Source organism: Pseudoxanthomonas broegbernensis (assembly GCF_014202435.1).
Lineage (GTDB): Bacteria > Pseudomonadota > Gammaproteobacteria > Xanthomonadales > Xanthomonadaceae > Pseudoxanthomonas > Pseudoxanthomonas broegbernensis.
In genome coordinates, this window is record NZ_JACHGU010000001.1 from 732,387 (window position 1) to 790,057 (window position 57,671).

Consider the following 57,671-nt stretch of genomic DNA (forward strand, 5'->3'; position numbering starts at 1 on the left):
GGGCGTGGGCGGGCGCTCGCCGCCGCCCCAGCGGCCGCCGCCGTTCTCGTCGGCCTCCGCGCCGCCGCTGCATGCGCGCCAGGCCAGCAGCAGGACCAGGCACAGGCCGAGCAGGACGAGGGATTTGACGAAACGGGACATGCGGGTCATCGGCAGGAAGTCGGAATGGGCAAGGAGGGCAGGGACGGCATCGAGTGGCCGGCAGCGCGGGTCGGCGCTGTCGCGGGCGGCATCGCCGGAGGCACGTAGGGAGTGGAGGCCCGCGGGCCGGGCGCGATCCCGGCAGGTGGAAAACGGGTTAACGCAATCATACGAGAACCGTTCCCACCTACAGCGTGACTTTGGTCATGGGCGGCCGGTATCCGGCTCCCAGATCGGCAATCTAGTAGAGAGGGGGTGTGGTGCGCGGAGCAGGGCGCTGGCCCCGGAAGAGGCCCGGGTTTCCTTCGCTTCCCCCGTCCGCTAGAATCGCAGGCTTACCTCGCCATCCTGGCGACTGGGCAACACCGAAAAACCACCATGGTCAAGATCCGTCTCACCCGCGGCGGCGCGAAGAAGCGCCCGTTCTACCACATCGTCGTCACCGACTCGCGCAGCGCCCGCGATGGCCGCAACATCGAGCGCGTCGGCTACTACAACCCGGTCGCCCAGGGCGCCGAGGCGCGCGTGGTGCTGGACATCGCACGCGTCGACCATTGGGTCGGCCACGGCGCGCAACTGACCGACAAGGTCCGCAACCTGTACAAGGAAGCGACCCAGGCCCAGGCCTCCGCCGCCTGATCCGGCCGGCCGCCATGTCCGGCGGCCCCGGTTCCGCTTCCGGCGACATGAACGACGCAGGCACCCCCTCCTCGCCGCAGAAGCGGATTCTGCTGGGCCGGGTGATGGGTGCCTTCGGCGTGCGCGGCGACGTCAAGCTCGAGTCCTGGACCGAGCCGCGCGCGCAGATCTTCCGCTACCAGCCCTGGGTGCTGCGCTCGCCGTCGGGTGCCGAGCGCGAGATGAACGGCGCGCGCGGCCGCGACACCGGCAAGCACGTGGTCGCCACGCTGCCCGGCTGCGAGGATCGCGACGCCGCCGAGGCCCTGCGCGGCACCGAGGTCTGGGTTCCGCGCCAGGTGCTGCCGCCGCCGGCGCCGGGCGAATACTACTGGGTCGACCTGGAGGGCCTGCGCGTGGTCACCGTCGAGGGTGCGGCCCTGGGCGAGGTCTCGCACCTGCTGTCCACCGGCGCCAACGACGTGATGGTGGTGCGCGGCGAACGCGAGCGCGTGCTGCCGTTCGTCCAGCCCGATTACGTCAAGGCGGTCGACTTCGGCACGGGTACGATCACGGTCGACTGGGACCCGGAGTTCTAGGGCAGCCGGCGCCTACAATGGAGCGCATCGTCGATCCGGGAGCCGGCCGCCGCCGCTTCCCGCGCATCCCGATTCCCATCCCTCCTCCCGGCTTTCAATGCGCATCGACATCGTCAGCCTGTTCCCCGAGTTCGTCGACCAGTGCGCCGGTTTCGGCGTGGTCGGCCGCGCGCGCGCGCGCGGGCTGGTGGAGCTGCACGGCTGGAACCCGCGCGACCACGCCGAAGGGAACTACCGCAAGGTCGACGACCGCACCTTCGGCGGCGGTCCCGGGATGGTGATGCTGGTCGAGCCGCTGCGGCGCTGCCTGGTCGCCATGCGCCAGGCCGATCCGGCGCCGGCGCACGTGGTCTACCTCAGCCCGCAGGGGCGCCGGCTGGACCAGGCCCGGGTGCGGGAACTGGCTGCGCTGCCGCGGCTGGCGCTGCTGTGCGGCCGCTACGAAGGCATCGACGAGCGCCTGGTCCAGGCCGAGGTGGACGAGGAATTGTCCATCGGCGACTACGTCCTGTCCGGCGGCGAACTGGCCGCGGCAGTGGTGGTGGACGCGGTGGTCCGGCTGCAGGAGGGCGCGCTGAACGACGCGGACTCGGCCCTCCAGGACAGTTTCGAGGACGGGCTGCTGGACTGCCCCCACTACAGCCACCCGGTCGAGCACGCCTATGGCACGGTGCCGGAGGTGCTGCGCTCGGGCAACCATGCCGCGATCGCCCGCTGGCGCCGGCAACAGGCGCTGGGGCGGACCTGGCAGCGGCGTCCGGACCTGCTCGCCGGCCGCGAACTTTCCCGGGCCGACCGGGCCTTGCTCGACGCCTGGCGCCTGGAGCGGGGCGACGGGGAAGGGGCCGGGGACGACTAGCCCCGCATCCCGGAATCCGGGTAGAATGCCCGGTTCCTGCGGGCCACCGGCCCTTGCTGACCCAGAACAACAATACGCGCAGCGCGATCCTGCGACTGCGTCAGCCCGAAGTTGTCGAGACGACACGCCCACCCGAACCATAGAGTCGGTCACCATGAGCAAGCTGAACAAGTCCATCGTCGCGGAGTTCGAGTCCGCCCAGATCACCCGCGAACTGCCGAAGTTCGGCCAGGGCGACACCGTCGTGGTGAACGTCAAGGTCAAGGAAGGCAGCCGCGAGCGCGTGCAGGCCTACGAGGGCGTGGTCATCGCGACCAAGAACGCCGGCCTGAACTCCTCCTTCACCGTGCGCAAGATCTCGCACGGCCATGGCGTGGAGCGCGTGTTCCAGACCCACAGCGCCACGATCGACTCGGTCCAGGTGAAGCGCCGCGGCAAGGTCCGCGCCGGCAAGCTGTACTACCTGCGTGGCCTGGAAGGCAAGGCCGCCCGCATCAAGGAAGACCTGGCCGCCGTGGCCAAGGCCAAGGCCGAGAAGGCCGCCGCCGGCTGATCGCCGCTTCTTCCGGTGCCTTCGCAACGGCCGCCTTCGGGCGGCCGTTCGCATTTGCGGCCCAGGCGAAGCCGCGGGGAAACTACGCTCGCCCGCTTCCGAGGCTGCCACCGATATCACCGGTATCGGCCACCGGCGCGGGCGGCTGCGCGGGCACCTCGGCCGGCACCGCCACCCCGTCCGCCGGCGCCAGCATGCGCGCCTGCCGCCAGCGGCCCCAGCGGTAATAGGCCAGCGACATCAGCATCGCGCAGATGGCGCTGACCGGGAAACTCCACCAGATCGCGTCCGCGTCCAGCCGCGGCTGCAGCAGTTCGGCGAACGGCACGCGGATGCCCCACAGCGACGCCACCAGGATCAGCAGCGGCGGGATCACCGCGCCGGTGGAGCGGATCACCCCGGACAGCACGAAGGTCACGCCGAAGAACAGGAACGACCACACCGCGATGTGGTTGAGGTGGCGGGCGATCTCCACCGATTCGCTGCCCGCCGGCAGGAACAGCGCCAGGGTCCAGCGGTCGAGCAGGATCAGCGGTGCGATCAACGCGCCGGTGAGCAGGAAATTGCACAGCACCCCGGTCCAGGCGGTGGATTCGACCCGGTCCCAGCGCCGCGCGCCCACGTTCTGCGCGGCCATCGAGGAGCATGCCGCGCCGATGGCCATGGCCGGCATCTGCACGTAGGTCCATAGTTGCAGCGCGGCGCCGTAGGCGGCGGCGGTGGCGGTGCCGAAGCCGTTGACCATGGTCATCATCGCGATCATCGCCAGCGAGATCAGCACCATCTGCAGGCCCATGGGCACGCCCTTGACCACCAGCGCGCGCACGATGCGCAGGTCCGGGCGCAGCAGCGCCGCATCCTTGCGCCCCAGCCACAGCACGTGCCGGCGGTGGCGCAGGTACAGCAACAAGCCGGCCAGGGCCAGGCCCTGCGACAGCAGCGTGGCCCAGGCGGAGCCGGCGATGCCCAGGCGCGGGAACGGGCCGATGCCGAAGATCAGCAGCGGGTTGAACGCCACGTCCATCGCCACCGCCAGCACCAGGAAGCGGAACGGCGTGCGCGAGTCGCCGGCGCCGCGCAGCGCCGCGGACAGGAAGGCGAACGCGTACAGCGCCGGCATCGCCAGGAAGATCACCCGCAGGTAGGCCTCGGCCAGCGGCAGCGCGGCCGGCGGCGTGCCCATCCAGTGCAGCAGGTGCCGCGCCAGCCACCATCCGGCCGCGGCGATGAGCACCGACAGGCCGATGAAGAAGGTCGCGCTGGAGCCCATCACCCGGCGCGCCTGCGCGGTGTCGCGCGCGCCCATCGACTGCCCGATCAGGATGGTGGCGGCCATGCCGATGCCGAACACCGAGCCGATGAGGAAGAACATGATGTTGTTGGCGTTGGCCGCCGCCGTCAGCGCGTCCTCGCCGAGGAAGCGGCCGATCCATACCGCGTTGACCGAGCCGTTGAGCGACTGGGCGACGTTGCCGCCGAGGATGGGCAGGGCGAACAGCAGCAGGTTGCGGCCGATCGGGCCGGTGGTCAGGTCGCGTGGAGGGGGGGTCATGCTGGCACCGTCCGGAGGCGCGGAGCACACTAGCATTGAGCCCGTGGAGGGCGCGCGACACGATCGACACGATGCAGACCGAAGCCATGCAATCCGCAAACCCGCAGGACACCGTGCGACTGGACGTCTGGCTCTGGGCCGCGCGCTTCTTCAAGACCCGCAGCCTGGCCAAGCAGGCGGTGGACACCGGCAAGGTCGAGGTGGCTGGCCAGCGGCCCAAGCCCTCGCGTGCGATCCGCATCGGCGAGACCCTGCGGGTCGTCCGCGGCGAGGAGGCCTTCGACCTGGCGGTGCGCGGCCTGAGCGAGGTGCGCGGCCCCGCGCCCGTGGCGCAGGCGCTGTATGCGGAAACCCCGGAATCGAAGGCGCGGCGCGAGCAGCAGCGCCTGCAGCGCGCGGCCATGCGCGACGGCTACCGCCCGCCGGAACACAAGCCCGACAAGCGCGCCCGGCGCCTGATCCAGGCCCTGGGCGACATCGACGCGTCCTGACGGGCGCATCCGGCATTCGCCATGACCGGCATGGCAGCGATTTCGGAGCGCGGAAGCGGCCGGTCGCCTCGCGGCCGCCGGCATCCGCCACTCGGGAGCCGGGGCGGGTGTCCGGCTGTGCCGTGATTCCGGATCGTCGCGGGAAAACAGCCGGCCGCCCCTTCGAGGCGGCGGTCGCGGTCCGGAGCGCCCCGGGCGCCCCGGACCGTCCCTGGCTCAGCGTACCGGTTCTTCCTCGCCCAGGCTGTTGGGCGAGGTGGCCCCGGCCAGGCCGCCGAGCTTGCGCAGCGCCGCCGCCACCCCCGCGCCGTAGGCCGGGTCGGCCTTGGTGCAGTTGTCGACGTGCCGCTGCTTGATGAAGTCCGGCGCATCGCCCATGGCCCGGGCCGTATTGTCGAACAGCACCTGCTGCTGCGCCGGGCTCATCAGCCGGAACAGGTCGCCGGGCTGCTTGTAGTAGTTGGCGTCGTCGTCGCGGTAGTTCCACCAGTCCGCATCGCCGCTGATCTTCAGCGGTGGCTCGCGGAACTGCGGCTGCTCCTGCCACTGGTGGAAGCTGTTGGGCTCGTAGTGCGGCAGGCTGCCGTAGTTGCCGTCCACCCGGCCGGTGCCGTCGCGGTGGTTGCTGTGCACCGGGCAGCGCGCGGCGTTGACCGGGATCTGCTGGTAGTTCACGCCCAGGCGGTAGCGCTGCGCGTCGGCGTAGTTGAACAGGCGCGCCTGCAGCATCTTGTCCGGCGAGGCGCTGATGCCCGGCACCAGGTTGCCCGGGGCGAAGGCGCTCTGCTCGACGTCGGCGAAGAAGTTCTCCGGGTTGCGGTTGAGTTCGAACTCGCCGACCTCGATGAGCGGGTAGTCGCCCTTGGGCCAGATCTTGGTCAGGTCGAACGGATGGTAGGGCACCTTTTCCGCGTCGGTCTCGGGCATGACCTGGATGTACAGCTTCCACTTCGGGAAGTCGCCGCGCTCGATGGCGTCGTACAGGTCGCGCTGGTGGCTCTCGCGGTCGTTGCCGATGATCTCGGCGGCTTCCGCATCGGTGAGGTTCTTGATGCCCTGCTGGGTGCGGAAGTGGAACTTGACCCAGAAGCGCTCGCCCGCCGCGTTCCAGAAGCTGTAGGTATGCGAGCCGAAGCCGTGCATGTGCCGGTAGCTGGCCGGGATGCCGCGGTCGCTCATCACGATGGTGACCTGGTGCAGGGCCTCGGGCAGCAGCGTCCACCAGTCCCAGTTGTTGGTGGCCGAGCGCAGGTTGGTGCGCGGGTCGCGCTTGACCACCTTGTTGAGGTCCGGGAACTTGCGCGGGTCGCGGATGAAGAACACGGGGGTGTTGTTGCCCACCATGTCCCAGTTGCCTTCCTCGGTGTAGAACTTCAGCGCGAAGCCGCGGATGTCGCGCTCGGCGTCGGCTGCGCCGCGCTCGCCGGCCACGGTGGTGAAGCGGGCGAACATCTCGGTCTTCTTGCCGACCTTCTCGAAGATCTTCGCGCGCGTGTACCGGGTGATGTCGTGGGTGACGGTGAAGGTGCCGAAGGCGCCCGAGCCCTTGGCGTGCATGCGCCGCTCGGGGATCACCTCGCGCACGAAGTTGGCCAGCTTCTCGTGCAGCCACACGTCCTGCGCCAGCAGCGGGCCGCGCGGGCCGGCGGTCAGGCTGTTCTGGTTGTCCGGCACCGGGGCGCCGAAGTCCGTGGTCAGGTGGGTGGGCTTGTCGGATGGCTTGCTCATGGCGGGCGCTCCCTCGGTATGGAATGTCAGCCACTACCATACCGGGTGGATTTAAATAGTAAAATCAAACTTTAAGGTGGTTATTGATAGATTTTGACTATCAATATTTCGGGTATTGCCGCCAACGAGGGGGGCGGCACCCCAGTAAAGACGAAATGGGGCCCGTGAAGGCGACCGCATCCCGGCCTTCCGAAGAAATCCTTGCACGCGCAGGCGCGCGCGGCCCAGGCCACGAGCAACCGGGCCTATGCCCGGCCGGTCCGTGCGGGGACGCCAAGGACGCCCCGCCCCGCGCCGCCCGCAGGCGATCAGCGCTTGCCGCCGAGCAGGCCGCCGCCGATCTTCAGCAGGTCGCCGAGGCCGAGCTGGCCGTCGCCGTCCTGGTCGAGCACCGCGCCAAGCAGGCCGCCGCCAAGGCCGCCCTGCTGGCGGACCTGCTGCTGCTCCTGGCCCAGGATCGAGCCGAGCAGGCCGGCGCTGGGGGCGGACCGGGCATTGCCGGCCGGGCCCTGGAACACCTGCTTGGCCAGGAACGCCAGCACGATCGGCGCGAGGATCTTCAGCAACTGCCCGGCCTTGTCGCCGCCCAGGCCGGTGGCCTGGCCCAGCGCGGCCTCGGCACGCGGCTGCTGGCTGCCGAGGACGTGGCCGAGGATGCCGGCGCCGTTGGTCTGGCGGCTCTGCGCGCCGCCCAGGACCGCGCCGAGCAGGCCGCCCAGGTCGCCGGCGCCGGAGAAGTCCTTCTGCAATGCGCCGAACAAGGCTTCCGCGCCCTGCGGCTGGCCGGCATTGCGGCCGAGTACGCCCAGCAACAGCGGCAGCGCCGCCCCCACCGCGCCGGTGGTCTGGGCCTGGTCGAGGCCGAGCTGCTGCGAGATCTGCTGCAGGGGAGCGCCGGACAACTGGGCGAACAACTGGTCGGTGAGGGTGTTGCTCATCTGGGATTCCTTCGGGACGGGACGCGCATCATGCGGCCGGCTAATGTAGCGCGGCCGCTTCCGCCGGACGAGCCGCGCCACGACCTCTCCCGCCGCGTGGCGGCGGGCCGATGCCGCATGGCGCCGGTGCGGTGCCGCGTCTACTCCGGGCGCGGCGTGGCGGCGGTGCTCGCCGGCAGCAGCGGATGCTCGACCCGCGGCTGTCGCCCGGTCAGGGTATGCAGGAAGCGGGCGATCGCCTCCACCTCCCGCGCATCGAGTTCGTGGCCCAGTTGGCTGTTGCCCATGATCGCCACGGCCTGGCGCAGGTCCCAGACCTGGCCGCTGTGGAAGTAGGGCGCGGTCAGCGCCACGTTGCGCAGCGGTGCGGCGCGGAACACGTATTCGTCGCTGGCGGTCTGGGTGACCGTGAAGCGGCCCTTGTCGGTCGGCGGCAGGACGTCGGCACCGGGGCGCTCGACCACGCCGAACGGGAAGTAGGCCTGGCCGCCCAGGTTGACCCCGGCATGGCAGGCGATGCAGCCCTTGTCCACGAACAGCGACAGCCCGTGCAGTTCCTCCGCGTCCAGGCTGTCCTGGCCGGCGAGGAGGCGGTCGAAGCGCGAATCCGGCGTGGTCAGCGTGGCCTCGAACGCCTCGATGGCGCGGGCCATGTTGTCGAAGCTGACCGGTTCGCGCTCGCCGGGGAAGGCGCTGCCGAAGGGCCTGCACGTAGCCGGGCATGCTGCGCAGCGTCGCCTCCACCCGCTCCGGGGTGTTGTTCATCTCCACGCTGGCCTGCACCGGGCCCTTGGCCTGCTCCATCAGGTCGGCCGCGCGGCCGTCCCAGAACTGGGCGATGTTGAACACCGCGTTGAGCACCGTCGGCGAATTGCGCGGCCCCTTCTGCCAGCCGTGGCCGATGGAAACGGGTACGTTGTCCGCACCGCCGGTGCCGACGTTGTGGCAGGTGTTGCAACTGATGATGTGGCTGCGCGACAGGCGCGGATCGAAGAACAGCCACGTGCCCAGTTCGATCTGCTCGGCGGTGATGGCCTGGCCGCGCACTTCGCGGACCTCGCCGGGCACCGGCTGGAACAGGACCCTGGCGGTGGCGCGCAGCGCCTGCGCATCGGACGGGGCGGAAGGCGCCTGCGCCGGCGTGGCGCCGGTGGCGAGCGCGAGCGTGCAGGCGAGGGCGAGGGTGCGTGGCTGCATGGCGGGCCTCACGGCTGGCGGTGGTGCCTCCTTTATGCGGCCTGTGCGCCGGACCGGCATTGATCGCAATCAAAGGCCGCCATGCCGCTGCAACGTGCCGCTACAGCAGCGACTTCAGCCGGTACAGCGCTTCCAGCGCCTGCTTCGGGGTCAGCTCGTCCGGGTCCAGCGAGGCCAGCGCCTCCTGCGCCGCCGAGGCGGCGGGCGTGAACAGGCCGATCTGCTGTGGCGCGTCCAGCGCTTGCGGCGCCATCTGCGAGGCATGGCTTTCGCGGCCACGCTGTTCCAGTTCCGACAGCCGGCGCCTGGCCTGCTGCAGTGTGGTCCTGGGCAGGCCGGCCAGCGCCGCCACCTGCAGGCCGAAGCTGCGGTCGGCCGCGCCCTCCTTGACCGCGTGCATGAACACCAGCGTCTCGGCGCCGCTCCGGTCGCGATGTTCCACCGCGTCCAGGTGCACGTTGGCGATGCCGCTGCCGGGCGTGGCCAGCGCGGTCAACTCGAAGTAGTGGGTGGCGAACAGGGTCCAGCAGCGGTTGACCGTGGCCAGGTGCCGGGCCACCGCGTCGGCCAGGGCCAGGCCGTCGTAGGTGGAGGTGCCGCGGCCGATCTCGTCCATCAGCACCAGCGACTGCTCGGTGGCATGGTGCAGGATGTAGCTGGTCTCGGCCATTTCCACCATGAAGGTGGACTGGCCGCGCGCCAGGTCGTCGCCGGCGCCTATACGGGTGAGGATGCGGTCGATCGGGCCGATCACCGCGCGCGCGGCGGGCACGAAGCTGCCGATGTGGGCCAGCAGCACGATCAGCGCATTCTGGCGCATGTAGGTGCTCTTGCCGCCCATGTTCGGGCCGGTGATCACCAGCATCCGCCGCGCCCCGCCCTCGCGGTCGCCGTGCAGGTCCAGGTCGTTGGGCTCGAACGGCTCGTCGCGCACGGCCTCCACCACCGGGTGGCGGCCGCGCTCGATGCACAGGCACGGCGCCTGCGACAGTTCCGGCCGCGCCCAGTCCAGCGCCTGCGCGCGTTCGGCGAAGGCGGCCAGCACGTCCAGCTCGCTCAGCGCGGCGGCGCAGCGCTTGAGCGGTTCGAGCGCGGCGTTGAGCGCGTCCAGCAGCCCTTCGTACAGGCTCTTCTCGCGCGCCAGTGCGCGCTCGCGCGCGGACAGTACCTTGTCCTCGAAGGACTTCAGCTCCTCGGTGATGTAGCGCTCGGCGCCGGTAAGGGTCTGGCGGCGGGTGTAGTGCACCGGCGCGCGCGACGCCTGCGCCTTGCTGATCTCGATGTAATAGCCGTGGACGCGGTTGTAGCCGACCTTGAGCGTGGGGATGCCGGTGGTCTCGCGCTCGCGCGTCTCCAGGTCGACCAGGAACTGGTCGGCATGGGTGGACAGCCGGCGCAGTTCGTCCAGCTCGGCGTCGTGGCCATCGGCGATCACGCCGCCATCGGCCAGCTTCAGCGGCGGCTGCGGGGCCACCGCATCGGCGAGCAGGTGCGCGGTCTCGCCGTGCTCGCCCAGCTCGGCCGCCAGCGCCGCCAGCCGCGGCGAGTCGAGCGGTTCCAGCAGCGCGCGCAGCGCCGGCAGCAGGGCCAGGCCGTCGCGCAGGGTGGACAGGTCGCGCGGGCGCGCCGAGCGCAGGGCCACGCGGGTGAGGATGCGCTCGACGTCGCCCAGGCTGCGGAAGGACTCGCGCAGGTCGGCATCGCCGCCGTGCTCGATGAGTGTCGATACCGCGTGGTGGCGCTCGCCCAGGACCCGGCGGTCGCGCAGCGGGCGATGCAGCCAGCGCCGCAGCAGGCGCCCGCCCATGGGCGTGACCGTGGTGTCGAGCACGCCCAGCAGGGTGTGCCGGGTCTGGCCGTCCACGCGCGTGTCCAGCTCCAGGTGGCGTCGGGTGGCCGCGTTCATGGCGATGGCGTCGCCCGCGGTCTCCACCGCGATGGAAGTCAGGTGCGGCAGCCGCTGCTTCTGGGTTTCCTCGACGTAGCCGAGCAGGGCGCCGGCGGCGGCCACGGCCAGCGGCTTGTCCTCGATGCCGAAGCCGCTGAGGTCGTGCAGCGCCTGCCCGCTGCCGGATGCGGCGCCGAAGAAGCGCAGCAGTTGGCGGCGGCCGCTGTCCGGGTCGAACAGCCACGGCGCCCGGCGGCGGCTGGCGCCGGAGAAGCCCAGCACGGGCCAGCCGTCCTCGTCGGGCAACAGCAGCTCGGCCGGTTCCAGCCGCGCCAGCTCGGCCTGCAGCGCGTCCTCGCCATCGACCTCGTTGACCATGAAGCGGCCGCCGGCCAGGTCGGCCCAGGCCAGGCCGTAGCCGCCCTTGCCGCGGGCCACGGCCATCAGCAGGGTGTCGCGGCGCTCGTCCAGCAGCGCTTCGTCGGTCACCGTGCCGGGGGTGACCACGCGCACCACCTTGCGCTCGACCAGCCCCTTGCTGGCGGCCGGGTCGCCGATCTGCTCGCAGATGGCCACCGATTCGCCCAGCGCCACCAGCCGCGCCAGGTAGCCCTCGTAGGCATGCACCGGCACCCCGGCCATCGGGATCGGGGCACCGCCCGAGCTGCCGCGCTGGGTCAGGGTGATGTCCAGCAGCCTGGCCGCCTTGCGCGCATCGTCGTAGAACAGCTCGTAGAAATCGCCCATGCGGAAGAACAGCAGCAGGTCCGGGTATTCGGACTTGGCCGTGAAGAACTGGCGCATGAGCGGGGTGTGGGATTCCATGCCCGCCTTGCTGTTGTGCGTTTCTGTGGTGGACAAACCGTTCGGCCCCGATGCGCCCCGGCAATCCGGGACGTCGGTTCCCATTTTGCCCGAGGTCGGGGCGGTTTCGTGCGCCGCCACCGCCCGTCTGGCCGGGTTTCGCGGTCGAGCGGGCCGGGGAAGTCTGGGAACCCTGTGTGAGTCCGGGCTGCGAGTCCGGTCAGTGGACGTGGCGTGCCACGTCTTATGCGTCCCGTGGCGTCAGTTTCAGCAGCCAGCCCTCGCCTTCGCGGGTCCCGTCTTCCAGCAGCCAGAGGGCGCCGTCCGGGCCTTGCTCCACCTCGCGGATGCGCCGTTGCATGTCGAACCGCTGGGCCTCGCGTGCGTTCTCTCCTTCGAACTCGATGCGCACCAGCGACATCGACGACAGGCCACCGATGAAGCCGTCGCCCTTCCAGTCCGCGAAGAGATCGCCATCGTAGACGATGAAGCCCGCCGGCGAGATGACCGGGGTCCAGGTGATCACCGGTGCGCGGAACTCCGGGCGGGTGTCGTGGCTGGGGATTGGCGTGCCGTCGTAGTGGTCGCCGTTGGAGACGATCGGGTAGCCGTAGTTGGCGCCTTTTTCGATGCGGTTGAGTTCGTCGCCGCCCATCGGCCCCATTTCGTGCGCCCAAAGCCGGCCCTGGGCGTCGAACGCCAGCCCCAGGATGTTGCGGTGGCCCAGCGTCCAGACCTGTGCGCCCACGTCCGCGCGGTCGGCGAACGGATTGTCGGCGGGCACGCTGCCGTCGTCGTTGAGGCGCACGATCTTGCCCAGGTTCGTGTCCATGTCCTGCGCGGGGTCGAACTCCTTGCGCTCGCTGGAGCCGATCCACAGCTTGCCGTCGGCGTCGAAGGCGATGCGGTAGCCGAAATGCCCGTCGCCGCTCTTCTTCGGGGTCTGGCGCCAGATCGCTTCGAGGTCCTGCAGGGCGCCGCCGCCGTTCTCGTCCAGCGCCAGCCGCGCGCGCGCGACCACGGCGCCCAGTCCGCCGTCGCCCGGCTCGACGTAGCTGAGGTAGACGAGGCGGTTGCTGGCGTACTGCGGGTGCAGGACCACGTCGCCCAGTCCGCCCTGGGCCACGTGGACGACCTCCGGCACACCGCTGACGGTTCCGGTGCGGCGGCTGGCGGGGTCGAACAGGCGCAGGGTGCCGGCCATCTCGGTCACCAGCAGGCGGCCGTCCGGCAGGAAGGTCATGGCCCAGGGTGAATCGAACTTCGTGACTTCGGCCACCGCGAACGCTGCGCCGGGCGTGGCCGTGGGGTCCTCCGCCACTGGCGCCACGGCCTGCGTGCCGGTGTCCGTCGTGTTGCCGCAGGCGGACAGCAGCCCGACGACGGCGCCCAGGACCAAGGGATACCCGAACTGGATCATGGCGACATCTCCTGAAGATGGGTCGGTGCGAATCCTGCGAGGCGATATCCGTCGCCGCCGGCTGCCGCGGTGGATGGATTCCTGGAAGGGTCCGACGGCGGCCCGGTCCGGCATCGAAACCCCAGCATAGGCTCGATCGCCGGGCCGCCGCGTGAACCCCGAGCCTGGCCGGTATCTGCGACCCGGCCATGCTGGCGACCATGTCGAACGCAAGGCGCTCGTGCAGCCCTGGTCCGGCAGAGGCATGCAATCTTCCAGCCGGCGTGCGCCGATTTCCGGGCCATCGCGCCCGCCGTATTCGCTTTGCAGCCGGGCTGCGCGGGAAGGCGCTCTTCACGCCTGTACATGTCGTGGGGCGCATGATCGAGGCACGATGGCCTTCCGGTCGTGCAGGTGATCATCCATGCCTCTCTACTGGAGGATGCTTCGTTCCAGCGTCAAGTCGAAGATGCAACGCCTGCGCTTGCGGCGGACCCGAATCGCCGCGTCCGGGAAGGGGCCCGCCGACCGCGAACCGTTGCGGGCCACGCTGTTCGGCGCCGAGCAGATGGAGCAGCACGGGCGTGCGCTGGCCGCGGCGCACACGATCAGCCAGGCGCCATCGGGCAGCCGGCTCCTGCTGCAACTGAAGAGCAACGAGGCGCAGCTCGATGCCGCCGCGGCGATGCTGGCGCGGATGATGCAGGACGAGGTGCGGATCAATCCCGCCGGCGAGTGGCTGCTGGACAACTACTACCTGGTCGAGGAGCAGGTGCGCATGGCGCGCCGCCACTTGCCCGCCGGCTACAGCCGCCAGTTGCCGAGCCTGGCACGCGGGGCCTCGGCAGGGCTGCCGAGGGTCTACGACCTGGCCAGCGAGGCCATCGCCCATGGCGACGGCCGCATCGACGCGACGGTGCTGAGCCGCTTCGTCGCCGCGTACCAGGCCGTCACGCCGTTGACCCTGGGCGAACTCTGGGCGATCCCGATCATGCTGCGGCTGGCGCTGATCGACAACCTGCGGCGCATGGCGATGCAGGTCATGCGCGATGGCGAGGACCACCGCCTGGCGGGCGGATGGGTGCGGCGCCTGAACCAGACCGCGGCCGGCAGTCCGAAGGACGTGGTGCTGGTGGTCGCCGACATGGCGCGCTCGAACCCGCCGCTGTCCGGCGCGTTCGTGGCCGAGCTGACCCGCGGGCTGCAAGGGCGCGGTGCGGTGCTGTCGATGCCAGCGGCCTGGATCGAGCAATGGGTCGCCGAGGCCGGCGACAGCGTGGAGGCGCTGATACACGCCGAAAGCAAGCGCCAGGCGGCCGACCAGGTATCGATCAGCAACAGCATCGGCAGCCTGCGCTTCCTCGACCGCATGGACTGGCGCGAGTTCGTCGAGACCATGAGCGTGGTCGAGCGTACGCTGCGCCAGGACCCGGCCGGCATCCATGCGCGCATGGACTTCGATACCCGCGACAGCTACCGGCACGTGGTGGAGCGGCTGGCCCGGCGTGCCGGCATCGGCGAGGCGCGGGTCGCCGAACTGATCGTGGAACTGGCGCGGCAGCCTTCCGCGCAGGGCGCCGCCACGCACGTGGGGTATTACCTGATCGACGACGGCCGCGGACAGGCGCAGGCGCGGGTCGCGGACGAGGTGCCGGCGAACCGGCCGCGGCGACGGATCCGGCTGCCCCCGTTGCGCACGCCGCTGTGGCGCTATCTGGCGCCGGTCGTGCTGCTTGCGGCCTGCTTCAGCCTCGGGTTGCTGTGGCCGCTGTACCGCAGCGGGCTTCCGGCCGGGCTGCTGTGGCCGCTGGCCCTGCTGGCGCTGCTGGTCTTCAGTGAGCTGGGGGTCGGCCTGGTCAACTGGATCGTGACCCTGCAGGTGCGGCCGCGGGCGCTTGCGCGCATGGACCTGTCCGCGGGCATCCCGTCCGACTGCCGCACGCTGGTGGTCGTTCCCAGCCTGATCGGCGGCAGCGCCGAGGTGGATGCGCTGGCCGAGGCGCTGGAGGTGAGGTTCCTCGCCAATCGCGACCGGCACCTGCATTTCGCCCTGCTCACCGATTTTCTCGATGCCCCGCAGGAGACGATGCCGGGCGACGCCGAGACGCTGGAGCGCGCGGCCTGGCACATCGCCCAGTTGAACGCACGCTACTCGCCCGAGCACGGGGACCGTTTCTTCCTGCTGCATCGGCCGCGCCTGTGGAATGCGGGGGAGCGCTGCTGGATGGGATTCGAGCGCAAGCGCGGCAAGCTGGCGGCGCTGAACCGGCTGCTGCGCAGCGACCGCCCCGTGGATGGGCCGGAGTTGGATTTCCAGCGGGTCTGCGGGGCGACGGCGGTGCTGGCCAACGTGCGTTACGTGATCACCCTGGACAGCGACACCCGGTTGCCGCGCGATGCCGCGCGCGAGCTGGTCGCGGCGATGGCGCATCCGTTGAACCGGCCGCGCCTGGAGCGGCGCCGGCGCCGGATCGGCCGCGGCTACGGCATCCTGCAGCCGGGCATGGGCAGCAGCATGCGCGGCGGCCGCGAATCGCGCTATGCGCGGATGTTCGGCAGCGACCCGGGCATCGATCCGTACAGCGGCACGGTTTCGGACGTGTACCAGGACCTGTTCGCCGAGGGGTCGTTCATCGGCAAGGGCATCTACGACGTCGACGCGTTCGAGGCGGTGCTCGCCGGGCGCTTCCCGGACAACCGGATCCTCAGCCACGACCTGCTGGAGGGCTGCTACGCACGCGCCGGGCTGATCAGCGACGTGCAGTTGTTCGAGAACCATCCGGCGCGCTACCTCGGCGATGCCCGCCGCCGCTCGCGCTGGATCCGCGGCGACTGGCAACTGTTGCCGTGGCTGTTGCCGTGGGTGCCGCTGGCCGGCGGCGGGCACGAGCGCAACCCGCTGTCCTGGCTGTCGCGGGGCAAGCTGCTCGACAACCTGCGGCGCAGCCTGGTGCCGGCGGCGGCGGCCGTGCTGTTGGCGGGCGGCTGGCTGCTGTCGCCGATGCCGGCGACATGGACGCTGTGGCTGCTGGCGCTGTGGGGCGCACCGGTGTTGCTGCAGGCGGTCCACGCGGTGCTGCACGGGCCGGCCGATTCCACCCTGGCGGTCCATCTGCGCCAGGTCGCCGCCAGTACCCGGCAGCAGCTCCAGCGTGCGGCGGTGAGCGTGGCCTGCCTGCCGTACGAGGCCGCGTTCAGCCTGGCCGCCATCGCGCGCACGCTGTGGCGGATGGCGTTCAGCCGCCGCCGCCTGCTGCAGTGGAACCCGTCCAGCGAGGTGGAGCGCCAGTTGCTGGCCGGAAGGCATGCCGAGTGGCGGGCCATGGCGGTCGCCCCGGTGGTCGCGCTGGGCCTGGCGGTCGCCCTGGCGCGCCTGGCCCCGGCAGCGCTGTGGGCGGCCTGGCCGCTGCTGCTGGGCTGGGCGCTGTCGCCCTGGCTGATGGCCTGGCTGGGGCAGCCGCCGCCGCAGCGCGGCGCCCAGTTGGCTCCCGCGCAGGTGGCCTTCCTCGGCCGGCTGGCGCGGCGCACCTGGGATTTCTTCGTGGTCCATGCCGGCGAGGACGACAACTGGCTGCCGCCGGACAACATCCAGGAATACCCCGCGCTGGTGGTGGCGCACCGCACTTCGCCGACCAACATCGGGCTGTCGCTGCTGGCCAACCTGGCGGCCCATGACCTGGGCTACCTGCCGGCCGGCCAGATGGTCGAGCGCATCCGGCGGACGCTGGTCACCATGGAGTCGCTCCCGCGCCATCGCGGCCATTTCTACAACTGGTACGACACCCAGACCCTGCAGACGCTGCCGCCGCGCTACGTGTCCACCGTGGACAGCGGCAACCTGGCCGGCCACCTGCTGACCCTGCGCCAGGGGTTGCTGGAGATGATCGATTCGCCGGTGGTCCCGCGGCGCCTGTTCGGCGGAATCGCCGATACCTTCGGCGTGCTGCAGGAAGAGGCGGCCGGGCACGAAGCGCTGGCCGAACCCTGCGGGCTGTTCCGCGACCAGGTGGCGGGCCTGGCCCTGCGGCCGGCGGGAACGCTGGCGCAGGTCGACCGTGCCCTGGGCGGATTGAGCGCCCGGGCCGAGGCGATCCTCGCGGCGGCGGCGGACGGCCGCGAGGAACTGCAGCGCTGCGCACGCGCGCTCGTGGACGACGTCCATGCCGCACGCACGGAACTGCACCATTGGCGGCCGCCCGCCGGGGAGGCCGGGGCGAATCCAGACGCCGTGCATGCATGGGAGGCCGCGCCGGCACCCACCCTGCGCCACTTGCGGGACCAGGACGACGACCCGTCCCTGCGCGCCCGCGCGGGCGAGCGCGTGGTGCAGTTGGAACGGCTCGCGCACCTGGCGGGCCAGTTCGCGCAGATGGAGTACGGCTTCCTCTACGACCGCGCCAGCCATCTCCTGGCGATCGGCTACAACGTGGACGAAAGGCGCCTGGACGCCGGCCAGTACGACCTGCTGGCCTCCGAGGCGCGGCTGTGCAACTTCGTGGCGATCGCGCAGGACCAGTTGCCGCAGCAAAGCTGGTTCGCGCTCGGGCGGATGATGACCGAGGCCGAGGGCGGCGCCGCGCTGCTGTCGTGGAGCGGCTCGATGTTCGAGTACCTGATGCCGCAACTGGTGATGCCGAGCTACCCGGACACCCTGCTGGACCGCACCGCGCAGCAGGTGGTGCTTGCGCAGGTCGGCTACGGCACCCGCCGCGGCGTGCCCTGGGGCATCTCCGAATCCGGCTACAACGCCGTCGATGCGCGGCTCAACTACCAGTACCGAGCGTTCGGCGTACCGGGGCTGGGGCTCAAGCGCGGCCTCGGCCAGGACCTGGTGGTGGCGCCCTACGCCAGTGCGCTGGCATTGATGGTCGCGCCGGTGCCGGCGTGCCAGAACCTGCAGCGGCTTTCCAGGCAGGGGTTCGGCGGGCGCTTCGGCCTGTACGAGGCGATCGACTACACCCCGGCGCGGGTGCCGCGCGGGCAGGAGCACGTGCTGGTGCGCTCGTTCATGTCGCATCACCAAGGCATGTCGCTGCTGGCACTGGACCACCTGCTGTGCGGGCAGCCGATGCAGCGGCGCTTCGCCGCCGATGCGCAGTTCCAGGCCACGCTGCTGCTGCTGCAGGAGCGCGTGCCGCGTACCGGGCTGTTCCACCTGCACCAGGCCGAAAGCGCGGGCAACCGCAGCCTGGCGGCCGATACGGAAACGCCGCTGCGCGTCATCCGCGACCCCGACCATGGCCGCCCCGGGGTGCAACTGCTCTCCAACGGCCGCTACCACGGCATGCTCAGCAGCGCCGGCGGCGGCTACAGCCGCCAGCGCGACATGGCGGTCACCCGCTGGCGCGAGGACGGCACCCGCGACCACTGGGGAAGCTTCTGCTACCTGCGCGATGCCGGCAGCGGCCAGGTCTGGTCGGCCACCCACCAGCCCACCTGCGTGGCGGTGGAAGGCTACGAGGCGATCTTCTCCGACGCCAAGGCCGAGTTCCGCGGCCGCCACCTGGGCTACGACACCCACCTGGAGATCGCGATCTCGGCCGAGGACGACGTCGAGCTGCGCCGCCTGCGGATCAGCAACCGCTCGCGCCACCGCCGCGTCGTGGAAATCACCACCTACGCCGAGGTGGTGCTGGCGCCGGCGCTCACCGACGAGCTGCACCCGGCGTTCGGCAACCTGTTCGTGCAAAGCGAGATCCTGGCCGACAAGCAGGCGCTGCTGTGCACGCGGCGTGCGCGTTCGCACGACGAGGCGGCGCCGTGGATGTTCCATCTGGTGGCGGTCCACGATGCCGACATCGGCGCGATCTCCTACGAGACCGACCGCGCGCGCTTCCTCGGCCGCGGCCACGGCCCGCGCATGCCGCGGGCGCTCGTCGCCGACGAGGCGCTGTCCGGGACCGCCGGCTCGGTGCTCGACCCGATCGTGGCGATCCGCTGCCGCATCGAGCTGGCGCCGGACCAGCGCGCGCAGATCGACATGGTCTACGGCGTCGGCTCGCAGCGCGAAGCCTGCGTCGAGCTGGTCGACAAGTACCGCGACCGGCGCCTGGCCGACCGCGTGTTCGACCTGGCGCTGACCCACAGCCAGGTCGTGCGCCGCCAGATCAACGCTACGCAGGCGGATGCCGTGCTGTACGAACGCCTCGCCGGGCTGGTGCTGTATACCCACCCACTGCTGCGCGCGGAGCCAGGGGTGCTGGCGCAGAACCGGCGCGGCCAATCCGGGCTCTGGGGACATGCGATCTCGGGCGACCTGCCCATCGTGCTGTTGCGCGTGTCCGACTCGGACAACATCGAGCTCGTGCGGCAGATGGTGCAGGCACACGCCTACTGGCGCCTGAAGGGACTGCGCGCGGACCTGGTGATCTGGAACGAGAGCCAGGCCGGCTACCGGCAGCAGTTGCAGGACCAGATCGTGGGCATGGTCGCGGCCGATCCCGAGGCCACCTTGCTGGACCGCCCCGGCGGCATCTTCGTGCGCCCGGCCGAACACATCTCCGACGAGGACCGCATCCTGCTGCAGACCGTGGCGCGCGCCATCATCAGTGACCGCCACGGCAGCCTCGCCGCGCAGCTCGACCGGCACCCGGCGACGGCGCGTGCGCTGCCGCCGCCGCTGGCCGCGGGGCCGCCCCACGAGACGCTCCCGTCCGGCCTGCCGGACGCGGCGGCGGGCGTGCCGCAGGTATTTGCGGACGCCGAGGCGTTGCGCGCCGCCGATCCCGGCCCGGTGCTGTTCGACAACGGCCTGGGCGCATTCGCCGCCGATGGCCGCGAATACCTGATCGAGCTGGACGAGGGCGGGGCGACCCCGGCGCCGTGGTCCAACGTCATCGCCAATGCGCAGTTCGGCAGCGTCCTCAGCGAGAGCGCGTGCGGCTACAGTTGGCTGGAGAACGCCCATGAGTTCCGGCTGACGCCGTGGCACAACGATCCGGTCACCGACAGCTCGGGCGAGGCGTTCTACCTGCGCGACGAAGACAGCGGCGCGGTATGGTCGCCGATGGCGCTGCCGTGCCGGGGCCGCGGCAGCTACCGCACCCGGCATGGGTTCGGCTACAGCGTCTACGAACACGTCGAGGACGGCATCGCCAGCGAACTGTGGGTGTACGTCGATCTGCAGCGCCCGGTCAAGTATTCGCTGCTGCGGCTGCGCAACCTGTCCGGGCGCCCGCGCCGGCTCAGCGCCACCGGCTATGTCGAATGGGTGCTGGGCGACATCCGCGCGCATTCGCGCATGCACGTGGTGAGCGAGGTCGACGCGGCCAGCGGGCTGGTCACCGCGCGCAACCCGTACAACAGCGAGTTCGAGGGGCGCGTGGCGTTCTTCGACGTCGATGCCGAGGTGCGCGGCTTCACCGCCGACCGCGCCGAGTTCCTGGGCCGCAACGGCCATCCGGGAGCACCGGCGGCGCTGCTCCGCCAGCGGCTGTCCGGTCGCCAGGGCGCGGGCCTGGATCCGTGCGCGGCGCTGCAGGTGCCCATCGTGCTGGACGCCGGCCAGGCGTTCGAGACGGTGTTCCGGCTGGGAGCCGAGGTGACCGGCGAACGGGCCCTGCAGTTGGCCGCCGCCACGCGCGGCAGCGCCCACGCCCGCCGTGCGCTGGAGGCCGTGCGCGACCATTGGGACGTTACCCTGTCCGGCGTGCAGGTCAGTACGCCCGATCCGGCCGTGGACCTGCTGGCCAACGGCTGGCTGCTCTACCAGACCCTGGCCAGCCGTTGCCTGGGCCGCAGCGGCTACTACCAGTCCGGCGGTGCGTTCGGCTTCCGCGACCAGTTGCAGGACACGATGGCCCTGGTCCACGCGCAGCCGGCGCTGAGCCGCGCCCACCTGTTGCTGAGCGCGGCGCAGCAGTTCGTCCAGGGCGACGTGCTGCACTGGTGGCACCCGCCGCAGGGGCGCGGGGTACGCACCCGGTGTTCCGACGACTACCTGTGGCTGCCCGTCGCGGTGTGCCGCTACGTGGAGGCCAGCGGCGACCGCGGGGTGCTCGACGAATCGGTGCGCCTGATCGACGGCCGTCCGCTCAACCAGGACGAGGAGTCGTACTACGACCTTCCGCACGGCGCGGGCGTGTCGGATTCGCTGTATGGGCATTGCGTGCTGGCGCTGCGCCGCGGCTGCGAACTGACCGGCGAGCGCGGGCTGCCGCTGATCGGCGGCGGCGACTGGAACGACGGGCTCAACCGGGTCGGGATCGGCGGCCGGGGCGAAAGCGTATGGCTCGGCTTCTTCCTGTGCGAGACATTGCGCCGCTTCGCGCCGCTCGCCCAGGCCCGCGGCGACGCCGCCTTCGCCGCCTATTGCCAGGCCGGTTCGCAACGGCTGCAGGACAATCTGCAACGCCACGGCTGGGATGGGCAGTGGTATCGCCGTGCATGGTTCGACGACGGGACCCCGCTGGGTTCCAGCGGCAACGAGGAGTGCCGCATCGATTCGATCGCCCAGAGCTGGTCGGTGCTGTCCGGCGCGGGCGGCGCGGAGCGCGGCCGCCAGGCGATGGACTCCCTCTACCGGCACCTGTTCAAGCCGCAGGCCGGCGTGGTCCAGTTGCTGGACCCGCCGTTCGACCGCACGCCGCACGACCCCGGCTACATCCGCGGCTACGTCCCGGGCGTGCGCGAGAACGGCGGGCAGTACACCCATGCGGCGGTCTGGGCGGCGATGGCCTTCGCCGAGCTGGGCGACACCCGCCGCGCCTGGGAGCTGGCCGACCTGATCAACCCGATCCACCATGCACGGGACGCGGCGGCGGTCGAGCGCTACAAGGTCGAGCCCTACGTGCTCGCCGCCGATGTCTACGCAGTGGCGCCGCACCAGGGGCGCGGCGGCTGGACCTGGTACACCGGTTCGGCCGGCTGGATGTACCGGCTGCTGACCGAATCGCTGCTGGGCCTGCGCCGCGAGGGCGAATGGCTCTCGCTGCGGCCGTGCATCCCGGCGGCGTGGGACGGCTATCGGATGCGCTACAGGTACGGCGGCAGCGACTACCTGATCGAGGTGTCGCAGCGCGACATCGCACAGGCCCGGCTGCAACTGGACGATGTTCCTCTGCCCGATCTGCGTTGCCCGCTGCGGGACGACGGCCGTCACCACCGGCTCGTGCTGCACTGGCCCAGGCCGACGGCATGAGCGGCCGTGCCGAGCTGGACCAGGAACTCGACCGCCTGGAAGGGATGCTTCCGCTGTGGACGGAAAAGCTGCGCCACCGCCGCCAGTTCTGGCCGCAGTTCGGCGCGCTCGCCGGCGAGATCATCGATCGCAGCGCAGAGGCCGACCTGGAGTACGTGCTGCGCCGTCTGGCGCGGATGATCCGGGCCAGCAGGGTGCAGTTCGAGCGGTGGCGATGACCGATGCCGCCATGGCGCACGCGTTTCGGCGGCCACGCGTCTTCCGTGCATGGTGCCGGCCGCGTGCCCGGAGCGGGCCTTCTCGACCCGGGTGCGGAATCACGGGCGAGGCCGGGCGGCGTCACGTATCGGCGGTGTGGCGCGGCAGGTCGATGGTGAAGATGCAGCCGGAGCCCGGCAGGTTGCGCACGCTCAGCACGCCGCCGTTGGCCTCGATGCCATGGCGCGCGATGGACAGCCCCAGGCCCAGGCCGCTGCGGTCCGCGCCCTTCTGGACGAAGGGCAGGAACATGCTTTCCGCGCTGCCTTCGGGCAGCCCGCCGCACCCGTCCTCCACGTCGATGAGGATGCGGTCGGCCACCGCGTAGGCGTTGAGGCTTATCTGGCTGTTCTCGTGCGAGAACTTGAATGCGTTCTGCAGGAGGTTGCCGATGGCCGACAGCAGCAGGTCGCGGTCCACGTCCACGGCCAGGCGCATGTCCACGTCCGATGCGGCGAAAGAGCACCCGGCCGCTTGCGCCTGCAGCGAGGCGGAAAGCCTGACCTCCTCCACGAGGCCGGCGAGCGGAAGCAGCCGGTGCTGCGCGGGCATCCCGGCCGCCATCCGCACCTCCGCCAACGAGCGGTCTATCAGGTGGGACAGGCCGACCAGGGCGGCGTCCAGCACATGGCCGGTGGCGCCGTTGAGGCCCACGTCGCCCTGGCGGATGACCGACAGCGCCAGGGTGGCGGTGCACAGTTGGTTGCGCAGCTCGTGGGCGAAATAGCCGAGTTTCTCGTTCAGCGCGGTCGCGGCCTTTTCCGAGATGGCGGAGTCGCGCTGGTAGCCGAACTCGGTGATGGCGCTGGCGATGGCGTTGTCCAGGCAGCGGTTGAGCGTGCGGAATTCGTTGGCATCGATGCTCTCGCCGCGTTCCACGGCCAGGTCCGAGATCGCCTGGCAAAGGTCGCCGTAATCGTGCACCGCTTCGTCGGCGGTGAAGCCGTGCAGCAGCAGTTGCCTGCCGTGCAGGGCGGCCGACTCGCTGATTTCGGACAGGGCCGGCTTTCCTCCGCCCGGCATCCCCGATACCTTCCGGCTGCGCTGGGGCTCGGAAGTCCTTTCGACCTTCAGCGTCTTGATGAGCTGTTCGAGGAACAGGGTCAGCCCAAGGTCCAATTCCTCGTTCTGCGCGGCGGAAAGCCTGCGCAGCGCCATTTTCGCCCGGCACCGGGCAATCAGCTCGTCACGATTATCGGCGAGGAATCGGTGCATCATTCTGGCACCATACCCCTATTATCGATAGGGCGCGCGGACCAATTGGCCGGGATATTGGCCGCCTGCCTCCGCAAATGGCCGTTTTTTCCGTTGCGGCCATCGCCGGGGGCGGCCGTATTCCCGCGTTTCATGGGCGGGCGATGTCGCTTCGCGGCAATGGCCCGGCGATAATCCCCGGGACATTATTCGATGCCCCGCCAGGCGCCGGGAGCGCTTCGTCGGTTCGCGCGCCTGGAAACTCCATGGCCGGGTCGTGGCGACGCCCGCTGTAATAGTCTCCGGCCATGTCCCTGGCCGATAGTCGGAAACATGAGCGCCGTCCACGACCCCCGCCACGAACACGATCGCGACCCTCCCCACGGGCATGGCCATGCCGGCCACCACCATGGCCCGGGCGGGCACAGCCACGTGCCCTCGGAGATCCGCTACGAGCGCCCGCTGTGGTGGGCGCTGGGCCTGACCGCCACGGTCCTGGTCGCCGAGGCCGTCGGCGCCTGGCTGACCAACAGCCTGGCGCTGCTGTCGGACGCGGCGCACATGGCCACCGATACCCTGGCGCTGGCGATCGCGCTGGTGGCGGTACGGCTGGCGCGGCGGCCGCCCGACGCGCGCCGGACCTACGGCTATGCGCGCTTCGAGGCGCTGGGCGCGCTGGCCAACGGCGGCCTGCTGTTCCTGCTGGCCGGCTACATCCTGTGGGAGGCATGGCACCGGTTCCGTTCCCCGCTGCCGGTGGCGAGCATGGGCATGCTCGGCGTGGCCGTGGTCGGCCTGGCCTGCAACCTGGTGGCGATGCGGCTGCTGCACGCCGGCAGCGGGCAGAGCCTGAACCTCAAGGGCGCCTACCTGGAGGTGTGGAGCGACATGCTCGGCTCGCTGGCGGTGATCGTGGCCGCCATCGTCATCGGCCTGACCGGGTGGCTGTGGGTGGACCCGCTGCTGGCGGTGCTGATCGGCCTGTGGGTGCTGCCGCGCACCTGGGTGCTGGTGCGCGAGGCGCTGAACGTGCTCATGGAGGGCGTGCCGCGCGGCGTGGACCTGGCGGCCGTGCGCGCCGACGTCCAGGCGCACCCGCGCGTGAGCGGCCTGCACGACCTGCACGTATGGGCGCTGGCATCGAGCACGCCGGCGATGACCGCGCACGTGGTGGTGGCCGCCGGCGCCGATGCGGTCGCCGTGCGCCGCGAGCTGGAAGGCATGCTGGTGCAGCGCCATCGCATCGCCCACGTGACCCTGCAGATGGAGGCCGCCGACGAGGCGCACTGCGCCGGCTGCGGCGACGGGGCGCACTGACCCGGCCCGCCGCGCCCTCCATCCCTAAACGCGCATCGGCGTATCGCCGCAATGCAAGATGCGGCGGATGTGCAGGCAGTCTAACGTCCATGTAACGGATTGCGGCCCTGCGGTGGCCGCCCGGAAGAGAGGAACGCCCCCAGGAACCAGCAGACGTATCTGCCATCACAACACGAGGGAAGTGGACATGGCTTGTGGAACTCTGCAACAAACAGGACTGGCGATCGCGGTGATCGCCGCCTTGTCCAGCCTGGCCGCGACGCCGGCCGCGCACGCCCAGGAACAGTCGCAAGCGCAGGATGCGCAGGCCGACAAGCCCGTCACCCTGTCGGGGCTGACCGTGACCGCGCAGAAGCGCGAGCAGGCGCTGCAGGAAGTGCCGATCGTGGTCAACGTGCTCGGCGAGCAGTTGTTGCAGGACACCGGGGTGCGCGACATCAAGGACCTGCAGGTGCTGGTCCCGGGCCTGACCGTCACCAGCACCCAGAGCGCGGCGCAGACCACCGCGCGCATCCGCGGCATCGGCACGGTGGGCGACAACGCGGGGCTGGAATCCTCGGTCGGTGTGGTCATCGACGGCGTCTACCGGCCGCGCAACAGCGTCGGCTTCACCGACCTGGGCGAACTGGAGCGGATCGAGGTGCTCAAGGGCCCGCAGGGCACGGTGTTCGGCAAGAACACCTCGGCCGGCGTGATCAACGTGGTCACCCGCAAGCCCAGCTACACCCAGAGCGCCGAGGCCGAGATCACCGTGGGCAACCATGGCGCGATCGGCGCCTCAGGCGCCTACAACGATGCGCTGGGCGAGAACTCGGCGGTGCGCATCTACGCGGCCAAGCGCAAGCGCGACGGCGTGGACGCGGTCCGTACCGGCGCCGGCCCGCGCACCGGCACCGACGACGGCGACCAGAACTTCCACACCCTGCGCGGCCAGTTGCTGTGGGAGCCGTCGGCGGACGTCGAGGTCAACCTCTCCGCCGATTTCACCAGCCGCGAGGAGAACTGCTGCGTCACCGTGACCACCCACCGCGGCCCGACCGCGGCCATCATCGATGCGCTGGCCGGTGGCGAAGGCGTGATCCCGGCGCCCGATCCTGAGCGCCGGCTCGCCTACGCCAACCGCAGCACCGAGCAGGACATCAAGGACAAGGGCGTCCAGGCCGAAGTGAACTGGAACACGCCCTGGGCCAGCGAGGCGGTGCTGACCTCGATCACGGCCTGGCGCGACTGGCAGGCGATCAACGGCCTGGACTTCGACTACAGCGCGGCCGACGTGCTCTACCGCGCGCCGGACGAGGACGAGTCGCTGACCAAGTTCAGCACCTTCAGCCAGGAACTGCGTCTCACCGGTTCCAGCGAGCGGGTGGACTGGATGGTGGGCGTGTTCTATTCGGACGAGGACCTGGACCGCAACGAGAGCTATCGCTACGGCGCGGCCTACGAGCCCTACCTGTCGACCCTGGTCGGCAGCCAGGTCCTGGCGGGCGTCGCCGCGCAACTGGCGCCGCTGGGCCTGAGCGTGAACCAGGCCGGCCCGGCGACCTTCCTTTCCCAGGTCAGCGGGCAGCCGTTCGGCAGCAACTACACCGGGCTGGGCGCGCTGGACCGCCACGAGCAGAACGCACGCAGCGCGGCGATCTTCACCAACAACACCTGGCACGCCACCGACGCGCTGGACCTGACCGTGGGCCTGCGCTACACCCACGAGAAGAAGGAATTGCGCTCGGCCTACACCAATCCCAACGGCAGTGCCGCCTGCGCGGCCACCCTGGCCAACCCGGCTGCACGGGTGGGCGGGGCGCTGGCCCAGCGCATCAATGGGTTCGCCAGCCTGCCGCCGGCGCTGCAGCAGCAGTTGCTGGGCGCGCTGGTGCCGGCGGTGGCGCCGTCGATCGCCGGCTACATGTGCCTGCCCTGGGCCAACATCGCCCACCATGGCCGCAACGTGGACCAGTCGCGCACCGAGAAGGAATGGTCCGGCACGCTGAAGCTGGCCTACAACTGGTCCGGCGACGTGATGACCTACGTCTCGGCCGCCCGCGGCTACAAGGCCGGCGGCTTCAACCTGGACCGGGTGCAGTCCTCCAATGGCCTGTCCAGCGGCACCCAGGGCATCGCGCCGGTGGACGACACCTCCTTCCCGGGCGAGTTCGTGGACAGCTACGAGATCGGCGCCAAGACCACCTGGGCCGACGGCAACCTGCTGCTGAACGCGGCCCTGTTCCACCAGACCTACGAGAACTTCCAGCTCAACAGCTTCCTGGGCACCAGCTTCGTGGTGCGCTCGATCCCGGAAGTCGTCTCCAAGGGCGTGGACGCGGAACTGATGTGGCAGACCGGCGTCGACGGCCTGTCGCTGCAGGGCGGCTTCACCTATGCCGAGACCGAGTACGGCGACGACCCGCTGCCCGATGCCGACCTGGCCCTGCTGCCGGGCAACCAGATGAGCTTCGCGCCGAAGTGGTCGGGCAATGCTTCGGTCACCTACCGGTGGGACATCGGCGGCAGCCTGCAGGGGCGCTTCAACATCGGCGCCAAGTACATGTCCGACTACAACACCGGCTCGGACCTGGACCCGCAGAAGGCGCAGGACGCCTACACCCTGGTCAACGCGCGCCTGGGCATCGGCGCCCGCGACCAGCGCTGGATGCTGGAGTTCTGGGGCCAGAACCTGACCGACGAGACCTACAAGCAGGTCGGCATCGACGCCCCGATCCAGGCCGGTTCGTGGAACGCCTTCCTCGGCGCGCCGCGGCTGTACGGGATGACCTTGCGCGTGCGCTACTGAAGCCGCGCGCCGGGCCGCTGCGGGGGAGGGCGGGCAAGAAGGGCGGGGCCGCTGCGGCGGCCCCGGTCCGTTCACGGGCAGACAGGCGCGGCCGTTTGGGCTAAAACGGTCGCCATTCCATTCCGGCCACGCCCGATGCACGATCCCTCCGACGCGCAACTGCGCGAACAGGCCGAGCGCCTGGCCGAGCGCCTGGGCGCCGCGCGCGAACGCCTGGTCACCGCCGAGAGCTGCACCGGCGGCTGGATCGCCAAGTGCCTGACCGACATCGCCGGCTCCTCGGACTGGTTCGATTGCGGCATGGTGGTCTACAGCTACGAAGCCAAGCAGGGCCTGCTCGGCGTACGCCCGCAGACCCTGGAGGAACACGGCGCGGTCAGCCGCGAGACGGCGATCGAGATGGTCTCCGGCGCACTGGTGTACTCCGGCGCCAGCGTGGCGGTGGCGGTGACCGGCATCGCCGGCCCCGGCGGCGGCAGCGAGGACAAGCCGGTGGGCACGGTGTGGATCGCCTGGAAGCGCCGCGGCGGCTACGCCCACGCGCAGGTGTTCCATTTCCATGGCGACCGCGAGGCGGTGCGGCGCCAGACCGTCGACCGCGCGCTGCAAGGCATCGCCGGGTTGCTGCCGTGAGCACGGCCGCCTTCCCGGCCCGCGCGGAGGTGAACGCCTGATGTGGGAGACCCTGGGCACCGTCCGCGACCTGGGCCGGCTGCAGGAGATCGCCTCGGTCCTGATCCGCTACGGCTTCGGCGACCTGGTCCGCCGCATCGGCCTGGCCGGCACCCTGGAGAAAGCCGGGCGCCTGCTGCACTGGCAGGACCCCGAGGCGATGGCGCACATGGCGCCGCCCGAGCGCGTGCGCCGCGTGCTGGAGGAACTGGGGCCGACCTTCGTCAAGCTCGGGCAGGTGCTGGCCACCCGCGTGGACCTGCTGGCGCCGGAATGGATCGCCGAACTGGGCAAGTTGCAGAACGCGGTGCCGGCGCTGCCGTTCGAGCGCGTGCGGCCGCAACTGGTCGAGGATCTGGGCGCCGAGCCGGAAGCGGTGTTCGCCCGCCTGGAGGAGACCCCCCTGGCGGCCGCCTCGCTGGCGCAGGCGCACCGCGCCTGGCTGGCCGACGGCACCGCGGTGGTGCTGAAGGTCCGGCGCCCCGGCATCCGCGACACGGTCGAGGCCGACCTGCGCCTGCTGGCCCGCCTGGCCGAGATCGTCGAGACCCGCGCGCCGGACCTGCGCCGCTACCGGCCGGCCCAGGTGGTGCACGAATTCACCCTGTCGCTGCGCCGCGAGCTGGACTTCGCCGCCGAGTGCCGCAACGCCGAGCGCATCGCCGCCAACTTCGCCGGCCGCGCGGGGATCGTCGTGCCGCGCGTGCACTGGCAATGGACCTGCGAACGGCTCAACGTGCAGGACTTCCTCGACGGCATTCCCGGCCGCGACCTGGCCGCGGTGGACGCGGCCGGCCTCGACCGGCGGCGGCTGGCCCGGGCCGGCGCGGGCATCGTCCTGAAGATGGTGCTGGAGGACGGTTTCTTCCATGCCGACCCGCACCCGGGCAACATCTTCTACCTGCCGGGCGAACGCATCGGCGTGATCGATTTCGGCATGGTGGGGCGCGTATCGGAGCGGCGCCGCTTCCAGATCGTGCAGTTGCTCCACGGCCTGGTCGAGCGCGAGGCCGGCGCGGTCGCCGACGTGCTCCTGGAATGGGGCGAGGGAGGTGGCGAACTGGAGGAGTCGCGGCTCCAGGCCGACATCGGCGCCTTCGTCGACCAGTACCGCGGGGTGCCGCTGAAGGACCTGCGCATGGGCGCGATGCTGGCCGACGTGACCGCCATCCTGCGCGACCACGGCCTGAGCCTGCCGCCGGACCTGGCGCTGATGATCAAGGCCTTCCTGACCCTGGAAGGCCTGGGCCGGCAACTGGACCCGGACTTCGACATGGCCAGCGCCGCGCGGCCGTACGTGGAGCGCGCGCTGCTGGCGCACTGGTCGCCGCGGGCGCTGCTGCGCCGCGGCCGGCGCAGCGCGCTGCAGGCGCTGGAACTGGCCGGCGACATGCCGCGCGAATTGCGCCGCCTGCTGCGCGCTGCGCGTCGCGGACGCCTGCACATGCAGATGGAAGTGACCACGCTCAAGGCCTTCGGCGACCAGGTCGACCGCGCCGCCAACCGGCTGACCATGGGCGTGGTCACTGCGGCGCTGGTGATCGGTTCGTCCATCGTGATGCACAGCGCCGGCGGCGGGGTGCCCAGCCGCTGGCTGCTGGCGCTGGGCGTGCTCGGCTTCGTCGGCGCGGCGTTGTGCGGCATCTGGATCCTGCTGTCGATCTGGCGCAGCGGGCGGCGCTAGGACCGGAGCGGGGAGGCGGCAATTCCCTCGATTTCCCGCTCAAAGCTTGCGTCGGTACGAGGGTGATGTTCCGTCGCGCCTCGCCTCATCGCCTTGGCGGGAGATGGCATGGCCGGTTCCCGCCGTGCGACGTGCCTGCCGCTCCCGGCTGGGTGGCCTCGTCGCCGACTGAAGCCGGCTCCCACAGAGCCGGAGGTGCATGTGGTGCAGGAGCCCGCTTCAGCCGGCGACCGCCATCACCCTGACCCCCTCTGGGCCGTTCCGCCACAAGCCGCTCCTGCGAAGGCGCGTCGCTGGTGGACCATGCCGCCGTGATTCCCAGGCCTCATCCATGGCCGTGCCGGCCGCTTGGCCATCGGCCGGGCCCGCGGAGGGGTTGCGCTCCTTGTCTCGTTAGTAGTATTACTACTAACCATGAACCTGACCGACACCCAGCAGGCCATCCTCGCCCTCATCGCCGAGCGCATCGAGATCGAGGGCATGCCGCCTTCGCAGACCGAGATCGCCCGGGCGCTCGGCTTCAAGGGCGTGCGTGCCGCGCAGTACCACCTGGAGGCGCTGGAGGCCGCCGGAGCGATCGAGCGCCTGCCGGGCCGGGCGCGCGGCATCCGCCTGAAGGTGGCGCCGCCGTCGCCTCAGGCCAGGCTGGACCTGCCGGCCGCGGTGGACGACGACGCCCTGCGCCTGCCGGTGCTGGGCCGGGTCGCCGCCGGCACGCCGATCGGCGCCGACGCGCCGGCCGACCTGGCCGAGCGCTTCCTGGTGCTGGACCGGGTGCTGTTCTCGCCCGCGCCGGACTACCTGCTCAAGGTGGAGGGCGACTCGATGCGGGACGAGGGCATCTTCGACGGCGACCTGATCGGCGTGCACCGTACCCGCGAGGCGCGCTCGGGCCAGATCGTGGTGGCGCGGGTGGACGAAGAGATCACGGTCAAGCTGCTGAAGATCGGCAAGGACCGCATCCGCCTGCTGCCGCGCAACCCGGACTATGCGCCGATCGACGTGCTGCCGGACCAGGACTTCGCCATCGAAGGCCTGTACTGCGGCCTGGTCCGGCCCAACCGCTGATGGCGCCGCCGCGCTTCCGCCACCGGCCTGCCGCATCGCGGCGTTTTCCGACAGCGGCGCGGGCCGCGCGGCGATGCGCCGGTACCGCCGCGCAGGCTAGTTTCGGTCCTGTTGCCGGTCGTCGCAGCCTGTGCGATCACCCCTTTCCACACTCCGCCCCACACCACTGACACCGAGGACCACCACGATGGACGAGAACAAGAAGCGCGCCCTTGCCGCCGCCCTGAGCCAGATCGAGAAACAGTTCGGCAAGGGGTCGGTGATGCGCATGGGCGATCGCGTGATCGAGGCGGCCGAGGTGATTCCCACCGGCTCGCTGATGCTGGATATCGCCCTGGGCATCGGCGGCCTGCCGAAGGGCCGCGTGGTCGAGGTCTACGGGCCGGAATCCTCGGGCAAGACCACCCTCACCCTGCAGGCCATCGCCCAGTGCCAGAAGCTGGGCGGCACCGCCGCCTTCATCGACGCCGAGCATGCGCTGGACCCGATCTATGCGGCCAAGCTGGGCGTCAACGTCGACGACCTGCTGCTGTCCCAGCCCGATACCGGCGAGCAGGCGCTGGAAATCGCCGACATGCTGGTGCGCTCCGGGTCGGTCGACATCGTGGTGATCGACTCGGTCGCCGCACTCACCCCCAAGGCCGAGATCGAGGGCGAGATGGGCGACCAACTCCCCGGTCTCCAGGCCCGTCTGATGAGCCAGGCCCTGCGCAAGCTCACCGGCAACATCAAGCGCTCCAACACCCTGGTGGTCTTCATCAACCAGTTGCGCCACAAGATCGGCGTGATGATGCCGGGCCAGAGCCCGGAAACCACCACCGGCGGCAATGCGCTGAAGTTCTACGCCTCGGTGCGCCTGGACATCCGCCGCATCGGCGCGATCAAGAAGGGCGACGAGATCATCGGCAATCAGACCCGGATCAAGGTGGTCAAGAACAAGATGGCGCCCCCCTTCAAGCAGGTCATCACCGAGATCCTGTATGGCGAAGGCATCAGCCGCGAGAGCGAATTGATCGACATGGGCGTGGAAGCCAAGCTCGTGGACAAGGCGGGGGCCTGGTACAGCTACGGCTCCGAGCGCATCGGCCAGGGCAAGGACAACGCGCGCCAGTACCTGCGCGAGAACCCGGCGGTGGCGGCCAAGATCGAAGCCGAACTGCGCGAGAAGTTCCAGCCCGAAGAGGCGGCGCGCGACGAAGTGGCTGCCAGCGAGTAAGCCGAGGGCGACCGGCAGGCCGACGAGGCAAACAGGTGTCCGCTTCCCCGCCGGGGCGTTGTCAGTGGCGCAGCGGCGGGGAAGCGGCCCTTGCGGGCCAGGAGGGCAGGCGCCAGGCACGGCGCACGTCTTCATGCGAGGCCGGCGGTTCGCGCCATGGCGCAGACGATTCATCCAAGACCCATCCAAGACCGGGCGCGTTCCCGGCCCGGCTCGAACCACGCGGTGAATGCGGCGAACCATGAACGACGATTCCACCCACAGTCCGGGTGACGAGGCCGGCCCGGAGTCCATCGATGGGCCGATGGGGCCGGCGGCACCAGCCGAGGCCAGCGGACCGAGGCGACGCCGGGCGCGGCCGGCGCCGACCCCGGTACAGCGTGCGCTGGGCCTGCTGGTGCGGCGGGAACATTCGCGCAAGGAACTGGCCCGCAAACTCGCCGCGCGCGGAATCGAGGCCACGGAGGCCGCCGCCACGGTCGAGCGCCTGGCCGGCGAAGGCTGGCAGGACGATGGCCGCTTCGCGGGCTGGCTGGTCCGGGGGCGTGCGGGGTCCGGCTATGGGCCGCTCTATATCCGTGCCGAATTGGCGACCCACGGGCTGGGAAGCGAGGCGATCGCGGCGGCCCTGGACGGCTTCGAGGGCGACTGGACCGAGATGGCCCGCGACCTGGTCCGCCGCCGCTACGGCGAGGGCGGCCCGGCCGACCTGGCGCAGCGCCGCAAGGCCGCCGACCTGCTGGCCCGGCGCGGCTTCGATGGCGACAGCATTCGCGCGGCCACGCGCTTCGACCCCGACGACTGAACTCCCCGCGCATGCGTTGAGGCTGCGCTTGCCAGGCCGATGGCCAGTGCCCGGGCAAGTGTCCCGGCGAGGCTTGGGGCATGCGCCCCCACGCCGGCCACGCATTCGCCCATGGCCGGTTCCGCCGGACAGGTCCGCCGGCGGCTGCCCCTCGCGCTCTGATACCCTTTGCCGGTTGGAATTCCGTCCCGCCGGGCCGCCCAGGTGCTCCGGCCGGACTCGTCCGTCCGCCAGCCACAGCCCGATGACCGCCTCCACTCCGTATTCCACCGCCCGCATTCGCGGCGATTTCCTCGAATTCTTCAAGGACAAGGGCCACACCATCGTGCCCTCGGCCTCCCTGGTGCCCGGCAACGACCCGACCCTGCTGTTCACCAACTCGGGCATGGTCCAGTTCAAGGACGTGTTCCTGGGCGCGGAGAAGCGCAGCTACGTGCGTGCGGCCGACGTCCAGCGCTGCCTGCGCGCCGGCGGCAAGCACAACGACCTGGACTCGGTCGGCTACACCGCCCGCCACCACACCTTCTTCGAGATGCTGGGCAACTGGTCCTTCGGCGACTACTTCAAGAAGGACGCCATCGCCTGGGCCTGGGAACTGCTGACCGGGGTGTGGAAGCTGCCGGCCGAGCGCCTGCTGGTCACCGTCTACCACGACGACGACGAAGCCTATGCGCTGTGGCGCGACATGGTCGGCGTGCCGGAGGCGCGGATCGTGCGCATCGGCGACAACAAGGGCGCGCCGTACGCCTCCGACAACTTCTGGCAGATGGCTGAAACCGGCCCCTGCGGCCCCTGCACCGAGATCTTCTACGACCACGGCGCGCACATCGCCGGCGGCCCCCCGGGCTCGCCGGACGAGGACGGCGACCGCTTCATCGAGATATGGAACCTGGTGTTCATGCAGTTCGACCGCCAGCCCGACGGCACCCTGATCCCGTTGCCGGCGCCGTGCGTGGATACCGGCATGGGCCTGGAGCGGCTGGCGGCGATCCTGCAGCACGTGCACAGCAACTACGAGATCGACCTGTTCCAGGCGCTGATCCGCAGGGCCGCCGAGCTGACCGGCACCGCCGACCTGGAGAACAAGTCGCTGCGGGTGATCGCCGACCACATCCGCGCCAGCGCGTTCCTGATCGTCGACGGCGTGCTGCCGTCCAACGAAGGGCGCGGCTACGTGCTGCGCCGGATCATCCGTCGCGCCCTGCGCCACGGCTGGATGCTGGGCGTGCGCGAGCCGTTCTTCCACCAGTTGGTCGCTACCCTGTCCGGCCTGATGGGCGAGGCCTATCCGGAGCTGCCGGCCGCGCGCACCCTGGTCGAGCGCGCGCTCAAGGCCGAGGAGGAGCGTTTCGCCGAGACGCTGGACGCGGGCATGAAGATCTTCGAGGAGGTGGCCGCCGGCCTTGGCCCGGCGCCCGGCACCGAGGTGCCCGCGAACGCGCGTGATGGCGCGTCCGCACCGCCGGGCCGGACGATTCCCGGCCAGGATGCATTCCGCCTCTACGACACCTACGGCTTCCCGCTCGACCTCACCCAGGACATCGCGCGCGAGCGCGGCCTGACCGTCGACGTCCCCGGCTTCGACGCGGCGATGGCGCAGCAGCGCGAAACCGCGCGCGCGGCCGGCAAGTTCGGTGGCGGCGTGCAGTTGCCGGCCGACCTGGTGGCCACGCTGCAGCCCACCGTGTTCCTCGGCTACGATGCCCTGCGGGCCGACGGCCTGAAAGTCGTGGCCCTGCTGCGCGACGGCCGCCCGGTCGATGCGCTGGAGGCGGGCGACACGGCCATCGTGATCACCGACCGCACCCCGTTCTACGCCGAGTCCGGCGGCCAGGTCGGCGATACCGGCCGGCTGGACGGCGACGGCGTGCGGCTCGAAGTCACCGATACCCAGAAGTTCGCCGGCCAGTTCCATGGCCACCTGGCGCGCATGGAGCAGGGCCGGTTGAAGGTCGGCGACGTGCTGGCCGGCAGCGTCGACGCCGCGCGCCGTGCCACCATCGTGCTCAACCACTCGGCCACCCACCTGCTGCACGGCGCGCTGCGCGGCCTGCTCGGCACCCACGTCGCGCAGAAGGGCTCGCTGGTCGCGCCCGACCGCCTGCGCTTCGACTTTTCCCACTTCCATCCGGTCGCCGCCGACGAACTGGCGCGGATCGAGCGGCTCGTCAACGACGAGGTCCGCGCCAACCACCCGGTGGTGATCCAGCAGATGGACATGCAGTCCGCGCTGGACATCGGCGCGATGGCGCTGTTCGGCGAGAAGTACGGCGAGCGGGTGCGCGTGGTGAAGATGGGCGAGTCGGTCGAGCTGTGCGGTGGCACCCATGTCGGCCGCACCGGCGACATCGGTCTGTTCAAGATCGTGTCCGAGGGAGGTGTGTCGGCCGGCGTGCGCCGGATCGAGGCGGTCACCGGGCAGGGTGCGCTGGACCATGTGGCCGCCGAGGAGCGCAGCCTGGACGAAGCCGCCGCCGCACTGGGCGGCAGCCGCGGCGACGTGGCCGACAAGGCACGTTCGCTGGCCGAGCGCATCCGTCGGCTGGAACGGGAAATCGACTCGTTCAAGGCCAGGGCGGCCAACACCGCGGCCGCCGACCTGGCCAGCGCCGCGATCCAGGTCCAGGGCATCCGGGTGCTTGCGGCCAGGCTCGAGGGCCTGGATGCCAAGGGCCTGCGCGAGGCCGTGGACACCCTCAAGCAACAGCTAGGCGATGCCGTTATCGTCTTGGCCGGCGCCCAGGGCGGCAAGGCCGCGCTGGTGGCGGGAGTGAACGGCGCTGCAATGGGCAAGGTCAAGGCGGGCGAACTTCTGGCGCATGTGGCCGGTCGTATCAATGGCAAGGGCGGCGGACGCCCGGACCTGGCCCAGGGTGGTGGCGAGGACGGGCCCGCCCTTGCCCTGGTGCTCGACGAGGTTCCTGCGTGGGTCGGTCAACGCCTGCAGTGATCCTACGTTCATGACAATCGGCCACGATTAGCCGAGGATGGGCCCCTTGCCGGTTCGCCGGGGCGGGCAGTACGATTTCCCAACCCTACCGTATGCTGAAGTGTGGACGCGCAGGTTCTCACCGGCCTGCGCAGGCCGACGAAGATACGCCGGCACCATGGAGATAGCGCAATGTTGATTTTGACCCGCCGAGTAGGCGAAACCCTGATGATCGGCGATTCGATCACCGTCACCGTGCTCGGCGTCAAGGGCAACCAGGTGCGGATCGGCATCACCGCGCCCAAGGACGTGGCCGTGCACCGCGAGGAGATCTACCAGCGGATCCAGCGCGGCGAGGCAATGGGCGGCGGCGACGGGGCCGACCCGGCCGAATAGCAGGAAACGTTTGCCGCAAAACGGCCCAGACGGTATCCTTTCACGGCTCGCGATCGCGGCTGCGATGCGAACCCGACGGAGTGATGCCCGAGAGGCCGAAGGGGCTCCCCTGCTAAGGGAGTATAGGGTCAAAAGCTCTATCGAGGGTTCGAATCCCTCTCACTCCGCCACATCTGAAAACGCCTGCAAATCGCTGATTCGCAGGCGTTTTTCTTTGGGCCTTCGTCGGCTTGGACCGGTCTCGCGCCAATGGGGGGCGAAGTCGCAGGCCGGCTCGCGGCCCACGCCGGGGCTTTCGACCAACCTGGGAGTTCACCGGGGACGACGGCGTGCGTGACCTATCGAACGCTTGTGCCTGCCCGAGCAGGAGGATCTGGAGGGGGGCGTTCGCGGGGACTCGGACGCAAGGGCCACAAGGGTGACGACTGGCCATCCTCAAGCCCCGTGTGCGCTCGGCCATTTCGGGCTTCGGGGCGGTCGCCGACTGAAGTCGGCTCCTGCACGAGCGCGGAGGCGTGAGGCGCTCCGCGGGTGGGCGAAGAACAAAAAAAAAGCCGGCGACATCGGTCGCCGGCTCTTGAGAAATGGCGCGCCCGGAGAGATTCGAACTCCCGACCGCCTGGTTCGTAGCCAGGTACTCTATCCAGCTGAGCTACGGGCGCGTTTCAAGGCGCGGAATTATGCGGGAGCCTCGCATGGGCGTCAATCGTCCGGGCATCTTTCGCTGCCGGGAAGCGCCCCGGCCAGGGCCTCGGCCACGGCATGCGGCCGCCTCATCCAGCCGAAGTGGTCGGCCGGCGCGCGCAGTGCTGCGGCGTCCAGCGGTACGATCGCCCGCGGAGCGTTGGGAAGCTTGTCCAGCAATGCCTGCATGGAGCCGGGCGGCGCCAGCCAGTCGTCGGCCAGTACCACGCCGCGAACCGGTGCACGCAGGCGCGCCATGCCGCCTTCCAGGTCCAGCCGCGAACCGGATGCGACGTAGCGATTGCCGAGGCCGACCCGCGCCCAGTCGGCGATCAGGCTGCGCGCCTCGGTCCCGCCGAAGCCCAGGCGCCGGCCGTGCAGCACGCCCTGGCGGCGGGCCAGCCAGGGCAGGAAGCGGTAGACCGGCGGCAGCAGCCAGCGCCGGGGCGCGGGGAAGCTGCGCCAGTAGGGCGTGCCGGAGGCCACCAGCCACAGGCCAGCCACCGGCACGGTGGCCTGGCCGGCGAAGCAGCAGGCCAGTTGGCCGCCCAGGCTGTGCCCGCCCAGCAGCAGCGGCCGGCCGTCGGCGGGGAGGCAGGCGACACTGGCCGGGAGATCCTGCTCCAGCAGTTCCCGGTAACCCCAGTCCAGCCCGCACGCCGGCCGCAGCGAACTGCTGCCGTGGCCGCGCCATTCGTGCAGGTGGGTGGCGATGCCGAGCATGGCCAGCGCCTCGGCCAGCGGCAGGTAGTGGCGCGCGGCCACGCCCAGCGCGGGCAGCCACAGCAGGCGCGCGCGCGGTCGATCGGGGGTGCGCGCCTGCAGCGTCCAGCGATGCCCGTCGGCGGCGGCGGCGGGGCGGTCGCCGGTGGCGGCCATCACCGGCCGGGCATGATCGCGAAGTGGTCCAGCACCACCACCTCGCTCCGGCCGGGGCGGTAGCCGCCGCGCAATGCCGCATGCACGTAGTCCACCGCCGCCGCGCAGGCCTGGCGCAGGGCCAGGCCGCGCGCGAGGTTGGCCGCCACCGCCGAGGCCAGGGTGCAGCCAGTGCCGTGCGCGTCCAGGCGCAGGCGTGGATGCGCCGTGTGCTGTTCGCCCTCGGCATCGGCCAGGATGTCGGTCACCTCGTCCGTGCCGTCCAGGTGGCCCCCCTTCAGCAGCACGGCAGGAGCCCCCAGCGCGCGCAGCGCCGCAGCGGCCGCCGACATCCCTTGCAGGTCCTCGATCCTGCGGCCGAGCAGCAGTTCGGCCTCGGGCAGGTTGGGGGTGAGGACGGTGGCCAGCGGCAGCAGCCGCGTGCGCAGCGCCTCGAGCGCATCCTCCTCCAGCAGGCGCGCGCCGCTGGTGGCGACCATCACCGGGTCCACCACCACGTGCGGCGGCCGGTGGCGCTGCAGCGCGCGCGCCACCGTGCCGATCACCTCGGCGCTGGCCAGCATCCCCAGCTTGACCGCGCCGATGCGGAAGTCGGCGAAGCAGGCGTCGATCTGCGCGTCGAGGAAATCCTGCGGCGGCACGTGCACCGAGGTCACTCCGCGGGTGTGCTGCGCGGTGAGCGCGGCCAGCGCGGAAAGCCCGTGCACGCCGTGGGCGGCGAAGGCCTTGAGGTCGGCCTGGATGCCGGCGCCGCCGCCGGAGTCGGAGCCGGCGATGGTGAGGACGCAGACGGGCCGGGAATCGTCTTGGATGCGGGTCATGCCCGCTATTCTGCACTGCCCTGCGCCGGCGGTGGGTGCGTGCCGGCGTCGGCCAGGGGCGCAGCCAGGCGCAGCGCATGCTCGAAGTCGGACGCGAAGCGCACCTGCGCGTGCGCTGCGCCGAAGCCCATGCCGGCCAGCACGCGGTCGGGCTGCGGCTGCAGCCCGGACACCACCAGCGCGATGCCATGCCGGGCGCAGCGCCGGGCGAGGTTTTCCAGCGAATGCACGCCGGAGGCGTCGATGATCGGCACCAGCCGCATGCGCAGGATGAGCACCTTGGGCGGGTCGATGGCCAACTGGTCCAGCAGGTTGTCCAGGCGGTCGGCCGCGCCGAAGAACAACGGGCCGCTGATCTGGTACGCCTCCACCCCGCGGGGCAGGTGCAGGCGCTGCGTCTCGTCGTCGTCGCGCGTGCCCGCGGCCCGGTCGTCGCCGTATTCGCCCGAGCTGACCTCGACGCTCTCGGCCATGCGCAGCATGAAGACCACCGTCGCCAGCGCCAGGCCGGCCTGGATGGCCACGGTCAGGTCGAAGAACACGGTCAGGCCGAAGGTCAGCAGCAGCACCAGGCGGTCGCCCCAGGGCGCCGAGAGCGTGTGCCGGAAATGCTGGTGCTCGCTCATGTTCCAGGCCACCACCAGCAGCACCGCGGCCAGCGCCGGCAACGGCACGTAGCGCATCAGCGGCGCCAGGGCCAGCATGAACAACAGCAGGAACGCCGCATGCAGCATCCCGGCCACCGGCGAGCGCGCGCCGGCGCGGATGTTGGTGGCCGTGCGCGCGATCGCGCCGGTGGCCGGCAGCCCGCCGAACAGCGCGGAACCGACGTTGGCCACGCCCTGGGCCACCAACTCGCCGTTGGAGCGGTGGCGGCCGCCGGTCATGCCATCGGCCACCACGGCCGACAGCAGCGATTCCACGCCGGCCAGGAATGCGATGGTGAACGCGCTGGGCAGCAGTTCCAGGGTGCGCTCCAGCGGGATATGCGGAACCTGGAAGCCGGGCAGCGCGGAGGGCAGCGCGCCGAAGCGGCTGCCGATGGTCTCCGCCGGCAGGGCCAAGGCCAGGGCGGCGAAGGTGCATGCCAGCAGCGCGACCAGGAAGCCGGGCCAGGCCGGCTTCCAGCGGCGCAGGCCGAAGATCACCGCCAGCCCGAGCACGGTCAGCGCCACCGTGGCCGGCTGCGTGGTGGCGATGTGCTGGGCGTAGGCGGTCCAGCGCGGGATGAACTCGGCCGGCACCGCTTCCATGCGCAGGCCCAGCGCATCCTTGACCTGACTGGAGAAGATGCTGACGGCGATGCCGGCGGTGAAGCCGGTGATCACCGGCTGCGGCATGTATTTCATCAGCGTGCCCAGGCGCAGCAGGCCGGCGGCGATGAGCATCAATCCCGCCAGCAGCGTGCACAGCACCAGCCCGCCGAAGCCGAAGCGCTCGATCACCACGAACACCACCGGGATGAACGCCGCGGTCGGTCCGCCGACCTGCACCCGCGAGCCGCCCAGCGCCGAGATCAGGAAGCCGGCGATGATGGCGGTGTACAGGCCCTTCTCCGGCGTCGTGCCGCTGGCGATGGCCAGCGCCATGGCCAGCGGCAGGGCGACGATGGCTACGGTGAGGCCGGCGACCGTATCGGCGCGCAGTTCGCGCCAGCCATAGCCTTCGTGCAGTGCCGTGGCCAGCTTGGGGATGAACTGCGACAGGTACCTGCGCGTGCGGGAGGACATGCGGGCTCCTGAGCTAGGGCGGTCCCGCCGGCCGTGGACGGGGGCCGGTCATGTGCGCCGGTGCGATGGCACCGATGCGGTTCCGGCGTGGCGGCTTGGCGTCCATCGCCTCAGCGCGGCAGGCCGCAACGATGGAAGTGCGTTCGCGCGGTCGTGCTCATGCCGCCGTCTTCAGCCGCACGCCGCGCCCCTCGCCCCGGCTGGGCTGGCCCGGGCCGATCAGCTCGATGCCGGCGGCGTCCAGCGCATCGACGACCTTCATCAGCGTGTCGATCACGCCGCGCACCGTGCCGTCGCTGGCCTCCATGCGCTGGATCGTGGGCAGAGACACCCCCGGCCATCGCAGCCAGTCGGCGCTGGTCGATATCGAGCAGGGCGCGGGCGGCGCGCATCTGGATGGCGGTGATCATTGCGGGAACAGGCGGTGGGCCGGCCCCTGATTATCCATCTTAAAACCGTTCATATGCAAGTTCAAAACATCATGAGTGATGCATTAAGCATCATTCATATGAACGGCCGCCGCCCCGGCGCCTCGATCCGCATCCGGGGCGGCGAGCCGGCGGCTACAGCACCTCGGAGGCGAAGTCGGCCAGGCGCGAGCGCTCGCCGCGGCGCAGGGTGATGTGCGCGCTGTGCGGCCAGTTCTTGAAGCGGTCCACCGCGTAGGTCAGGCCGGACGTGGTCTCGGTCAGGTAAGGGGTGTCGATCTGCTCCACGTTGCCCAGGCACACGATCTTGGTGCCCGGGCCGGCGCGGGTGATCAGCGTCTTCATCTGCTTGGGGGTGAGGTTCTGCGCCTCGTCCAGGATCAGGTAGCGCGAGAGGAAGGTGCGCCCGCGCATGAAGTTCATCGAGCGGATCTTGATCCGCGAGGCGAGCAGGTCGTTGGTCGCCGCGCGGCCCCAGGCGCCGCCGTCCTGGTTGTGGGTGAGCACTTCCAGGTTGTCGGTCAGCGCGCCCATCCACGGGGTCATCTTCTCCTCCTCGGTGCCGGGCAGGAAGCCGATGTCCTCGCCGACGCTGACCGTGGCGCGGGTCATGATGATCTCGCGGTAGCGCTGCTGGTCCATGGTCTGGGCCAGGCCGGCGGCCAGCGCCAGCAGGGTCTTGCCGGTGCCGGCGGTGCCCAGCAGGGTGACGAAGTCGATGTCCGGGTCCATCAGCGCGTTGAGCGCGAAGTTCTGCTCGCGGTTGCGCGCGGCGATGCCCCACACCGCGTGCTGGCCGTGGCGGAAGTCGTCCACCAGGGTCAGCACCGCGCGGCCGCCCTCGACCTTGGCCACGCGCAGTTCCACCTCGTCCTCGCCTGGCAGGTACAGGTACTGGTTCGGGTGCCAGTCCTCGTCCTGGCGCGGCGCCACCTCGTAGCTGGTGCGGCCCTTGTCCGACCAGGAGCGCAGGTCGCCCTCGTGCCGGTCCCAGAAATCCCCCGGCAGCTCGGTGGCGCCGGTGAACAGCAGGCTGAAATCGTCCAGCGCGCGGTCGTTCTCGTAGTCCTCCGACACGATGCCGGCGATGGCCGCCTTGATCCGCAGGTTGATGTCCTTGGAGACGAACACCACCGGGATATCGGGCGGCGTGGTTTCCTTCAGCGCCAGGATCGCGCCGAGGATGGCATTGTCCGGGATCGCCGCGCCGAAGCTCTTGCCGGCCTCGAAGTGGCTGGTCTGGAAGAACAGCAGCCCGGCGCTGTGGTGGCCGCGCAACTGCACGCTGCTGGGCAGGGCCAGGGGGATGCCGTCGGCCAGGCGCTCCAGGCCGGCGCTTTCCACCAGTTCGTTGAGGAAGCGGCTGACCTGGCGCGCGTTGCGGCTCGGCTCGGAGGTGCCCTTCTTGGCGTTGTCCAGCTCCTCGATCACCTGCATCGGCAGGTATACGTCGTGCTCCTCGAACTTGAACAGCGCGGTGGGGTCGTGCATCAGCACGTTGGTGTCCAGCACGTAGATGCGCTTGCCTCGGGTCATCGTGGCTTCCTGGTGGGAGGTGCGGGGCAGGGGGATGCGGGGCCGGGCGCCGCGGGTACGGGCGCTGGGCAGCGGCGAACCGCCGCGGCCTGCGGGGCAGGGCGACGGGGGAACGGGAAGCGGGCGGTGGTCACTGAGAGGCTTCGGCCTTCAGCGCGTCGAGCACGGCCTGGGCATGGCCGGGGACCTTCACCCCGCGCCATTGGCGGGCGATGCGGCCGTCGGGCGCGATCAGGAAGGTGCTGCGCACCACGCCCATGACCTTGCGGCCGTACATGTTCTTCTCGGCGATCACGTCGAAGGCGCGGCAAAGCGCCTCGTCGGCGTCGCTGACCAGCGGGAAGGCGAAGCCCTGCCGGGCGCAGAAGTTGTCGTGCGACTTCACCGAATCGCGCGATACGCCCAGCACGCCGGCGTCGAGCGCGGTGAACTGCGGCAGCAGCGCATTGAAGTCCAGGCCCTCGGTGGTGCAGCCGGGCGTGCTGTCCTTCGGGTAGAAGTACAGCACCAGCCAGCGGCCGGCGTAGTCGGCGAGGGTGGCGGTGCGGCCGCCGGACAGGGCCAGCGGGAGTTCCAGGGTGGAACGGTCGAGCTTGACCGGTTTCATTTCGTTCCTGCTCAGAACTTCATCGGGTCCATGATCGCGTCAAGGTTCAGATGGTCGCAGAACTCGAGGAAGTCGTCGCGCAGGACGGCGATGTGCATGTCCGCCGGCACGCCGATGGTCACCTGCGCCGAGAACATCTCCGCGCCGGTCTGCATCGCCCGGTACCGGGTGCTCTGCAGGTTCTCGATGGTGATGCCCTGGCGGTCGAAGAAGTCCGCCAACTGGAACAGGATGCCGGGCTTGTCCGCGGCGACGACCTCGACGATGTACGGCAGCAGGTTGGACTGGACCTGCTTGGCCGCGGTGCGGTACCAGATCAGCTTGAGGTGGTCCTCGCGCTCCAGCCGGCCGAGCATGGCCTCCAGCTTGGCGACCGCGTCCCACGAGCCCATCGCCAGCGCGGTCATCGATACGTCTCGGCCCACCGTGGCCAGCCGCGCATCCACCAGATTGCAGCCGCTGTCGGCGATCCGGCGGGTCACCACCAGCAGTGGCGATTCCGGATGCGTCGTATAGGCGTTGATCAGGAGGTGGTTTTCGTTCGGCGAAGGCCGAGGAGGGGTGTCGGTCAAGGAGGCTTCCGGTATCGCGAGAGGCTGAATGGCAGGCAGGACCGAGCCTGGCGCTACGGCCAGCATACTTGCCCGTGGTTTCGCGCCGCAAGTATGATCGGACTCCCAGAAACCGGCCCGCGCCGCCCGCGCTGGCCGCAGAAACTAGAGCGAATCCGCTTTGCATCCCTCCGGCCTGATCACCGCGCTTGCGACCCCGTTCGACGAGGCCGGCGCACTGGACCTCGACGCCTGGCGCCGGCTGCTGGAATGGCAGTTGGCGGCGGGCGCGCAGGGCGTCGTCGTCGCCGGCTCCACCGGCGAGGCCTCGATGCTCGACGATGGCGAGTACGACACCCTGCTGCGCGCGGCGGTGAAGACCGTGGCCGGGCGCGTGCCGGTGCTGGCCGGCACGGGATTGCCCGGCACCGCCCGCACCATCGCCCAGACCCGGCGCGCGGCGGCCTGCGGCGCCGACGCCGCCCTGGTGGTGGCCCCGGCGTACGTGCGGCCTACCCAGGCCGGCCTGCTCGCGCACTACCGCGCGGTGGCCGAGCAGGGCGGGCTGCCGGTGATCCTGTACAACGTGCCGGTGCGCACCGCCTGCGACCTGCTGCCCGAGACCGTGGTCGAGCTAGCCACGCACGAGCGCATCATCGGCATCAAGGAAGCGGTGTCCGACCCGGCGCGCATGGCCGCGCTGGTGGCGCTGCGCGGCCCCGGCTTCAGCGTCCTCAGCGGCGACGACGGCAGCGCCGGCCGGGCGATGCTGGCCGGTGCCGATGGGCTGGTCTCGGTCGGCTCCAACGCCGCGCCCGCCGCCTACCGCCACCTGTGCGACCTGGCCCGCGGCGACGATGCGGCCGCGGCCGGCGAGTGGGACGCGCGGCTGGCGCCGCTGCACGCCTTCTGCGGCGTGGAGCCGAACCCGATCCCGGTCAAGGCGCTGCTGCAGCGGCGGGGCTACGGCCAGGGCCTGCGCCTGCCGCTGCTGCCGCTGTCCGCGCCGCACCAGGCCGAAGCCGCCCGCATCGCCGCGCTGGTATGCGATCTCGAAGAAAAATGCGGCCGCGAATCGGTCGCGGCCTGATCCAGAACCTACCCGGAGAACCCCTGCCGATGTCCCCGACTTCACGCGTCGCCCGCGCCGCCATGGCCGTGCTGCTGGCCTCCACTGTGGCCGTCCTGCTTGGAGGCTGCTCCTGGTTCGGCAAGGGCGGCAAGCGGGGCGACTACGCCCTGGCCCAGGAACAGCGGCCGCTGGAAGTGCCGCCCGATCTGAACCTGCCCGACACCTCCGGCGCGATGGCGCTGCCCTCGACCAGCAGCGCGGCGGCCCGTCCGGCGGCCGCGCCGGCGCCTTCGGCCAGCGGCTTCACCGTGCCGGGGACGCGCGACGAGGTCTTCGCCCGCGTCGGCACCGCGCTGGAGGCCATCGACGGCCTGGCCATCGCCAGCCGCGCGCAGTTGCTGGGCACCTACGACGTCGCCTACCAGGGCACCGACTTCCTGGTGCGGGTGACGGCGGTGGAGAGCGGCGCGTACGTGTCGGCGGTCGACCCGCGCGGCCTGCCGGCCACGGGCGAGGCGCCGCTCAAGGCGATCGCCGCGCTGCAGGCGGCGCTGGCACCCTGACCGGGCGCTGCGGCCAGGAACCGGGTATGGCTGGCGGAATCCCCGTGCGCGGGCAATGACCGGCGTGCGGGCGGTCGCCGGCTATACCTGGCTCCTACAACAACCTCGTCGATCGGTTGCTTCTTGTAGCAGCCGGCTCCAGGCGGCAAACGTACCCGGAACGCGCCGGACCCGGATCGCCGCAATAGCGGCCGCTGCGTGGATTTCCGCGCCACGCCGCCAAGGCGCGGCCCAAGCGGCGGCGGCCGCCTTCCGGCTCAGCGCTCCAGGAACGGCAGCTTGTCGGGCTTGCCATCCCACTCGGCCGCATCCGGCAGCGGTTCCTTGCGGGTGGTGATCACCGGCCAGGCCTTGGACAGCTCGGCGTTCAGGGCGGCGTAGCCTTCCTGTCCGGCGGGAACGTCGTCCTCGGGGTAGATGGCGTTGACCGGGCATTCGGGCTCGCACAGGGTGCAGTCGATGCATTCGTCCGGGTCGATGACCAGGAAGTTCGGGCCTTCGTGGAAGCAATCGACCGGGCACACCTCGACGCAATCGGTGTACTTGCACTTGATGCAGTTTTCGGTGACGACGAAGGGCATGGACGCGAACCACGAAAAAACGCACGGATAAGAGCGGTATTCTAATCCAGCGCTCGGTCCGGCGTCGCACCGATTCCGATTTCGATTCAGCCCGGTGGCGCTTGTCCCGGCGGTCCGTTGGCGGTCCATCGGCCCTTGCCCGTGGCGGCGGCGATGCCGGGAGTCGCTACAGCCCGCGCGCGCGGGCCAGCCGGTACATGCCCGTCGCGGCCAGGTCCTCGTCATGGCGACGCACCTCCACGCCCATGGACGCCAGCGCGCGGGCGTAGCGTTCGAGCAGGGCGTCGCTGCCGAGCAGGTGCACCGTCCCGCCCGTGTGGGCGATGAGCGCGGCGCGCAGTTCGTGGCCGATCAGCAGTCCGGACAGGTAGGAAGGCAGTGCGTCGGCGACGAAGCGCCCGAACAACGCCGCGGTGCGCACGCCGAACAGGTCCTGCAGCACGCCCTCGCCGGCCCGCCCGTCCTCCAGGCCGGCGTCGAACGCGGCCGCATCCAGTGCCGGGTCGTCCGCCGGCATGGTGCGGCCGAGGATGCTGTGCCGGCGCAGCAGGCCGTACAGCTCGCCGGTCATCGCGGTGGAGATGCGCATGACGGCGCCGTCGCGCACCTGCAACCACTTGCTGTGGGTGCCCGGCAGGCACAGGCGATGCGTGCCGGGGCCCAGCGTTTCCATCAGCCCGGCGGCCTGTGTCTCCTCGCCGCGCATCACGTCGGCCGCGTCCCGGCCATGGTCGGCCATGCCCGGCACGCACCACAGGGCGCGGCCGGCCAGCGCCGGCCACTGCGCGCCCGGGTCCAGGCGGCGCATGCCGGCGGCCAGTGCATCCAGGCCGGCCGGGCACGCGGTGTAGGGCATCTCGATCCAGCCGCCGCGCGCGCCGACCATGCCGCACAGCACGATCAGGCGATCGTCCCAATCCTGCACGCGCGCGGCCAGGACCTGGCCGAAGCGTCCTTGGCAGGCCAGCGCGCCATCGTCGCTGCGGCGGCGGTCGACGATCCGGCCGGCGTCGTCCAGGCGGTACAGGCGCAGGCTGCTGCCGCCCCAGTCCACCGCGATCACGGTGCGGCCACCCGGCTTTCCTCCAGGCCCAGCGCGGCCTCCAGCGGCACGGCGTACAGGCCGCCGGAAGTGGGAAATGCGGTACGCGCCTCCGCGGCCAGGCCCTGCGGCGAGGTGATGACGTAGAGCGTATCCAGGCCGGGGCCGCCGATGGCGCAGCACGAGGGCTGCGGCACCGGCAGCGGCACGACCCGCTCGGGCGTGCCGTCCGGGCGGTAGCGTACGACCCGCGAAGCGCCCCATTGCGCGTTCCACACGCAGCCCTGGGCATCGAGCGCGGAACCGTCGGGCGAGGCGCCGGCGTGGTCTTCGATCCGGACGAACACGCGGGCTCGGCTCACCTGGGCCGTTTCCGGGTCGTAGTCGCCGCACAGGATTTCCGCACGGACCGAATCGCAGTAATAGAGCGTGCGTCCATCGGCCGAGAAGCAGATCGAGTTGGGAATGGCCGCGCCCGGCAAGGACAAGCGGCGCAGGCCGTGGCGGAAGGAGAACTGGTAGAACGCGCCGGTCGGCGCATGCTCCGGGTGCTCGTTCATGGTGCCGAACACGAAGTTGCCGTGGCGGTCGGCGCGGCCGTCGTTGCTGCGGGTATGCGGGTTCTCCGGCTCCACCGGCGCCAAGCGGCGCAGCGGCAGTTCCTCGCCGGAAAGGCCGGCCTCCAGGTCGGCCCGGTACAGGCCCTTGGCCAGCGCCAGCAACAGCGAGCCATCCTCGACCAGGCCGATGCAGCCGGGCCTATCGGGCAGCGTCCATGACCGGGTATGGCCATCGCCGGGGCGATGCAGCCACAGCCGCGCGCCGTCGATGTCCACCCACAGCACCGCCTGCCGCCGTACGCACCAGACCACGCCCTCGCCGTGCGCGCAGCGCGCGTCCACGGCAAGGCGGGGCAGGGGGGCATGCAAGGGGCTCGCTACCATTCGGCGACGCTTCCGTCGGCATGGCGCCAGACCGGATTGCGCCAGTCGGGCGGGTTGAGGTGGGCGTGCTGGAGGCGCGCTTCGTCGATCTCCACGCCCAGGCCGGGGCCGGGCAGGGCGCGGATGTGGCCATTGTCGCAGGCGAAGTCGTCCTTGTTGAGCACGTAGTCGAGCAGGTCGGCGCCCTGGTTGTAGTGGATGCCGATGCTCTGTTCCTGCAGCATCGCGTTGTGCGAGGCGAAGTCCACCTGCAGGCAGGCGGCCAGCGCGACCGGGCCCAGCGGGCAGTGCGGGGCCAGGGCCACGTCGTGGGCTTCGGCCATCGCCGCGATCTTCATGCACTCGGTGATGCCGCCGGCGTGCGACAGGTCCGGCTGCAGGATCGACAGGCCGCCGGCGGCGAGCACGCGCTTGAAGTCGAAGCGCGAGTACATGCGCTCGCCGGCCGCCAGCGGGATCGCGCTGGTCTCGGCCAGGCGCGGGTAGTACTCGGCCTGCTCGGGCAGTACCGGTTCCTCGACGAACAACGGCTTGAACGGCTCCAGCTCGCGCAGCAGCACCCGGGCCATGGGTGCGCCGACGCGGCCGTGGAAGTCGACGCCGAAGTCCACGGAGTCGCCGAACGCCTCGCGCACCGCGGCCACCTTGGCCAGTGCCGCGTCCACCGCGCGCGGGCTGTCGACCAGGCGCATCTCCTCGGTGCCGTTGAACTTGAAGGTATCGAACCCCAGCGCGCGATAGCCGCGGATCTGCTCGACCAGCTCGGCCGGGCGGTCGCCGCCGACCCAGCGGTAGGTCTTCATCCGGTCCCGGACCAGGCCGCCGAGCAACTGGTACACCGGCACGCCCAGGGTCTTGCCCTTGATGTCCCACAGCGCCTGGTCGATGCCGGCGATGGCGCTCATCAGGATCGGCCCGCCGCGATAGAACCCGCCGCGGTACAGCGTCTGCCACAGGTCGTTGATCCGCGCCGGGTCCTTGCCGGCCAGGTAGCCGCCCAGTTCGTGCACGGCCGCCTCCACCGTGCGCGAGCGGCCTTCGATCACCGGCTCGCCCCAGCCGGCGATGCCCGCGTCGGTCTCGATCTTCAGGAACAGCCAGCGCGGCGCGGCGTGGTAGGTGGTGAGCTTGGTGATCTTCATGCAGGGGGACCGGCAAGGGCCTGGCGGAAGGCGCGCGCATGGACGTGCGTGGTGTCGGGGGACTGGCCGGGACGGTAGAGCTCGCCGCCGATGCCGGCGCCGTCGGCACCGCTGGCCAGCCAGGCGGGCAGCGACCGGGGAGTGACGCCGCCGACCACGTACAGCGGGATCTGCTTCGGCAGCACCGCGCGCAGGGCCCGCACGTGCCCGGTGCCGTAGGTGGCAGCGGGGAACAGCTTGAGCATCTGCGCGCCGGCCTCCAGCGCGGCGAAGGCCTCGCTGGCGGTGGCGAAGCCGGCCACCACCTGCATCCCGGCGGCCACCGCGTGCCGGATCAGGGTGGGGTTGGTGTTGGGGGTGACGATGAAGCGCGCGCCCAGCCGCTGCAGGGTGTCGACCTGCGCCGGACGCAGCACGGTACCGCCGCCGATCCAGGCCGCCGCGCCGTGCGCCTGCGCCGCGCGGCCGATGCTGTCCTCCCAGTCCGGCGAATTGAGCGGGATCTCGATCGCGTCGTAGCCCTCGGCGACCAGTTCGCCGACGTGGTCGACGGCCTCGCCGGGAACGATGCCGCGCAGGATCGCGATCAGCGGCAGGCGGAAGGGGGAACGATGGGAATCAGTCATGGTAGACCTGCGAGCGGCCGCCATCGACGAGGATGTCGGTCGCGTTGATGAAGCGCGCTTCGTCGCTGGACAGGAACACGGCCGTGTAGGCCACCTCGTCCGGCGTGCCGATGCGCTTGGGCGGGAGCAGGGCGGTCTGGACCTGGCGGGCCTCGGGTTCGCGCTGGAACCATGCCTCGATCCGCGGCACCAGGATCAATCCGGGAGAGATGGAGTTGACCCTGATGCCGCGGGCCGCGTACTGGATGCCCAGTGCCCGGGTCAGGCCGATCAGGCCGTGCTTGGCGACGTTGTAGGGAAAGCAGCCGGGGATGACCTTGTGCCCGTGCACCGAGGCGATGTTGACGATGGCGCCGGCGCCCTGCGCGAGCATGGCCGGCAGCACCGCCCTGGCCAGGTGCCAGGCGCCCTTGAGGTTGAGGTCGAGGTTGCGCTGCCAGTCGGCGTCGGCCAGGTCCAGCGGCTCGGCGAACACGTCGGCCCCGGCGTTGTTGACCAGCGCGTCGATGCGGCTGTGGCGCGCCAGCGCGGCCGATACCGCGTCCAGGACCGCGGCCTGGTCGGTGACGTCGGCCTGCACGTGCTCCACGCCGGCGGCCAGCGCGGCGGGATCGCCCTGCGCGGCGCGGTCCAGCCCGACCACGCGCGCGCCCTCGGCGGCGAACAGGCGCGCGGTGGCCGCACCGATGCCGCTGGCGGCCCCGGTGACGATGGCGGTCTTGCCCGACAGGCGCGCGCTCATGTGTGCGTCCGTCCACTGGAAATGATCACGTTCACTGCCTCCCCCGGTGGCCTGCGCCGGCACCGGTGCTGCACGGTCCTGGGCACCGGTGTCTTCACCGATGCGATCAGGCACTGCCAAGCCTCGCCCGCAAGCGATATATTGGGAAATGAAATTTTCGCCGTAATCTATTCTTGTTATGAATAGGGGGACGCATGAACAGAATGACGACGAGCGCGCACTGGTCCAATCCTTCCCGGCTCAAGACCCGGCACCTGATGCTGTTGCTGCACCTGGACGAGCAGGGGTCGGTGCTGCGCGCGGCCGAGTCGGCGCGCATGACCCAGCCGGCCGCCTCCAAGCTGCTGGCGGAAATGGAGGCGCTGCTGGGGGTGACGCTGTTCGACCGGCATGCGCGCGGCGTGCATCCGACCTGGTACGGGCAGGTGCTGATCCGGCGCGCGCGCAGCGCATTGCTGGAGATCGGCCGCGCCCAGGAAGAGATCGCCGCGCTGCGCGACGGGCGCATGGGCCAGGCGTCCATCGGCACCGTGGTCAATCCTGGCACCAACCTGGTGCCCCAGGCGGTGGCCGAGGTCAAGAAGAGCCATCCGGACATCCTGGTGCGGATCGACATGGACTACAGCCGGCCGCTGGTGGCGCGTCTGCTGGACGGCCAGCTCGACCTGGTGGTGGGGCGGATCATGGACCCGCAGGGTGGCATCGACCTGGAGTTCGAGCCCCTGTCCGACGAGCCGCACTGGGCCATCGTGCGCCACGACCATCCGCTGGCCGCGCAGAAGAGCGTGCGCCATGCCGACCTGGCGCCGTACGGCTGGATCATGCCGCCGCCGGACAGCGTGCTGCGCAACCGCCTGGAGACGATGTTCCTGGAACGTGGCCTGCAAGGCCCGCGCAACGTGGTCGAGACCTCTTCGCTGCCGGTGATCATCAACCTGCTGCGCGCCAGCGACCTGGTCACGGCGCTGCCGCTGGAGGCGGTGACCCCTTACGTGGAGACCCGGCAACTGGCGGTCCTGCGGCTGGAACTGGGGGTGGGGATGGAGTCGTTCGGCATCGTTCGCCGGCGCGGCCACCTGCTGTCGCCGGCGGCACAGCGGGTACTCGAGGCGCTGCGCTCGGTGGCCCAGCGGCTATATGCCCGGTAGCCATCGGAGACATCGTTGTCGCCTCCTTTTCATATATAGGTTTAGGAATATTGGGGGTTCCTAAAACTTATTGACAAGAGTGCGCGGCAGCACCTACCGTCGCGCTGGGGAAAAAAATGCTGCAAATCTGTGCCCGGTAACGATATATCGTGCCGGATGCGCAGCACCCGTGGTTCCGGCCGCCACGCTGAACGAGCCGTTTTATCTCTTTGGGAGAGGAGCTGTAATGACGAAGTATCCCGTCTGTGCCGCTGGGGGCGGCACCGCGTCCCGTTTCCACCGTTCAACACTCGCATCGGCGTGGCGCTGGCCCTGCGTGGCGCTGGCCCTGTCGGCCGGCAGCGTGTACGCCCAGGAAGCGGCCGAAACCTCATCGTCGTCCGACACGGTGGAGTTGCAGACCGTGCAGGTCACGGGCCTGCGCGGCAGCCTGATGCGCGCCCAGGACCTGAAGCAGGACGCCGACCAGATCATCGACTCGGTCACCGCGCAGGACATCGGCGCGATGCCCGACCGTTCGGTCACCGAGACCCTGAAGCGCGTCTCCGGCGTGACCGTGACCGGCTTCGCCGCGCGCGACGATACCGACCACTTCTCGGCCGAAGGCAGCGGCGTGATGATCCGCGGCCTGACCTTCGTGCGCGGCGAGCTCAACGGCCGCGACGTGTTCAGCGCCAACGGCGGCCGTGGCCTGAGCTTCGAGGAAGTGCCGGCCGAGCTGATGGCCGGCGTGGACGTGTACAAGAACCCCTCGGCCGAGATCATCGAAGGCGGCCTGGGCGGCACGGTCAACCTGCGCACCCGCAAGCCGTTCGACGAGCCGGGCCGCAAGATCGCCGGCAGCCTGGACTACAACTACGGCGACAAGGCCAAGGACGCGCGCCCGTCAGCCTCGTTCCTGTTCAGCGACCGCTGGCAGACCGGCGTGGGCGAGATGGGCTTCCTGGCCAACATCTCCTACTCCGAGCTGGCCACCCAGTCTGATGGCATCCAGATCATGCCGTACGCTCGCCGCGGCCGCACCCCGGCCGAGCAGCCGGAAGGCCTGCCGGATGGAGCGGGTTGGGTCTACGACTGGGAACAGGACGCCTGGGTGTCTTCCGACAGCCAGCGCGACCTCCTGCTGGACGGCACCGACCGCGACCACGTGTTCGTCCCCGGCGGCGTGAACTGGCGCCGCACCGACTTCGAGCGCAAGCGCCAGGGTGGCGCCTTCGCGTTCCAGTGGCGTCCCAACGAAGACACCGAGATCCTGACCCAGGTCATCACCTCCAAGTACGACATGACCTGGCGCGAGCACTACATGGAATTCGCCGGTGCCGGCGAGGCCAACAACACCGCCAACTGGACCGGCGACGTCAACTACTACGACAACGCCTACGACGGTGGCAGCGGTCTGGCCGACCGCACCAACAAGGTGATCCCGATGCCGGGCACCCAGTTCACCTACGACGCCAACGGCCGCTTCTTGAAGGGTGCGCTGCGCCTGGGCGGCTGGCGCGGCCAGCCGGCCGACGGCGACAATGGCATGTACCAGGGCCCCGGCATCCAGTTCGCCGCCGGCAACCGCTACAACGTCCAGACCTCGCAGACCACCGACTGGTCGACCAGCTTCCGCACCTACATGACCGACAACCTGGTCATGCGCGGTGACTTCCAGTACGTGAAGGCCGAGAGCGACCAGGTGGACTTCTCGGTCCACACCTCCACCCTGCTGGAAGGCATCAACCTGGACCTGACCGGCAAGTACCCGTCGGTGACGCTGGACGATCCGTCCACGGTCCTGCAGCAGGACAACTACTTCTGGCGCTCGGCCATGGACCACCTGGCCGACAACAAGGGTACCGAGCGCGCCGCGCGCCTGGACTTCGAGTACAGCTTCACTGACAGCGACTGGTGGCGTCTGGCCCGTTTCGGCGTGCGCCTGGCCGACCGCAGCTACACCAGCTACTACACCACCTACAACTGGGCGGTGATCAGCGACGACTGGAACAAGGTCGACAACCCGGACCCGAGCCGGCCGCCGGTGGCCTGGCTCGACCAGTACTACGGTGACCAGGCCCAGCTCTATACGCTGAAGGACTTCTTCCGTGGCAAGGCCAACGTCCCGACCCAGTTCTGGACCGCGCAGGACTCCTTCGTTGACATCGCCCGCGTGCGCGACACCCTGGCGACGATTCCGGGCCGGGAGGCGACGCCGGACCGCGATGGTGTCCCCGGCGCCCAGTGGGAGCCGATCACCTACTCGCCTGACGCGATCAACAAGCAGGACGAGCGCACCCAGGCGGCCTACGGCATCCTGTACTTCGAGAACCAGGATCGCTTCGGTGCGCCGGTGGACGGCAACCTGGGCGTGCGGGTGGTCAAGACCAGCGTCAACAGCCTGGGTGGCGGCCTGATGCCGGACATGAGCACCGCGTACCTGGAGTCCGTGCATCCAGAGGTGCGTGAGGCGTTCTACGGCCAGGCGTTCGAGAGCCGGGCCAGCACGTCGTATACCGACGTGCTGCCCAGCCTGAACGTACGCGTGCGCTTCGACCACGGCCTGCAGTGGCGCTTCGCGGCTTCGAAGGCCATCGCGCGTCCCGAGTTCCGCCTGATGCAGAACTGGATCACGCTGTCGGCCAATGCGGCAGGCTGCGCCAAGGCCATCACAGATGGTCTGCGCGACAAGACCGATCTGTGCACCTTCGACGATCTGAGCTACAGCGGCAGCGGCGGCAACCCCGAGCTGAAGCCGATGCGTGCCACTCAGTTCGATACCGCTCTGGAATGGTATTTCGGTCCAGGCAACAGCGCCTACGTCACGCTGTTCACCAAGGACGTGAAGGACTACTTCGCGACCTCGCTGGGCACTGAGATCATCGATGGCCGCACGTACCAGATGACCCGCACCCGCAACCTGGACGAGGGCAAGATCCGCGGCTTCGAGGTTGGTTATTCGCAGTTCTTCGACTTCCTGCCCGGCTTCGGCGTCCAGGCCAACTACACCTATGTGGACAGCTCGGGCGGCACCAACGTCGACGTCAGCGTCCCCGACGGCTCGGTTCCGGCCGAGGTCCCGGTGGACCTGCCGCTGGAAGGCCTGTCCAAGCGCAGCTACAACGTGATGGGCATCTACGAGCGTGGCCTGGTGTCGTTCCGGCTGGCCTACAACTGGCGTTCGCGCTACCTGTTGACTTCCAGCGACGTGATGCCGGCCATGCGCCAGCCGGTGTGGAACGAGGATTACGGCCAGCTCGACGGCTCGATCTTCTTCAACATCAACAAGAACATCCAGATCGGCCTGCAAGCGAATAACCTCACCAACAGCACCACCGAGCTGCTGATGGGCCCGCGTGGCTACCGCCGCGATGGTTTCGTGGACGAGACGCTGTACAACCGCGCCTGGTTCGAGAACGACCGCCGCTACTCGCTGGTGCTGCGCGCCAACTGGTAACGGCCGGCATCGCAGTTGCTCCACGGCCCGCGCGGGAAACCGCGCGGGCTTTTTCTTTGCCCCAAGATATTCCATCGTGAAATACGAACCCCGGGAATAATTCATTGGTTTGGCATGGGTCGGGATCCTATTCTCGACTCCCATCCGGGGGCTGCAGGCATTTCCTGCATGGTTCCAGGATAACGTTATCTTGAGGCCCCGGGCGTTCCCGGTCAGCCGGCCAAGAACCACAACAGAACAGATTTTCCAGGGTCTCTGGGAGGGGAACTGCGATGTCGAAGTGCCAGGTCCGCGCCACTGGGTGCAGTGCGAAGTCTTATCCGTCTTTCCGTTCCAACCGCTCGGCGCTGGCGTTCGGCGTGGCGCTGGCCCTCTCGGCCGGCCTCGCGCATGCGCAGGACGCCGGTCCGGCCACCGGGTCCGACCCCGCCGTGGAACTGCAGACCATCGAGGTCAAGGGCGTGCGCGGCAGCGTGATGCGCGCCCAGGAGATCAAGCAGGAGGCCAGCCAGATCATCGACTCGGTCACCGCCGACGACATCGGCGCGCTGCCCGACCGCTCGGTCACCGAGACCCTCAAGCGCGTCAGCGGCGTGACGGTCACCGGCTTCCTGGCCCGCGACGATACCGACCACTTCTCGGCCGAAGGCAGCGGCGTGATGATCCGCGGCCTGACCTTCGTGCGCGGCGAGCTCAACGGCCGCGACGTGTTCAGCGCCAACGGCGGCCGTGGCCTGAGCTTCGAGGAAGTGCCGGCCGAACTGATGGCCGGCGTGGACGTCTACAAGAATCCCTCGGCGGAGATCATCGAAGGCGGCCTGGGCGGCACGGTCAACCTGCGCACGCGCATGCCGTTCGACCAGCCCGGCCGCAAGGTCGCCGGCAGCGTCGACTACAACTACGGCGACCATGCCAAGAAGGGCAAGCCGTCGGCCTCGTTCCTGTTCAGCGACCGCTGGCAGACCGGGATCGGCGAGGTCGGCTTCCTGGCCAATGTCTCGTACTCGGAGATGTCCACCCTGTCCGACGGCATCCAGATCGAGCCGCTCCACCGCCGTGGCGCGCTGCCGGAGAACAACGACGAGTGGGCGATGATGCCCGACGGCAGTTGGGTTTCGCCCGACCAGATCAAGGAGGAACTGATCGGCGACAGCGGCCACGATGCGGTGTTCGTGCCGGGCGGCGCCAACTGGCGCCAGACCGCGTTCGACCGCAAGCGCCAGGGCCTGGCCCTGGCCGCGCAGTGGCGCCCGAACGACGATACCGAGCTGTACGCCCAGCTCCTGACCTCCAAGTACCGGATGGCCTGGCGCGAGCATTCGATGGTGTTCGGCGGCTCCAGCGACGGCGACAACGCCGACGGCCGCTCCAACTTCATCATGCCGATGCCCGGCACCCAGTTCGCCTACGACGCCAACGGCCGCTTCCTCAGCGGCAACATGCGCGCCGGCGCCTATCCATGGCATTCGATCTACGACGGTTTCGGCATCCAGTTCAGCACGGCCAACCGCTACAACACCCAGGACAACCAGACCACCGACATCTCGGCCGGCTTCCGCCACTACCTCACCGACAACCTGATCGTGCGCGGCGACCTCCAGTACGTGAAGTCGACCAACGAGAACATGGACTTCACCGTCTATGCCTCGACCCTGCTGGAAGGCGTGAACCTGGACCTGAGCGGGAAGTATCCGCAGGTCACCACCAACAACGCCGAGGCCATGCTCGACCCGAGCACCTATTTCTGGCGTGCGGCGATGGACCACATCGCCGACAACCGCGGCAACGAGCGCGCCGGACGCCTGGACCTGGAATACACCTTCAACGACAGCGACTGGCTGCGCTTCTTCCGCTTCGGCGCGCGGGTGGCCGACCGCAGCTACACCAGCTACTCCACCAGTTGGAACTGGAAGCCGATCAGCGAGTCGTGGCATCCGGTCAACAACCCGGGCCGCAACGACGTCGCCTGGCTGGACCAGTACTACGCCGGCGATACGGAGTTGTACGACATGGGCAACTTCTTCGGCGGCAAGGTCAACGTCCCGACCCGCCTGTGGTTCCCGGCCGACAGCATCGTCGACATCGGCTACGCCAACACCACGCTGGGCCCGCTGTCCAACGAGGTGGACCCCGCGTCAGGCTGGTACCCGCTGTCCTACATCCCGGCCAACATCAACATCCAGGACGAACGCACCCAGGCGGCCTACGGCGTGCTGTACTTCGAGAACCAGGATCGCTTCGGCGTCCCGGTGGACGGCAACCTCGGCGTGCGCGTGGTCAAGACCAGCGTGCGCACCACCGGCGGCGGCCGCATGCCCGACATGTCCGGCTGGGGCGAGCAGGTCACCGATGAGGTCAAGGCCAAGTTCGCCGGCCAGTACTTCAGCACCGACACCTCCAGTTCCTATACCGACGTGCTGCCCAGCCTGAACGTGCGCGTGAAGTTCACCGAGGGGCTGCAGTGGCGCGTCGCGGCGTCCAAGGCGATCGCCCGTCCGGAGTTCCGCCTGATGCAGGCCTGGCTGCCGCTGAGCGTCTCGGTCGCCAGCGCATGCACCAGCGCGATCGAGCTGGGCACGAGGACCGATCCCTGCGGTCTGTCGGACCTGACCAGCTTCGAGGGCAGCGCCGGCAACCCGGCGCTCAAGCCGATGCGCGCCGACCAGTACGACACCGCGCTGGAGTGGTACTTCGGTCCGACCAACATGGTCTACGCGACCGTGTTCTGGAAGGATGTGAAGGACTACTTCGCCACCACCGTCGGCTACGAGACCTGGAACGGCGACCAGTACGCGGTGACCCGCGCCAACAACCTGGACGAAGGCAGGATCCGTGGCTACGAGGTCGGTTACTCGCAGTTCTTCGACTTCCTGCCGGGCTGGCTGAACGGCTTCGGCGTGCAG

The 57,671-nt window shown here is 70.2% G+C and carries 42 protein-coding genes, 2 tRNA genes and 1 pseudogene (2 of these 45 cut by a window edge); 22 read left to right on the plus strand and 23 right to left on the minus strand.

Annotated elements, in window-relative coordinates; genetic code table 11:
- Positions 1-141, minus strand: the 5' end (the start) of a protein-coding gene (locus tag HNR76_RS03205; RefSeq protein ID WP_246428962.1) for an MdtA/MuxA family multidrug efflux RND transporter periplasmic adaptor subunit. 1,056 nt of this gene lie to the left of the window's left edge; the window shows 141 of its 1,197 coding nt (coding positions 1-141); it begins with the start codon at positions 139-141; its stop codon lies beyond the left edge, outside the window.
- 378 nt (positions 142-519) lie between these two features.
- Between HNR76_RS03205 and rpsP the strand changes: the two genes are divergently transcribed.
- The 4 genes from rpsP to rplS all read left to right on the plus strand — a co-directional run bounded on the left by rpsP (position 520) and on the right by rplS (position 2,770).
- Entirely contained in the window at positions 520-780 is a 261-nt protein-coding gene (gene rpsP, locus HNR76_RS03210; protein WP_162311453.1) for a 30S ribosomal protein S16, read from the plus strand.
- Positions 781-827: 47 nt separating this feature from the next.
- The gene (gene rimM / locus HNR76_RS03215) at positions 828-1,358 is read left to right on the plus strand and encodes a ribosome maturation factor RimM (RefSeq protein ID WP_162311454.1); all 531 of its coding nucleotides are present in this window, start codon (positions 828-830) and stop codon (positions 1,356-1,358) included.
- Positions 1,359-1,455: 97 nt separating this feature from the next.
- The gene (trmD, locus tag HNR76_RS03220) at positions 1,456-2,217 is read left to right on the plus strand and encodes a tRNA (guanosine(37)-N1)-methyltransferase TrmD (protein ID WP_162311455.1); all 762 of its coding nucleotides are present in this window, start codon (positions 1,456-1,458) and stop codon (positions 2,215-2,217) included.
- Between the two features lie 154 nt (positions 2,218-2,371).
- A complete protein-coding gene (gene rplS, locus HNR76_RS03225) occupies positions 2,372-2,770 on the plus strand; it encodes a 50S ribosomal protein L19 (RefSeq protein WP_162311456.1) in 399 nt (132 codons plus the stop codon).
- A gap of 82 nt (positions 2,771-2,852) precedes the next feature.
- On the opposite strand, the gene HNR76_RS03230 is transcribed toward rplS, so the two are convergent.
- The gene (locus tag HNR76_RS03230) at positions 2,853-4,322 is read right to left on the minus strand and encodes an MATE family efflux transporter (protein WP_162311457.1); all 1,470 of its coding nucleotides are present in this window, start codon (positions 4,320-4,322) and stop codon (positions 2,853-2,855) included.
- Between the two features lie 86 nt (positions 4,323-4,408).
- On the opposite strand from HNR76_RS03230, the gene HNR76_RS03235 reads away from it, so the two are divergent.
- Positions 4,409-4,813, plus strand: a complete 405-nt coding sequence (locus HNR76_RS03235; RefSeq protein WP_162311458.1) for an RNA-binding S4 domain-containing protein — start codon at positions 4,409-4,411, stop codon at positions 4,811-4,813.
- 216 nt (positions 4,814-5,029) lie between these two features.
- Here the strand turns inward: HNR76_RS03235 and HNR76_RS03240 are convergent, their stop codons facing one another.
- The 6 genes and pseudogenes from HNR76_RS03240 to HNR76_RS03260 all read right to left on the minus strand — a co-directional run bounded on the left by HNR76_RS03240 (position 5,030) and on the right by HNR76_RS03260 (position 12,788).
- Positions 5,030-6,541: a catalase gene (locus HNR76_RS03240; RefSeq protein ID WP_162311459.1), complete on the minus strand. Its 1,512-nt coding sequence runs from the start codon at positions 6,539-6,541 to the stop codon at positions 5,030-5,032.
- A gap of 308 nt (positions 6,542-6,849) precedes the next feature.
- On the minus strand, positions 6,850-7,479 hold the full coding sequence (locus HNR76_RS03245) for a DUF937 domain-containing protein (RefSeq protein WP_162311460.1): 630 nt from the start codon (positions 7,477-7,479) through the stop codon (positions 6,850-6,852).
- Between the two features lie 140 nt (positions 7,480-7,619).
- The gene (locus HNR76_RS15555) at positions 7,620-8,132 is read right to left on the minus strand and encodes a cytochrome-c peroxidase (protein WP_281383361.1); all 513 of its coding nucleotides are present in this window, start codon (positions 8,130-8,132) and stop codon (positions 7,620-7,622) included.
- A gap of 91 nt (positions 8,133-8,223) precedes the next feature.
- Positions 8,224-8,736, minus strand: a pseudogene (locus HNR76_RS15560) (cytochrome-c peroxidase); the annotation flags it as partial.
- Positions 8,737-8,776: 40 nt separating this feature from the next.
- Positions 8,777-11,389: a DNA mismatch repair protein MutS gene (gene mutS / locus HNR76_RS03255; RefSeq protein WP_246428963.1), complete on the minus strand. Its 2,613-nt coding sequence runs from the start codon at positions 11,387-11,389 to the stop codon at positions 8,777-8,779.
- Positions 11,390-11,612: 223 nt separating this feature from the next.
- The gene (locus HNR76_RS03260; RefSeq protein ID WP_162311461.1) at positions 11,613-12,788 is read right to left on the minus strand and encodes a PQQ-dependent sugar dehydrogenase; all 1,176 of its coding nucleotides are present in this window, start codon (positions 12,786-12,788) and stop codon (positions 11,613-11,615) included.
- A 448-nt stretch (positions 12,789-13,236) separates the two neighbouring features.
- On the opposite strand from HNR76_RS03260, the gene HNR76_RS03265 reads away from it, so the two are divergent.
- Both HNR76_RS03265 and HNR76_RS03270 read left to right on the plus strand, forming a co-directional pair.
- A complete protein-coding gene (locus HNR76_RS03265; RefSeq protein ID WP_425501808.1) occupies positions 13,237-21,906 on the plus strand; it encodes a glycoside hydrolase family 94 protein in 8,670 nt (2,889 codons plus the stop codon).
- Positions 21,903-22,124 carry a hypothetical protein gene (locus HNR76_RS03270; RefSeq protein ID WP_162311462.1) on the plus strand — a complete coding sequence of 74 codons (222 nt, stop codon included), beginning with the start codon at positions 21,903-21,905 and terminating at the stop codon, positions 22,122-22,124. Before HNR76_RS03265 ends, HNR76_RS03270 begins: the two co-directional genes overlap by 4 nt.
- Positions 22,125-22,245: 121 nt before the next feature.
- On the opposite strand, the gene HNR76_RS03275 is transcribed toward HNR76_RS03270, so the two are convergent.
- A complete protein-coding gene (locus HNR76_RS03275; RefSeq protein ID WP_162311463.1) occupies positions 22,246-23,379 on the minus strand; it encodes a sensor histidine kinase in 1,134 nt (377 codons plus the stop codon).
- Between the two features lie 312 nt (positions 23,380-23,691).
- Between HNR76_RS03275 and HNR76_RS03280 the strand changes: the two genes are divergently transcribed.
- The 10 genes from HNR76_RS03280 (at position 23,692) to HNR76_RS03325 (ending at position 36,403) form a co-directional block, all read left to right on the plus strand.
- Positions 23,692-24,675 (plus strand): cation diffusion facilitator family transporter, encoded by a 984-nt coding sequence (locus HNR76_RS03280; RefSeq protein ID WP_162311464.1) that lies wholly within the window; start codon positions 23,692-23,694, stop codon positions 24,673-24,675.
- A 187-nt stretch (positions 24,676-24,862) separates the two neighbouring features.
- Positions 24,863-27,463: a TonB-dependent receptor gene (locus HNR76_RS03285; protein ID WP_162311465.1), complete on the plus strand. Its 2,601-nt coding sequence runs from the start codon at positions 24,863-24,865 to the stop codon at positions 27,461-27,463.
- A 135-nt stretch (positions 27,464-27,598) separates the two neighbouring features.
- Entirely contained in the window at positions 27,599-28,096 is a 498-nt protein-coding gene (locus tag HNR76_RS03290; RefSeq protein ID WP_162311466.1) for a CinA family protein, read from the plus strand.
- A gap of 40 nt (positions 28,097-28,136) precedes the next feature.
- Positions 28,137-29,819, plus strand: coding sequence for a 2-polyprenylphenol 6-hydroxylase (gene ubiB / locus HNR76_RS03295; protein WP_162311467.1), 1,683 nt, complete (start codon positions 28,137-28,139; stop codon positions 29,817-29,819).
- A 414-nt stretch (positions 29,820-30,233) separates the two neighbouring features.
- Positions 30,234-30,887, plus strand: coding sequence for a transcriptional repressor LexA (gene lexA, locus HNR76_RS03300; RefSeq protein WP_162311468.1), 654 nt, complete (start codon positions 30,234-30,236; stop codon positions 30,885-30,887).
- A 187-nt stretch (positions 30,888-31,074) separates the two neighbouring features.
- Entirely contained in the window at positions 31,075-32,103 is a 1,029-nt protein-coding gene (gene recA / locus HNR76_RS03305) for a recombinase RecA (protein WP_162311469.1), read from the plus strand.
- A 304-nt stretch (positions 32,104-32,407) separates the two neighbouring features.
- Positions 32,408-32,908 carry a recombination regulator RecX gene (gene recX / locus HNR76_RS03310; RefSeq protein ID WP_162311491.1) on the plus strand — a complete coding sequence of 167 codons (501 nt, stop codon included), beginning with the start codon at positions 32,408-32,410 and terminating at the stop codon, positions 32,906-32,908.
- A gap of 244 nt (positions 32,909-33,152) precedes the next feature.
- Positions 33,153-35,858, plus strand: coding sequence for an alanine--tRNA ligase (gene alaS / locus HNR76_RS03315; protein ID WP_162311470.1), 2,706 nt, complete (start codon positions 33,153-33,155; stop codon positions 35,856-35,858).
- 171 nt (positions 35,859-36,029) lie between these two features.
- A complete protein-coding gene (gene csrA, locus HNR76_RS03320) occupies positions 36,030-36,233 on the plus strand; it encodes a carbon storage regulator CsrA (protein WP_162311471.1) in 204 nt (67 codons plus the stop codon).
- Positions 36,234-36,310: 77 nt separating this feature from the next.
- Positions 36,311-36,403, plus strand: a tRNA-Ser gene (locus tag HNR76_RS03325).
- 415 nt (positions 36,404-36,818) lie between these two features.
- Here HNR76_RS03325 and HNR76_RS03330 read toward each other — a convergent pair.
- The 8 genes from HNR76_RS03330 to HNR76_RS03365 all read right to left on the minus strand — a co-directional run bounded on the left by HNR76_RS03330 (position 36,819) and on the right by HNR76_RS03365 (position 43,556).
- Positions 36,819-36,895: transfer RNA gene (locus HNR76_RS03330), tRNA-Arg, on the minus strand.
- Between the two features lie 40 nt (positions 36,896-36,935).
- Positions 36,936-37,796: an alpha/beta hydrolase family protein gene (locus HNR76_RS03335; RefSeq protein WP_162311492.1), complete on the minus strand. Its 861-nt coding sequence runs from the start codon at positions 37,794-37,796 to the stop codon at positions 36,936-36,938.
- The gene (gene thiD, locus HNR76_RS03340; protein WP_162311472.1) at positions 37,796-38,617 is read right to left on the minus strand and encodes a bifunctional hydroxymethylpyrimidine kinase/phosphomethylpyrimidine kinase; all 822 of its coding nucleotides are present in this window, start codon (positions 38,615-38,617) and stop codon (positions 37,796-37,798) included. Before thiD ends, HNR76_RS03335 begins: the two co-directional genes overlap by 1 nt.
- Before the next feature lie 5 nt (positions 38,618-38,622).
- Entirely contained in the window at positions 38,623-40,347 is a 1,725-nt protein-coding gene (locus HNR76_RS03345; RefSeq protein WP_162311473.1) for a SulP family inorganic anion transporter, read from the minus strand.
- Positions 40,348-40,504: 157 nt separating this feature from the next.
- Positions 40,505-40,678: a hypothetical protein gene (locus tag HNR76_RS03350; protein ID WP_246428964.1), complete on the minus strand. Its 174-nt coding sequence runs from the start codon at positions 40,676-40,678 to the stop codon at positions 40,505-40,507.
- A 232-nt stretch (positions 40,679-40,910) separates the two neighbouring features.
- A complete protein-coding gene (locus HNR76_RS03355) occupies positions 40,911-42,311 on the minus strand; it encodes a PhoH family protein (RefSeq protein WP_162311474.1) in 1,401 nt (466 codons plus the stop codon).
- 130 nt (positions 42,312-42,441) lie between these two features.
- Entirely contained in the window at positions 42,442-42,918 is a 477-nt protein-coding gene (locus HNR76_RS03360; protein ID WP_162311475.1) for a peroxiredoxin, read from the minus strand.
- 11 nt (positions 42,919-42,929) lie between these two features.
- Positions 42,930-43,556 (minus strand): glycine cleavage system transcriptional repressor, encoded by a 627-nt coding sequence (locus HNR76_RS03365; protein ID WP_183982089.1) that lies wholly within the window; start codon positions 43,554-43,556, stop codon positions 42,930-42,932.
- Between the two features lie 94 nt (positions 43,557-43,650).
- Between HNR76_RS03365 and dapA the strand changes: the two genes are divergently transcribed.
- A complete protein-coding gene (gene dapA, locus HNR76_RS03370) occupies positions 43,651-44,559 on the plus strand; it encodes a 4-hydroxy-tetrahydrodipicolinate synthase (RefSeq protein WP_162311477.1) in 909 nt (302 codons plus the stop codon).
- A 29-nt stretch (positions 44,560-44,588) separates the two neighbouring features.
- A complete protein-coding gene (locus HNR76_RS03375) occupies positions 44,589-45,104 on the plus strand; it encodes a hypothetical protein (protein ID WP_162311478.1) in 516 nt (171 codons plus the stop codon).
- A 257-nt stretch (positions 45,105-45,361) separates the two neighbouring features.
- On the opposite strand, the gene fdxA is transcribed toward HNR76_RS03375, so the two are convergent.
- The 6 genes from fdxA to HNR76_RS03405 all read right to left on the minus strand — a co-directional run bounded on the left by fdxA (position 45,362) and on the right by HNR76_RS03405 (position 50,181).
- Positions 45,362-45,685 carry a ferredoxin FdxA gene (gene fdxA / locus HNR76_RS03380; protein WP_162311479.1) on the minus strand — a complete coding sequence of 108 codons (324 nt, stop codon included), beginning with the start codon at positions 45,683-45,685 and terminating at the stop codon, positions 45,362-45,364.
- A 166-nt stretch (positions 45,686-45,851) separates the two neighbouring features.
- Positions 45,852-46,748: a 2-dehydro-3-deoxygalactonokinase gene (locus HNR76_RS03385; protein ID WP_162311480.1), complete on the minus strand. Its 897-nt coding sequence runs from the start codon at positions 46,746-46,748 to the stop codon at positions 45,852-45,854.
- Positions 46,745-47,671, minus strand: a complete 927-nt coding sequence (locus tag HNR76_RS03390) for an SMP-30/gluconolactonase/LRE family protein (protein ID WP_162311481.1) — start codon at positions 47,669-47,671, stop codon at positions 46,745-46,747. Before HNR76_RS03390 ends, HNR76_RS03385 begins: the two co-directional genes overlap by 4 nt.
- Positions 47,665-48,813 (minus strand): galactonate dehydratase, encoded by a 1,149-nt coding sequence (dgoD, locus tag HNR76_RS03395; protein WP_162311482.1) that lies wholly within the window; start codon positions 48,811-48,813, stop codon positions 47,665-47,667. Before dgoD ends, HNR76_RS03390 begins: the two co-directional genes overlap by 7 nt.
- Positions 48,810-49,463: a 2-dehydro-3-deoxy-6-phosphogalactonate aldolase gene (locus HNR76_RS03400; protein WP_425501810.1), complete on the minus strand. Its 654-nt coding sequence runs from the start codon at positions 49,461-49,463 to the stop codon at positions 48,810-48,812. The genes dgoD and HNR76_RS03400 overlap by 4 nt, the downstream gene beginning before the upstream one ends.
- Positions 49,432-50,181, minus strand: a complete 750-nt coding sequence (locus HNR76_RS03405; RefSeq protein ID WP_162311484.1) for an SDR family oxidoreductase — start codon at positions 50,179-50,181, stop codon at positions 49,432-49,434. Before HNR76_RS03405 ends, HNR76_RS03400 begins: the two co-directional genes overlap by 32 nt.
- Positions 50,182-50,384: 203 nt before the next feature.
- Between HNR76_RS03405 and HNR76_RS03410 the strand changes: the two genes are divergently transcribed.
- The 3 genes from HNR76_RS03410 to HNR76_RS03420 all read left to right on the plus strand — a co-directional run.
- Complete coding sequence (locus tag HNR76_RS03410; RefSeq protein ID WP_162311485.1) at positions 50,385-51,329, plus strand: LysR substrate-binding domain-containing protein; 945 nt, start codon at positions 50,385-50,387, stop codon at positions 51,327-51,329.
- Between the two features lie 226 nt (positions 51,330-51,555).
- The gene (locus tag HNR76_RS03415; RefSeq protein WP_162311486.1) at positions 51,556-54,768 is read left to right on the plus strand and encodes a TonB-dependent receptor; all 3,213 of its coding nucleotides are present in this window, start codon (positions 51,556-51,558) and stop codon (positions 54,766-54,768) included.
- A gap of 272 nt (positions 54,769-55,040) precedes the next feature.
- Positions 55,041-57,671, plus strand: the 5' portion of a protein-coding gene (locus tag HNR76_RS03420; RefSeq protein WP_183982091.1) for a TonB-dependent receptor. It continues 450 nt past the right edge of the window; only the first 2,631 of its 3,081 coding nucleotides appear in the window; it begins with the start codon at positions 55,041-55,043; its stop codon lies beyond the right edge, outside the window.

What these genes read in the sequence shown, in the direction of transcription:
- rpsP (WP_162311453.1), top strand. Translation starts at nt 520, where the DNA reads ATGGTCAAGATCCGTCTCACCCGCGGCGGCGCGAAGAAGCGCCCGTTC.
- rimM (WP_162311454.1), top strand. Translation starts at nt 828, where the DNA reads ATGAACGACGCAGGCACCCCCTCCTCGCCGCAGAAGCGGATTCTGCTG.
- trmD (WP_162311455.1), top strand. Translation starts at nt 1,456, where the DNA reads ATGCGCATCGACATCGTCAGCCTGTTCCCCGAGTTCGTCGACCAGTGC.
- rplS (WP_162311456.1), top strand. Translation starts at nt 2,372, where the DNA reads ATGAGCAAGCTGAACAAGTCCATCGTCGCGGAGTTCGAGTCCGCCCAG.
- HNR76_RS03230 (WP_162311457.1), bottom strand. Translation starts at nt 4,322, where the DNA reads ATGACCCCCCCTCCACGCGACCTGACCACCGGCCCGATCGGCCGCAAC.
- HNR76_RS03235 (WP_162311458.1), top strand. Translation starts at nt 4,409, where the DNA reads ATGCAATCCGCAAACCCGCAGGACACCGTGCGACTGGACGTCTGGCTC.
- HNR76_RS03240 (WP_162311459.1), bottom strand. Translation starts at nt 6,541, where the DNA reads ATGAGCAAGCCATCCGACAAGCCCACCCACCTGACCACGGACTTCGGC.
- HNR76_RS03245 (WP_162311460.1), bottom strand. Translation starts at nt 7,479, where the DNA reads ATGAGCAACACCCTCACCGACCAGTTGTTCGCCCAGTTGTCCGGCGCT.
- HNR76_RS15555 (WP_281383361.1), bottom strand. Translation starts at nt 8,132, where the DNA reads ATGGCCCGCGCCATCGAGGCGTTCGAGGCCACGCTGACCACGCCGGAT.
- mutS (WP_246428963.1), bottom strand. Translation starts at nt 11,389, where the DNA reads ATGGAATCCCACACCCCGCTCATGCGCCAGTTCTTCACGGCCAAGTCC.
- HNR76_RS03260 (WP_162311461.1), bottom strand. Translation starts at nt 12,788, where the DNA reads ATGATCCAGTTCGGGTATCCCTTGGTCCTGGGCGCCGTCGTCGGGCTG.
- HNR76_RS03265 (WP_425501808.1), top strand. Translation starts at nt 13,237, where the DNA reads ATGCAACGCCTGCGCTTGCGGCGGACCCGAATCGCCGCGTCCGGGAAG.
- HNR76_RS03270 (WP_162311462.1), top strand. Translation starts at nt 21,903, where the DNA reads ATGAGCGGCCGTGCCGAGCTGGACCAGGAACTCGACCGCCTGGAAGGG.
- HNR76_RS03275 (WP_162311463.1), bottom strand. Translation starts at nt 23,379, where the DNA reads ATGCACCGATTCCTCGCCGATAATCGTGACGAGCTGATTGCCCGGTGC.
- HNR76_RS03280 (WP_162311464.1), top strand. Translation starts at nt 23,692, where the DNA reads ATGAGCGCCGTCCACGACCCCCGCCACGAACACGATCGCGACCCTCCC.
- HNR76_RS03285 (WP_162311465.1), top strand. Translation starts at nt 24,863, where the DNA reads ATGGCTTGTGGAACTCTGCAACAAACAGGACTGGCGATCGCGGTGATC.
- HNR76_RS03290 (WP_162311466.1), top strand. Translation starts at nt 27,599, where the DNA reads ATGCACGATCCCTCCGACGCGCAACTGCGCGAACAGGCCGAGCGCCTG.
- ubiB (WP_162311467.1), top strand. Translation starts at nt 28,137, where the DNA reads ATGTGGGAGACCCTGGGCACCGTCCGCGACCTGGGCCGGCTGCAGGAG.
- lexA (WP_162311468.1), top strand. Translation starts at nt 30,234, where the DNA reads ATGAACCTGACCGACACCCAGCAGGCCATCCTCGCCCTCATCGCCGAG.
- recA (WP_162311469.1), top strand. Translation starts at nt 31,075, where the DNA reads ATGGACGAGAACAAGAAGCGCGCCCTTGCCGCCGCCCTGAGCCAGATC.
- recX (WP_162311491.1), top strand. Translation starts at nt 32,408, where the DNA reads ATGGGGCCGGCGGCACCAGCCGAGGCCAGCGGACCGAGGCGACGCCGG.
- alaS (WP_162311470.1), top strand. Translation starts at nt 33,153, where the DNA reads ATGACCGCCTCCACTCCGTATTCCACCGCCCGCATTCGCGGCGATTTC.
- csrA (WP_162311471.1), top strand. Translation starts at nt 36,030, where the DNA reads ATGTTGATTTTGACCCGCCGAGTAGGCGAAACCCTGATGATCGGCGAT.
- HNR76_RS03335 (WP_162311492.1), bottom strand. Translation starts at nt 37,796, where the DNA reads ATGGCCGCCACCGGCGACCGCCCCGCCGCCGCCGCCGACGGGCATCGC.
- thiD (WP_162311472.1), bottom strand. Translation starts at nt 38,617, where the DNA reads ATGACCCGCATCCAAGACGATTCCCGGCCCGTCTGCGTCCTCACCATC.
- HNR76_RS03345 (WP_162311473.1), bottom strand. Translation starts at nt 40,347, where the DNA reads ATGTCCTCCCGCACGCGCAGGTACCTGTCGCAGTTCATCCCCAAGCTG.
- HNR76_RS03355 (WP_162311474.1), bottom strand. Translation starts at nt 42,311, where the DNA reads ATGACCCGAGGCAAGCGCATCTACGTGCTGGACACCAACGTGCTGATG.
- HNR76_RS03360 (WP_162311475.1), bottom strand. Translation starts at nt 42,918, where the DNA reads ATGAAACCGGTCAAGCTCGACCGTTCCACCCTGGAACTCCCGCTGGCC.
- HNR76_RS03365 (WP_183982089.1), bottom strand. Translation starts at nt 43,556, where the DNA reads ATGCTGGCCGTAGCGCCAGGCTCGGTCCTGCCTGCCATTCAGCCTCTC.
- HNR76_RS03375 (WP_162311478.1), top strand. Translation starts at nt 44,589, where the DNA reads ATGTCCCCGACTTCACGCGTCGCCCGCGCCGCCATGGCCGTGCTGCTG.
- fdxA (WP_162311479.1), bottom strand. Translation starts at nt 45,685, where the DNA reads ATGCCCTTCGTCGTCACCGAAAACTGCATCAAGTGCAAGTACACCGAT.
- HNR76_RS03390 (WP_162311481.1), bottom strand. Translation starts at nt 47,671, where the DNA reads ATGGTAGCGAGCCCCTTGCATGCCCCCCTGCCCCGCCTTGCCGTGGAC.
- dgoD (WP_162311482.1), bottom strand. Translation starts at nt 48,813, where the DNA reads ATGAAGATCACCAAGCTCACCACCTACCACGCCGCGCCGCGCTGGCTG.
- HNR76_RS03400 (WP_425501810.1), bottom strand. Translation starts at nt 49,463, where the DNA reads ATGGCGGCCGCTCGCAGGTCTACCATGACTGATTCCCATCGTTCCCCC.
- HNR76_RS03405 (WP_162311484.1), bottom strand. Translation starts at nt 50,181, where the DNA reads ATGAGCGCGCGCCTGTCGGGCAAGACCGCCATCGTCACCGGGGCCGCC.
- HNR76_RS03410 (WP_162311485.1), top strand. Translation starts at nt 50,385, where the DNA reads ATGACGACGAGCGCGCACTGGTCCAATCCTTCCCGGCTCAAGACCCGG.
- HNR76_RS03415 (WP_162311486.1), top strand. Translation starts at nt 51,556, where the DNA reads ATGACGAAGTATCCCGTCTGTGCCGCTGGGGGCGGCACCGCGTCCCGT.